Below are 57,671 nucleotides of genomic sequence, written 5' to 3'. Positions count from 1 at the left end.
TGATATGATTCGTTTTAATGAACAAGGCAAAATTATTGATTTTGAAGTAATGATTCGTCCAATGAGTGGTCTAGCTGCATTGGCTGAACAAATGGGTATAAGAATTGCTAAGTTTCAACCTCAATAATTTTAGTAAATAGCCTAAGTAAGATAGAGATCAATAAAATGTGGTTAAAGCTTTCAACTCTAGCATTGTTTCCTGTATTGTTTATACAGGGAACAAAGGTTCGTAAGAACACACCACGCTTGCTAGAAGCCAGTGGTGAGAGACAAGGCATCGTTGGTAATGGAAGACCTCTATCATTACTTATTTTAGGAGACTCTGCCGCAGCAGGTGTTGGCGTAGAAACCCAAAAAGATGCTTTATCTGGTGCAATTATTTCTGAGTTGCAAGATCAATATTCGATACGCTGGAAACTGCATGCAAAAACAGGTGATACAACTAAGCAGGTTTTTCAAGCAGTACAGCATTTAGAGCAACAAAATTACGATGTGGTGGTTACGTCGATTGGTGTTAATGATGTCACGAAACTAACCTCAGCAAGTTCATGGATAAAACAACAAAAACAATTATTTCAATATATACAGGCACGTTTTCAGCCTAAGCTCATTATTGTTTCTGGTGTTCCGCCAATGCAGCATTTCCCAGCGTTACCAAATCCATTGGCTTGGTTGTTTGGAAAATATGCGGAACAAATGAATCAGGTACTAGATAAATGGTTAGAATCACAAAACCAATTTAAGTTCATTCAATATGATATTGAGTATTTTCAAGCAATGAATCTGCCTATGGCAAGTGATGGCTTTCATCCGAGTAAAGAAATTTATGCAATTTGGGGACAACAGGTTGCAGCCTTAGTGCGGCAATCATTTAACTCATAATCAGAGGTAGTGATTGAAAATGGGCATATCTACTTTAAATAAAATTAAAGCTTTCGGTTCAGACTTGTTCGATTCGGTATTAGGTGCTGAACAGCCAAAAATCTATTATGATCCAAATGGGAAAATAAAAGATATTCTGGAGAAACTGCCCCAGCTCAAGCAAAAATATCGGCCCACACCGTGGTTAAGCAACAATCACGTTCATCTTTTATATTTTGATATTATTAGAAAAAAAACCATTAAGCTTAAATATGATCGTATTGATCAGCTCACCATGAAAGATGGGGGCGTAACTGCGATCGCGTGGTATGGCTATGATCTTCCTCCAGATACTCCAACAGTTGTCATTATGCATACCATTACAGGGACCCCTGAAAGTATGCGTGAACTTGTGAAAGATATACATCACTATACAGGATGGAGAATAGCGCTATGCTTACGCCGTGGGCATGCTGGCTTACCTATGCCTGTACCACAGATTTCTCTTTTTGGGTCAACAAGCGATCTTAAAGAGCAACTTGAGCATATTCAAAATTTGTTTCCTAAATCGGATTTATACGCCGTAGGTTCCTCTGCTGGGACAGGACTACTGGTTCGCTACTTAGGAGAGCAAGGTACTGACACGCCATTTAAAGCTGCCTTTGCAATGTGTCCAGGCTACAACACAGAGATTGGCTTTAAAAATGTTCATCCGTTTTATAGCAAAATGATGACCAAAAAGTTATTCAAGTATTTTATTCATCCTTATCAAAATACATGGAACCAACTTTCTTCTATTGAAAAAGTTCTAGCGACCACAAGTCTGGAAGAGTTTGAGAAAGAATATTTTGAAATGGCTGGCTTTGAAGATTATCAAAGCTATTGCCAAGCCATTAATCCAATTTATGTATTTGAGAATGTCAAAATACCATTAATGATTCTTAACGCTGAGGATGATCCTGTCTGTTCTATTAAAAATTTGGAACCTTACAAAGAAACGATTCAGCAAATGAGTAATATTGCGGTAATCACCACAAAAAAAGGAAGTCATTGTGGCTTCTATGAAGGTTGGAAAAGTACATCATGGGCTGCCAAATTAATATCAAATTATTTTTTGGTCGAACATAAGCAATAACGGTAATTTGCAATAAGTTAAATAAAGCCCATTCAATAGATGGGCTTTATAATTTTATTAGATCAAGATAAAAGCAATTTGGGATCTTTTAGTCCAATTTTGATTTTTGTGCTAGCCACGAGGTCTTTTTCATCTGTTTGGTTGGGGTGAAAGTCAAAGCGATAATAATCAAAAAATTGAGGGATCAATGTTCTATATTGTGTATTTGCAAAACTAAAGAACTTACGCCAAGATTTGAAATTTAAAAGTTGATGATCTCGTTTCATAAGAACAAATTGATAGATTGTTGAAAAGCCTGTAATTAAAAATAGACTTAAAGTAAAGACTGTAATGCGAGGAAGGTATGCACTTAAGCCACTTCCATATAAATGTTGGTAGAGATCAAAAGCCACAGCTTTATGTTCAGTTTCTTCAATACTATGCCATAGCCACAAATTGCGAATAGTTGAGTCCGTCATCAATTCATTAACGGATTGCATCATGCTAACCACAAGTACTGCTGTGTAGTGTTCTAGACCTACTGTTACAAGCAAATTCCATTTTTTACTAAAAACTTTTTCAATAGTTTTTAAAACGATGCCAGTTACTTTTTCTAAAGATTGAGGATCTAAACCATATTGCTGTGCACTTACATGAAAAGCATGATGTTCTTTCGAATGCATTGCTTCTTGGCCAATAAAAGCACTGATTTCCCGATCTAAAATTTCATTCGACTTTGCTTTGGCGCGTAAAGCTCGAACAGAGCGAACAAAATATGATTCACCTTCAGGGAACAATGTTGATAAACCAGTAAAATAATGTGTAAAAGTAGGCTCGTTATTACACCAGTAGCGAGGTACGTTTTCAAAATTATAGTCCATACGACGGACTGGAAATGAGGCGGGGACACGATTTGATACTGTATTCATTCTAGGCTCCAATCTTCTTTTAATTAAAGTTCCAAAAAGGAACTTGATAGAAAACTACATCGCCCTATATCTATCGTCAATGCTTTTTTAGGCAGAAAAACTAGATTGTCCCTAATTGATAACTAGGAAAACTTTAAAGATAAATAGAAAGAAAAGTAAAACTTATTATTGTGTTGATAACTTAAATAATATTTAAAAAGCCCAAACTGATGGTTCAATTTGGGCATATTCGCATACGAACTTAGTTCTTAAGCGCTGGAGTAGCAGCCGCAATTGCAGCAGCAACAGCATCATCTTCACTTTGAGCTGGTTCAGCTGGCTTAGATGGTTTTGGCTCTGTTTTTGGCTCAGGCTTAGGTTCTGGTTTTGGTTTCGGCTCTACTTTAGGTTGCTCAGAAACTGTTGTTTGTGAACCTTGATCAGGTTGGGCAGGGCGAGTTTCACGGCGAATTTCAGTTGTCGTATTTGCTGTTTCTTCGTGATGCACCTCAACTTGCGTTGGTTCCTGAGTTTGAGCTTCTTCAGTTTGAACACTTTCTAAAGACTCAAATTTTGCAGGTTCAGCAGGTGTAGGTTCTGAAACAGCAGTTTCAACCTTTTCTTGCTCTTCTTCTTTAGGTGTTTCTTTTTTGACACATGCGGTTAACAATAGTCCAGCAGCAATTGCAGCACAGATTAAAAGTTTTTTATTTGCCATTGTCCTAAACAACATTTAATTGAGGAGCTGGCATTATAACAGCAAAAGAGAATGAAAAAATCATGTGAGATTGACCTAAATTTTTATTAAAAATGCTGATAGAATAGCCAGTTGTTTAATGATCTTTGAATTGATGCGGTTTGACTTTGCTTTATAGGGGCAGAGTACAGTAAAATTGCCAAACATTGTAGGCCGATTTCGGCTTGATTGTACGAGAAACTTAATGACCCATTTTATTTTTGTCACTGGTGGTGTAGTTTCATCGCTAGGTAAAGGTATTTCTGCTGCTTCAGTTGCTGCACTTTTGGAAGCCCGTGGCTTAAAAGTCACAATGGTTAAAATGGATCCCTACATTAATGTCGATCCAGGGACAATGAGCCCTTTCCAACATGGTGAAGTTTTTGTCACAGAGGATGGTGCCGAAACTGATCTAGACTTGGGTTATTACGAACGTTTCTTACGTCGTGCGAAAATGACCAAACTTAATAACTTTACCAGTGGTCGTGTATATCAGGACGTTTTAAATAAAGAACGTCGTGGTGACTATCTTGGTGGTACAGTTCAAGTTATTCCTCATATTACTGACAACATTAAAGAACGCGTACTTCGCGCAGGTGAAGGCTACGATGTTGCTATCGTAGAAATTGGCGGTACGGTAGGTGATATCGAATCACTTCCATTTATGGAGTCAGTTCGTCAGTTAATGGTTGAGCTTGGTCATAAAAGAACCATGCTTATGCATTTAACTTTGTTGCCATATATCAAATCTGCAGCAGAGCTTAAAACAAAACCAACTCAACACTCTGTAAAAGAGTTGCTTTCGATTGGTATTCAGCCAGATATTCTTATCTGCCGTACTGAATATGATGTGGATGTTGACACTAAACGCAAAATTGCATTGTTCACTAACGTAGAAGCGCGTGCTGTAGTGGTATGTAAAGATGCGAAAACGATTTATCAAATTCCACGTACATTCTATGAACAAAACGTTGATGACTTGATCTGTGAGCGTTTTGGATTTAATGATCTTCCAGAAGCAAACCTAGAAGATTGGGATAATGTAGTCGAAGCATTACTAAATCCTGAATACACTTTACGTGTAGCTATGGTTGGTAAATATGTTGAATTACCAGATGCTTATAAGTCTGTGAATGAAGCGTTATTACACGCAGGTATTAAAAATCGCGTAAAAGTACAAATCGATTATGTCAACGCTGAAGAACTTGAAAGCCAAGACGTATCTATTTTAAGTACAGCTGACGCAATTTTAGTTCCAGGTGGTTTTGGTGAACGTGGTACTGAAGGCAAAATGAAAGCTATTCAATACGCACGTGAAAACAAAATCCCATTCTTGGGTATTTGTTTAGGCATGCAATTGGCTGTTATTGAATACGCTCGCCATGTTGCAGGTATGCCAGAAGCTTCTTCTACAGAATTTAACCGCTCTACAAAATATCCACTCATTGGTTTAATTACTGAATGGTTAGATGAGCGCGGTGAATTACAACAACGCAGCCTTGAGTCTGACTTAGGTGGAACTATGCGTTTAGGTGCTCAAAAATCTGAATTGGTTGAAGGCACAAAAACACGTGAAGTCTACGGTAAAGCTGAAATCACTGAGCGTCATCGTCACCGTTATGAAATGAATAACCGTTTCATTGAGTCGATTGAACAAGCTGGTATGAAGATTTCAGGTTACTCTTCAGCACAACATTTAGTTGAAACTGTAGAAATTCCTGAACATCCTTGGTTTATTGCTGTACAATTCCACCCGGAATTTACAAGTTCACCACGTGATGGACATCCATTATTTGCTAGTTTTATTGACGCTGCAAAAACACAGCATCAAAAAAGTAAATAATGCGATTTTAAATAAACTGGGAAAGTTTAAATGTCACAATTAAAACCACAAGAAGTTGTACGTTTAGGCGATATACAAATGGCAAATCATTTGCCATTTGTATTATTTGGCGGAATGAACGTACTTGAATCAAAAGATTTAGCTTTTGAAATTGCAGAAACGTATGTTGATATTTGCAAACGCTTAGATATTCCTTATGTATTTAAAGCGAGTTTCGATAAAGCAAATCGTTCTAGTCTGCATTCATTCCGTGGCCCTGGACTTGAAAAAGGTATCGAATGGTTAGGTGATATTAAAAAACATTTTAATGTTCCTATCATTACTGATGTGCACGAGCCATATCAGGCTGCACCAGTTGCAGAAGTAGCCGATATTATTCAATTACCCGCTTTCTTAAGTCGTCAGACTGATCTTGTCGAAGCGATGGCAAAAACACAGGCTATTATTAATATTAAGAAAGCCCAGTTTTTAGCACCTCATGAAATGCGTCATATCCTGCATAAATGTTTAGAAGCAGGAAATGACAAACTTATTCTTTGTGAACGTGGTTCAGCATTTGGTTATAACAATCTTGTTGTAGATATGCTTGGCTTTGACACAATGAAAGAAATGAATGTGCCAGTTTTCTTTGACGTGACACATGCGTTACAAACCCCTGGTGGTCGTTCTGACTCAGCAGGTGGTCGTCGTGCTCAAATTACAACTTTAGCACGCGCTGGAATGGCAACTGGTTTGGCTGGATTGTTCTTGGAAGGACACCCAGACCCAGAACATGCAAAATGCGATGGACCTTGTGCATTACGTATGTCGCAACTTGAACCGTTCTTGGCACAAATAAAAGAATTGGATACTTTAGTTAAAGGATTCAAAAAGTTAGACACCCATTGAGTTGTTTTATAACCCTTACGCTGCTTTAACCGCAGCTCATATTCATTCAAAGAGGAATTGTTCATGAGCCAAATCGTTGACATTCGTGCACGTGAAATTTTGGACTCTCGTGGTAACCCAACCATCGAAGCAGACGTAATTTTAGAATCTGGGGTTGTTGGTCGTGCATGTGCACCATCTGGTGCTTCAACTGGTTCTCGTGAAGCTTTAGAACTACGTGACGGTGATAAATCGCGTTACTTAGGTAAAGGCGTTCGTACAGCAGTTAATAACGTTAATACGTTGATTCGTGATGCTTTGTTGGGTAAATCAGTTTTTGAGCAAAAAGACATTGATAATACAATGATCGCGCTTGACGGTACTGAAAACAAAGAGAAATTAGGTGCTAACGCAACTTTAGCTGTGTCATTGGCTGCTGCGCGCGCTGCTGCTGAAGAAAAGAAACTTCCTCTTTTCCAATACATCGCAGATCTTCGTGGTCAAACAATTTTAACAATGCCTGTACCGATGATGAACATCTTAAATGGTGGTGAGCATGCGGACAACACTGTTGATATTCAAGAGTTCATGATTGAGCCTGTAGGTTTCACTTCATTTGCTGAAGCTTTACGTGCTGGTGCTGAAGTATTCCATTCTTTAAAATCAGTTTTAAAGAAACAAGGTTTGAATACTGCTGTAGGTGATGAAGGTGGTTTTGCTCCTAACTTACGTTCTAACGAAGAAGCAATTCAAATCATTTTACAAGCAATTGAATTGACTGGTTACAAAGCTGGTTCAGACATGATGCTTGCACTTGACTGCGCATCTTCAGAATTCTACAAAAACGGTCAATACGTTTTAGAAGGTGAAGGTAACCGTGCATTTACAAGCCATCAGTTTGCAGATTATTTAGCTGGTCTTGTAAATCAATATCCAATTATCTCGATCGAAGATGGTCTTGATGAGTCTGATTGGGAAGGCTGGAGCTACTTGACTTCAATCCTTGGTGATAAAATCCAATTGGTTGGTGATGACTTGTTCGTAACTAATCCTAAGATTTTACAACGTGGTATTGATGAAAAAGTTGGTAACTCAATCTTAATCAAATACAACCAGATCGGTACTTTGACTGAAACTTTAGATGCAATCTATCTTGCTAAAGCAAATGGTTATTCGACTGTTATTTCTCACCGTTCTGGTGAAACAGAAGATTCTACTATTGCTGACTTAGCAGTAGGTACAGCTGCTGGTCAAATCAAGACTGGTTCACTTTGCCGTTCTGACCGTGTGTCTAAGTACAACCAATTACTTCGTATTGAAGAATTGACTAAAGCTGCTTACCGCGGTAAAGCTGAATTTAAAGGTTTAAACTAATCTTTAAATAAAAAGTTAAAATTAATTTTTTAACATTTGAAGGTGCTATTTTCTGTTTTTAATAGGAAATAGCACCTTTTTTTATTATCCTAATCGGCGTGTTTTTAAAGACTCAGCCCAACTGTGATGTTTGCAGCGGGTACATTCTTGATCGATTTTATTTAAAATTTTAGTTTCACCACACTTCATACATGAATAAAAAGTATTCAGTTTCAGTACATCGGCTTTACGGTAGGCATCAGGGAATAGTGGCAAGCCCCATTTTACATCTTCATCTTCAAAATAAAGCAGACTAAGAATACCATCCGACTCCAACAAGGCTGTTCTTACTTGTCCAAGGTGCTCAACATTTTGTTGACGCATTTCAGAGAAAAACTCATCATGAGAATATGATTGTTTTTGGAAATCTTTGTAGACTACAAGGCCATCCTTAACAATACAAAGCGCTTTTCCTTCTAGTAAATCTTCAATTTTTTTATGCTTTACCATACTCCATGTAGCAAAGCGATAAAGAAAAAGAATAACAACAAACGCGACGAAGGCATGGGCAATAGGTAAGTCTTCGGTAAACATCGGGTCACCGGCGGCTGAACCTAAACATAAAATAATTGCGAGTTCAAAAAGGGAGAGCTGACGTATACCTCGTTTACCGGATAATCTTAAAAAACTAATAATGATGATGAACATTACGGTACATCGAACCAAAATTTCTAAAACAAATTTCCAAGTCGTGTCACCAATGAAAATATTAAAAAAATCCATTTTTTTCTCCTTATTAAAATAGTTAGAAGAGATCCTTATAAATTCTTAACAAAGTAAAAAATAAAAAAATATACTTTTTAGGTAGTTATTAGTTAAAAGCTCGAAATATATGTGACTTTTTATAAATTTATTTCAACTAATTCTCTACGAAGAAGTTTACTGTTGATAGCGTGACCAAGCTGATTTATTGCAAAGTAGATCTATTAAAAAGGTACTTTTACTTTATATGAGCTTGTATTTAAATGGGAGATAAAAGATATACTTTGTGGGTGGTTTCTTATTATTAAATAAATTCTCCTTAAGAAAGATATGATTGTGAATATAATTAATAATCAAAAATTTATTATATTTAATAAGATAGTTTAACGACAATTAGAGGTATAGGGGATGGCATCTAAACGTTTTTGAAAAGCATGAGGATCCATAATATTTTTATACATTTGTTGATAAGTTTTTTTGTGATCTTCAATATTATGATAGTCGATAATTTCTTGGAGTTTGTCTTTGTATTCTATATGACCAGCATTGAACATCGCTGCATAGTGTCCCCATAAAGCATATTGATATCTTAAAGCAGCTTTTGGAATCAAATTTATCTCGGTTAAATAACTATTAGCAGTTTTTTCATAGCATTCTTTTATTTGATAAGGGTCTCTTTTCATTTTGCTTAAAAAAATACATTGCATCTCTTGTAGCTTTGAACTATCTGTTTTAGCTAGTATTTTTTCGGTAACACTATATGCTTCATTAAGACAACCTAAATGTACAAGTATTTTGCGTTTAGTTTTTAAAATATTTAGATTGTTCTCGTTAGAAGGTATCTTTTTCAATAAGTTCTTAAATCTTAAGTGAGCAGTTGTTTGGTTTTGTTCCGTGTTTAATTTATAAATAATTTCATTATATTCATATATATAAGTATTAATTTTTTCATGTTGCTTATGGTTATCCTTCATATTAATTATTTTTGAAGGACTATCATCAGTATGGTTATTACAAGCGCTCAAACCTAAGCTTACTAAAGAAAATGCTAAAACTTTATGCACTACAACTTGTACCTTTTATTCTCTCTTAAGAGGTTTGAGAAGAATAATAAAATATAAAAGAAAATACTGTTTAGTTTATTATTTTTTGAGTTAATCATAAAACTATTGCATAACATTTTATTGGCTAATTGAAAGAGCAATAAATTTAAAAGATGTGATGACCAAACAAGGTTTGAAGAGAGTGAAAATATATAAGTGATTAGAACCATTGATAATTTAATTTAAACAAATAGGAATAATTATTAATATATTGTTGATAACAATTATCATTCATGTTAATTTTTGTGCCGACTTTTGCTGCTGTGTAACAAGGACCAAAGTAGCAAAAGGCTAAGGAATCTCGCACAGCACATTGGTTATTATGGAATTTTCTTATGTACACTCCGCCCTTTAGAAAAGCGTTTACATCTCATCCCTTAGCACTTGCTATGGCTTTAATTGCTCCTTCAATTGTTTATGCAGATGAGACAAATGGAACAGCCACTTTAGAAACGATAAAAGTGCAAGCAGAAGAAGATTCCGCTGTTACTGAAGGTTCGGGCAGCTATACAGCAAAAAGCACAAATACTTCTACAAAATTAAATTTATCTCTTCGTGAAACACCACAGTCGGTGAAGGTTTTAACCCGTGAATATTTAGATGATCGGAAAATCGATTCTTTTCAAGATTTAATGAACAATATTACGGGTGTTTCGACGTCACGTACTGATGAGCGTCAGAAAGTTTATGCGCGTGGTTTTGAGGTAGATTATTACTTAATAGATGGAATACCGAGCACGATTAATTTAGGTACAGGGGACCTTGATTTAGATATTTATGATCGCGTCGAGGTGGTGAAAGGTGCTAATGGCCTAACCACAGGTGCGGGAAATCCAGCGATGGCGCTGAACATGATTCGTAAACATGCAAACTCAAAAGAACTTAGTGGTAATGTCAGTACATCATTAGGCTCATGGAACTCTTGGAGTAGTTCGGCAGATATTTCTGCACCGCTTAATGTTGATGGTTCATTGCGTGGACGTATGTTTGTGAAGCATTCTGATGAAAATTCATTTATGGACTTTTATGAGAAAGAACGGAATGTATTTTATGGTGCCCTTGATTATGATCTGAGCGATAAAACAAGTATGTCGCTTGGAGCTACTTATCAAGAATTGCATCGTGACGGCATCCGCTGGGGTGGTACACCTGCTTTTTATACTGATGGGACTCGTACCAATTTTTCTAGAAGCTTAACAGTAAGTGCGCCTTGGACATACTGGGATGTGAATACAACAGCAGTATTTGCAAATTTAAAACAGAATTTATTTAATGACGTTAATTTAAATATTGCTTATACCTTCCGTAAAGAAGATACAGCTTCTATGTTGTTGTATACAGCTGGAAAAGTAGACAAGGCAACCAACACCAGTCCACTAAAGAATATAGATGATAATAAAAAGGATAATGTTTCTGTATATGGCGCCAAAGCTGCGAGTGAAGAAAACAATATTGATGTTTTTATCAATGCCCCATTTACGCTTTTTAATCGTCCACAAGAAATCATTTTTGGCGGATCTTGGAATAAAAATGAAAAGACCAAAGATCTTTCTGGTGGTTCTAATGCAAATAGTGAAATTGAGAAATATTTAGGTGAACCACTTAACTATAATGATATGGCTCAAGAATTACTTCAGCCACTGGTACTAAATACCAGAGGTGCACTCAATGAAACCACACAAACTGCTGCATATATTGCGGGTAAATTTCAAATTCTGGACCCTTTGAAAATTATTGCTGGTGCACGATTATCTAACTGGGAATACAAATCTGAAAATGATAAAGGTAACCGTGAATTTAACAATGAATTAGCACCATATATTGGCGCTATTTATGATTTTGCCCAAGATCATTCTGTCTATGCGAGTTATACAGAAATTTTCAAACCTCAAGATCGTAAAGATGTAAATGATCAATATATTGACCCGATTACAGGTAAGAGTTATGAGGCTGGCTTAAAAAGTGAGTGGTTTGGGGGACGTTTAAATACAGCATTGTCAGTATTTCGAATAGAACAGTCTAATTTTGCTGAATTGATACCTGGGGTATTTATTGTCCGTAATGGTACAAAAACTACAGAGCAAGCTTACCGTGGTGTAGATGGTGTTGAAAGTAAAGGCTTTGAGTTTGAAGCTGATGGGGAAATTAACGATAATTGGGCTGTTAATTTCGGTATTGCTAATTTTGAAGCAAAAGATGCAAAGGGTACGAAGGTTAATACGACAAACTCTCGAACAACTTCAAATTTATTTGTTAAGTACAAACTTAATCAGTGGAGTGCAGGACTTGGCTTAAATTATAAGAGTAAATACTATACTGGTAGTGGAAGCTCTCGCATTGAGCAAGATGCTTATGTTTTAGCAAGTGCGATGCTTGGCTATCAAGTAGATAAAAATATTAAACTTCAATTTAACATCGATAATATTTTTGATGAGAAATATTATGAAGGTATTGGTGAAAACTCAATGAACTGGGGAACACCACGAAATGCAACGCTGAGTGTTCGTTATAATTTTTGATATAGACATACTCATAAGTAACCGATTTATAAAAGCCCTCAAAAGAGGGCTTTTTGGTGTGTAGATTGATTTATAAGCAGTTGTACTTATAAATATTATTTCCCTTTCAAATTCCATTCATTTTTGACAAAATGAAACATGTCACAATGGTCAATTAAAGTAATATGCCCATTAATAATTTTGCTTAAATTTTTGCAGGAATTTCGCATGCTACTTCTTAATTACTATACAATACAATCTCTTAACGAAAGTTTTTAATTAAAAATCTTAATGATATGTTAGAAGTATTTCGATCCACTTCAAGCAAACTGATATTGCTACTGGTTATTGTTTTAGTAGCCATACTGCAATATCAATTTTGGTTAGGTGAGGGTGGCTATCTCCCTCATCAAGCTCTCATGCAACAAATTCAGCAACAAGCTGAGGTAAATGAAGAGCTTAAAGAACGAAACCGTATTTTGGCAGCAGAGGTTTTTGACCTGAAAAATGGTACAGAAGCAATAGAAGAACATGCTCGCCTTGATCTTGGTTTGGTTAAACCACATGAGACATTTGTTCAAATGAGTACCATCAGTACCCATTACAAGCCTATTTATATTGACCCGAACGCTAAAGTTGATTTGGAAACGAATGAGACACCTGCATCCCCAGATATCCCAGACTAAATTATGGGCAGTTATTCCAGCTGCAGGGTCAGGAAGTCGATTTTCTAAAACTGAATTGAAGCAGTATCAATATATTCAGAATACGACTGTTTTAGAACATACTGTTCGGCGCATAAGTCAACTTCCATTAAATGGTTATGTTTTGGCAATTGGTACCCAAGATACTTTTGCTCAGACTCTCGCATTTCAAAATATAGATAAGGCTCATTTTTGTATGGGTGGGGCGGAACGAGTCCATTCAGTATTAAACGCATTAAATCATCTTTTAACTTTTGCTGACGAAAATGATTGGGTGCTTGTGCATGATGCAGCACGGCCTTGCGTAACAATTGAATGTTTAAATGCCCTTGTCGAACAAGCAATTAAATCAAATCATAGTGCTATTTTAGCGATTCCTGTTCGTGATACTTTAAAGCAGGTTAAGTCAGGCAATCAAATTGATAAAACAGTCAGCCGAGATTTATTATGGCAAGCTCAAACGCCTCAAATTGCTAAAATTGGGAAGCTCAAAAAAGCAATTGAATACGCTTTAGAAAATAATATTGCTATTACCGATGAGGCAAGTGCACTTGAATATATGGGTGAAACTGTACAGGTTGTGATGGGGCGTTCTGATAATATCAAAATTACTTATCCTGATGATTTAGAACTTGCACGTTTAATTTTACAATCACAGTCTTAAGATAAAAATCGAATAATAAGTTGTAGTTTTAATTGTAAAATAGCCTAAGTAAATATTTCATTTCTACATAACTATTTATAAGAATTAATGTTTTTTTACATCCCAAGTCTATAAGATTAATTGAGTAATTTACTTAGATAATGTTCGATCATCGAACAAAATATATTTATAGCGAACAAAACTGTATGTAGCTTACTAGATCAAAATACGAAAATTATCAAAAATGTTTAAAAGGGAAATCTAAGGGAAACACTCGGGATTGAGTGAAATATTTATCTATTCTTCTCGCCTCAGTGTGCCTAACTCTCTTATCTCTCTTCTTCAATGAGCACAATGGAGTTGTCTAATGATTGACAAAAGTAAGTCCTCACTTAGCGAGGTTCTATCGCAGATTAAAGATGGCGCAACCATTCTGATTGGTGGTTTCGGTACCGCAGGACAACCCGCTGAACTCATTGACGGTCTGATTGAACTCGGTGTTAAAGGCTTAACCATTGTCAGCAACAATGCCGGTAATGGTGATTATGGTCTGGCGAAACTGCTTAAAGCTGGTTCAGTTAAAAAAGTAATTTGCTCTTTCCCTCGTCAGTCAGACTCTTATGTGTTTGATGAACTGTACCGTGCCGGAAAGGTCGAGCTCGAAGTCGTACCGCAAGGTAATCTGGCGTGTCGTATTCAGGCAGCAGGTATGGGACTTGGGGCGGTATTTACCCCAACAGGCTTTGGCACACTTTTAGCTGAAGGCAAAGAAACCCGTGAGATTGATGGGAAAGATTACGTACTTGAATATCCGATTAAAGCTGACTTTGCTTTGATTAAAGCTTACAAGGGCGATCGTTGGGGCAATCTGGTTTACCGTAAATCTGCACGTAACTTTGGCCCGATCATGGCGATGGCTGCTGATGTCACTATTGCTCAGGTTTCTAAAGTTGTGGAGCTAGGTGGTTTAGACCCTGAGCACATCATCACCCCCGGTATCTTTGTACAGCACGTTGTACAAGTAGCGCCCGCACAGTAAGCAATAAGGAGAAATAACATGAGCTACCAGAAACTCAGCCGTGACCAGATTGCAAAACGTGTGGCACAAGATATTCCAGATGGTGCCTATGTGAACTTGGGTATTGGCCTACCAACCAAGATTGCCAGCTACCTACCTAACGATAAAGATATTTTCCTTCATTCTGAAAATGGCCTGTTGGCCTTTGGTCCTCCTCCAGCGGCAGGTGAAGAAGACCCTGAACTGATTAATGCGGGGAAAGAGTTTGTGACCATGCTTGAAGGCGGCAGCTTTTTCCACCATGGCGACTCGTTTGCGATGATGCGTGGTGGTCACCTTGATATTGCTGTACTTGGGGCATTTCAGGTTGCTGCGAATGGTGACTTGGCCAACTGGCACACGGGTGCACCCGATGCGATTCCTGCGGTAGGTGGTGCGATGGATTTGGCTGTAGGTGCCAAGAAAGTATTTATCACCACAGATCATGTGACCAAACAAGGTGAACCAAAGATTGTGGCTGAGCTGAGCTATCCGGTTACAGGTAAAAAATGTGTGGATCGTATTTACACCGATCTTTGTGTGATTGACGTGACTAAAGATGGTTTAAAGGTGATTGAGAAAGTGCAAGGTCTTAGCTTTGATGAGTTACAGGCTTTAACGGGTGCAACTTTGATTGATGCGACTCAAGGGTAAGGAAGTAGGGAAATGACATTAAAAAACGCTTATATCATCGATGCCATCCGTACTCCATTCGGCCGTTATGCCGGTGGTCTTGCACCTGTCCGTGCCGATGACCTTGGTGCTGTGCCGATTAAAGCGCTCATGCAGCGTAACCCGAATGTAGATTGGGAACAGGTCGATGATGTGATCTATGGCTGTGCCAACCAAGCTGGTGAAGACAACCGTAACGTCGGTCGTATGTCAGCACTGCTTGCAGGTTTGCCGTATCAAGTACCGGCAACGACCATTAACCGTTTGTGCGGTTCTTCACTCGATGCGATTGCTATTGCTGCCCGCGCCATTAAAGCAGGTGAAGCGAACTTGGTGATTGCAGGTGGTGTAGAAAGCATGAGCCGTGCGCCTTATGTGATGGGTAAGTCTGACAGTGCTTTTGGCCGTAGCCAGAAGATTGAAGATACCACCATGGGCTGGCGTTTCATTAACCCTAAACTTAAAGAATTGTATGGTGTAGATACCATGCCCCAGACTGCCGAAAACGTCGCTGAACAGTTCAACGTTAATCGTGCAGATCAGGACCAGTTTGCCTTGGTGAGCCAACAACGCACCGCAAGCGCGCAAGCCAAAGGCTTTTTTTCTAAAGAAATCGTGGCAGTTGAAATCCCTCAGCGTAAGGGTGATGCTGTGGTGATTGATATCGATGAGCATCCACGTGCATCAACCACGCTTGAAGGTTTAAGCAAACTTAAACCTGTGGTTAAAGCAGATGGCACAGTAACAGCAGGAAATGCTTCAGGCATTAATGATGGTGCAGCAGCTCTACTGATTGCTTCTGATGAGGCAGTTCAAGCTTACAATCTAAAACCACGTGCCAAGATCATTGCTTCAACAGCAGTGGGTGTAGAACCCCGCATTATGGGTTTTGCTCCGGCCCCAGCCATTAAAAAATTACTTAAACAAGCCAACCTGACTTTAGAGCAGATGGATGTAATTGAGCTAAATGAAGCGTTTGCTGCACAGGCTTTAGCCGTGACCCGTGATTTAGGCTTGCCAGATGATAGCAACAAGGTAAATCCAAACGGTGGTGCAATTGCATTGGGTCATCCACTTGGTGCTTCAGGTGCACGCCTCGTAACTACAGCCTTAAACCAGCTTGAACAAACGGATGGTCGTTATGCCTTGTGTTCAATGTGTATTGGTGTGGGGCAAGGCATCGCATTGATTATTGAGAGAGTCTAATCATGAGCCAGTTATATGCCAGCTTGTTTTACCAAAAAGACGTCACTGACATCTTTAGTGACTCATCTTTAATCACATATATGATTGAGGTTGAAGTTGCCTTAGCTCAAGCACAGGCACAAGTTGGTGTGATTCCTCAAAATGCGGCTAATACAATTGCCCAAGTAGCTGAGCAGGCAATAGACAAGTTTGATTTTCCAGCTTTGGCTGTCGCAACTGGTTTGGCTGGAAATATCGCAATTCCATTTGTAAAACAGCTTACAGCAATTGTTAAAGATGTTGATGAAGATGCTTCACGTTATGTGCATTGGGGTGCAACGAGTCAGGATATTTTAGACACAGCTTGTATTTTGCAATGTCGTGATGCGTTGAACATTGTGGAAGCTCAACTTCAACAATGCTATGCGACTGCATTACAGCAAGCCAAGCAATATCGCCATCAAGTCATGATTGGGCGTACATGGTTACAGCAAGCTTTACCCATTACTTTGGGGTATAAACTTGCTCGTTGGGCTTCTGCATTTAAACGTGATTTAGACCGTATTCAAGCTATGAAGTCACGTGTACTGACTGCTCAGTTAGGTGGTGCTGTGGGTTCATTAGCTTCTTTGCAAGATCAAGGTTCACTTGTGGTTAATGCATTTGCGAAGCAACTGAATCTGACTGTACCGACAAGCACATGGCATGGTGAGCGTGATCGTATTGTAGAAATTGCAAGTGTGCTTGGCATGATTGTCGGGAATACGGGCAAGATGGCACGGGATTGGTCACTCATGATGCAAACAGAAATTGCTGAATTGTTTGAGCCAACAGCAAAGGGTCGTGGTGGTTCATCAACCATGCCTCATAAGCGTAATCCAGTTGCGGCGGCATCCGTATTAGCTGCGGCGAATCGTGTACCGGCACTTATGTCTAGCATTTATCAAAGCATGGTACAGGAACATGAGCGTAGCTTAGGTGCATGGCATGCAGAATGGTTAGCAGTTCCAGAAATCTTTCAGCTTTGTGCTGGAGCATTAACTCGTACTGGTGAAGTTTTACAAGGTTTTGAAGTGAATGCTGAACATATGCAACAGAACCTTGAGTGTACCAACGGGTTAATTATGGCAGAGGCTGTGATGATGGCACTTGCTCCAAAAATTGGACGTTTAAATGCTCATCATGTTGTTGAAGCAGCTTGTAAAACAGCCGTGGCTCAAAACCAGCATTTGTTTGATGTTGTTAGCCAACTAGACGAAGTGAAAGGACAGTTTAGCCAAGCAGAAATACAAGATATTTTCAAACCAGAAAACTATTTAGGCAATATTCAGCAACAGATTGATGCAGTTTTGCAAGAAGTGCAAGGAGAGCCAAAGTGAAACAGACTATTAGCAATCGCCAAGGAAAACAGCTAGCTGTTTATACCGATGGCTTAAAAGACGCTCCTGTGCTTGTATTCTCTAATTCATTAGGCACAGACCATGGTATGTGGCAATCACAGGTAAATGAATTGAAAAGTCATTTTAATGTAATTACATACGATACACGTGGTCATGGTGAAAGTGATGTAATTAGTGATACTACATTGCAAAACTTAGCTGAAGATGTGGTTGATATTTTAGATGCCTTGAGTGTTGAAAAAGCTCATTTTTGTGGCATTTCAATGGGCGGAATTACAGGGCTTTGGTTGGGTATTCATCATCCAGAGCGCTTTTTAAGTATTACTGTTGCGAACTCGGCAGCCAAAATTGGTCAGGCGGAGGCTTGGTTGAGTCGTGCTGAGTCTGTGGAACAGAATGGTTTAGCTGAGTTGGTTAAAACCACGCATACCCGCTGGTTTAGTGAAAACTTCGACTATCAACATAACGTGGTTGCACAAACGACGATTCAAAGTCTTGCAAACACACCGGCACAAGGTTATGCGAATGCATGTCGTGCTTTAGCGTATGCCGATTTAAGAGATGAAATTGCACAAATTCAAATTCCGGTACTGCTGGTTGCGGGGACAAAAGATCCAGTAACTACAGTAGCAGATGCTGAGTTTATGCAACGCGCTATCAACAATAGTCAGATTGCTAAATTGGAAGCATCTCATCTTTCTAATATTGAGCAACCACAAAGATTTACTCAGGAATTGACTAGGTTTATTCAGCAAATCTAATAGCTTAGTGATTTAAAAGGAATTGGCCTTAAGGAGGCAAATATGGCGTCTCAGGATTACGCTGCACCAAATAAAAGTATCGATGCTCAAGCATTAATTAATGATGCTCCACTCAGTAAGTATCAATGGATGATCGCAATCATCTGTTTCTTAATTATTTTTACTGATGGTATTGATACAGCTGCAATGGGTTTTATTGCTCCAGCATTGGCACAAGACTGGGGAGTTGATCGCTCTCAGTTAGGGCCAGTGATGAGTGCTGCACTTGGTGGAATGATTATTGGAGCTTTGGTTTCTGGTCCGACAGCTGACCGTTTTGGTCGCAAAATCGTACTGGCTTTTTCGATGCTTGTATTTGGTGGGTTTACCTTGGCATCTGCTTATGCAACCAACTTAGATAGCCTTGTCGTTTTACGCTTTTTGACAGGTATTGGCTTGGGTGCAGCTATGCCAAATGCCACTACATTATTTTCTGAATATTGTCCAACACGCATTCGTTCATTACTCGTGACCTGTATGTTTTGTGGTTACAACTTGGGTATGGCAACAGGTGGTTTTATTAGTAGCTGGCTTATCCCGACTTATGGTTGGCACAGTCTATTTTTACTTGGCGGCTGGTCACCTTTGATCTTAATGATTTTAGTGATTTTGGTTTTACCTGAGTCTTACCGCTTTTTAATTGTTAAAGGTAAGAACCCAGAGAAAGTACGCAAAATCTTAAATCATATCGCGCCAGCTCAAGTTCAAAATGCGACCGCATTCCACGTACCTGAAGAGAAAACTGAAACAGCTCAAAAGAAAAATGTCTTTGGAATTATGTTTTCTAAACCATATGCGAAAGGAACACTTTTACTTTGGTTGACCTATTTCATGGGACTCGTGGTTGTTTACTTACTTACAAGCTGGTTGCCAACGCTTATGCGTGAAACAGGTGCCTCAATGGAGCGTGCTGCATTTATTGGTGGTTTGTTCCAGTTTGGCGGTGTGGTAAGTGCATTGTTCATTGGTTGGGCGATGGACAAATTTAACCCGAACCGAGTCATTGCCATTTTCTACTTTGCAGCAGGTCTATTTGCGATTGCTGTTGGTCAAAGCTTAGGAAACTCAACATTACTTGCAGTATTGGTGCTTTGTGCGGGTATCGCAATTAACGGTGCGCAATCTTCAATGCCAGCGTTAAGCGCTCGTTTCTACCCAACGCAGTGCCGTGCAACTGGCGTGTCTTGGATGACGGGGATTGGTCGTTTCGGTGCGGTATTTGGTGCTTGGATTGGTGCTGTACTACTCGGCAATGATTGGTCGTTTACCGCCATTCTTAGTTTATTACTAATTCCAGCGACTGCTGCGGCTGTTGCTGTATTTGTTAAATCACTTGTTGCGCATACCGATGCAACTTAATAGAGGTCTATCACAATGAATGATGAACAACGCTATAAACAAGGCATTGAAGTGCGGACTGAAGTTTTGGGTGAAAAGCATGTTGGTCGGTCTTTGCAGAACTTAAATGACTTTAACCAAGATTTTCAAAACTTTATTAGCCGTTACGCATGGGGTGAGGTGTGGTCTCGTCCGGGCTTACCACGTCATACACGTAGTTTAGTCACTATCGCAATTTTATTGTCGCTTGGCCGTGAAGACGAACTACGCATGCATTTACGTGCTTGCTTTAACAATGGCGTAACTAAAGAAGATTTAAAAGAGCTGATCTTACATAGCTCACTGTATGCAGGTTTACCTGCTGCAAATGCTGCAATGCATATGGCCGAAGAAGTCTTTAAAGAGTTGGGAATAGAAGTAAACCCAATTGCAGCGAAAGAACAGGATTAAGGAGATAAAGATGTCACAACATAGCTGGGGTGCTTACGCCCAACGTAATACAGATGATCATCCACCAGCGTATACGCCAGGTTATAAGACAAGTGTTTTACGTTCGCCAAAAAATGCATTGATTTCTATTAATGAGACTTTAACTGAAGTTACTTCACCGCATTTTTCTTCAAATTTGTTTGGCCCAAAAGATAACGATTTGATTTTGAACTATGCCAAAGATGGTTTGCCAATTGGTGAGCGTGTGATTGTTCATGGTTATGTCCGTGACCAGTTTGGTCGTCCTGTAAAACATGCACTTCTAGAAGTATGGCAAGCCAATGCTTCTGGTCGTTATCGCCATCCAAACGACAAGTTTATTGGTGCAATGGACCCTAACTTCGGTGGTTGTGGTCGTACATTAACTGACGAAAATGGTTTTTATATTTTCCGTACCATTAAACCGGGCCCATATCCGTGGCGTAACCGTATTAATGAATGGCGCCCAGCTCATATTCACTTCTCTTTAATTGCTGATGGTTGGGCTCAGCGCCTAATTTCACAGTTTTATTTTGAAGGCGATACGCTCATTGACACTTGCCCGATTTTAAAAACGATTCCTTCTGAAGATCAACGTCGTGCATTGATTGCACTAGAAGATAAAAACAACTTTATCGAAGCTGATAGCCGTTGTTACCGTTTTGACATCACTTTACGTGGTCGTCGAGCGACTTACTTCGAAAACGAATTGACTTAATCGGGAGCACGAGCATGAATAACTGGAATTTTCAGGAATTAAAAGAAACTCCATCTCAAACAGGTGGTCCTTACGTCCACATTGGTTTATTGCCACAACAAGCAAATATTGAAGTGTTTGAAAACAACTTTAATAACCAGTTAGTACAAGACCAAACCAAAGGCGAGCGTATTCGTCTTGAAGGTCAGGTATTTGACGGATTAGGTTTACCGTTACGCGATGTGCTGATCGAAATTTGGCAAGCCGATGCAAATGGTATTTATCCAAGTCAGGCAGATACGCGTGAGCAAAAAGCTGATCCTGCATTTCAAGGTTGGGGCCGTACAGGTGCAGACTTTGAAACGGGTGTTTGGAGCTTTAATACAATTAAGCCGGGCGCGACAGCAGGCCGTAAAGGTTCAACTCAAGCACCTCATATTGCGTTAGTTATTTTCGCTCGCGGTATTAACTTGGGTCTTCATACACGTGTTTATTTTGAAGATGAAGCAGAGGCAAATGCTAACGATCCAATTCTAAATAGCATTGAATGGGCCCCACGTCGCCAAACTCTTATTGCAAAACGTTTTGAAGAAAATGGTGAAGTTGTTTACCGCTTTGATATTCGTATTCAAGGCGATGACGAAACTGTATTTTTTGATATTTAAGAAACACCTAAGGCTACACCTGATTATTCAAGGATGCGTGTAGCCTTTTTAAGGATGAACATATGAACATGAAAACATTATTATGCCTAAGTTTGCTTGCACTCCCATTTTTTACTGCACAGGTAAATGCTGAACCTGTTGCTTTAGCTGCTCAGACACACCCTGCCGCTACAGCCGTTAAAACGATTGTTCCGATTACCGCAAAAACTAAAGAACAAGCATTGGCACAAGCTCAAGTCATTGCAAATACAGCAGATGCTGATTTAGCAGAGTTCCGTATCGATTTATTAAGCTTTGCCAGCGATACAAAACAAGTCATTGCCTTAGGTCATGAGCTGAAAAAGATTTTAGGCAATAAACCAATGATTGCCACAATTCGTACCAAAAACGAAGGTGGTCAGCTTGAAATTAGCGATGCTGATTATGGAAAGACTTATCAGGCTTATTTAAAAAATCCGTTCATGGATTGGTTAGATGTTGAAATGTTCCGTGATCAAAAAGTAGTTTCAGAGATTGTTCAAAAAGCACATCAAAAGAAAGTGCTGATTGTGATGTCTAATCATGACTTCCAAAAAACGCCTAGCCAAGATGAAATTGAAAAACGCCTGTTAAAACAAGATCAAATGGGGGCAGATATTCTAAAAATTGCCGTAATGCCAAAATCCAAACAAGACGTTTTCACTTTAATGAACGCAACTTTAAAAGTAAGTCAGCAAACCACTAAACCATTGTTAACGATGTCGATGGGGCAACTTGGTACGATTTCGCGTGTTGCGACTGCCAACATGGGCGGAAGTTATAGCTTTGGCATGATTGGTCAGGCTTCTGCACCGGGTCAAATTGATGTGACCAAGCTCAAACAGATTTTACAAACAGTTCAACCAACAAACCCATAAATCATAAGGATATGATGAAATGAATACATTACGTTTAACTACTCTTGCATTAGGTTTGATGGTTTCAGGCATAGCTGCGGCTCAAACTTATGTGGTTGACCGTTATCAAGACGATAGCAATAAAGGCTCTTTACGTTGGGCAATTGAACAAGCCAATGCAAACCCAAGCGAAGCTAGCGACATTTTGATTCAAGCAGTAGGTAAAGCGCCTTATGCGATTAAATTAAATAGTGCACTTCCTGAAATTAAAGCACCTGTCAAAATTATTGGTACCCAGTGGGATAAAACTGGCGAATACATCGCAATTGATGGTTCAAATTATATTAAAGGCGAAGGTGCAAAAGCTTGTCCTGGTGCAAACCCTGAACAGTACGGCACCAATGTACGTACGATGACTTTACCGGGATTGGTACTGCGTGACGTCAACAATGTCACTTTAAAAGGTTTAGACATTCATCGCTTCTGTATTGGGGTATTGATTAACCGTTCAAGCAATAACCTTATTCAACACAACCGTATTAGTAATAACTACGGTGGTGCTGGTGTTATGTTGACGGGTGATGATGGTCAAGGTAACCCAACTGCAACCACCACTAATAACAACAAAGTTTTAGACAACATTTTCCAAGACAATGGTGATGGTCTAGAGCTGACACGTGGTGCTGCGTTTAACTTAATTGCGAATAATCATTTTGTTTCAACCAAAGCAAATCCTGAACCATCACAAGGTATTGAAATCTTGTGGGGTAATGATAATGCCGTAGTTGGTAATAAATTCGAAAACTACTCCGATGGCTTACAGATTAACTGGGGTAAGCGTAACTATATCGCTTACAACGAAATGACCAATAACTCGATTGGTTTCAACATGACGGGTGATGGCAATATTCTTGATAGCAATAAAGTACATGGTAACCGTATTGGTGTAGCCATCCGCTCTGAAAAAGATGCAAATGCAAAAATTACATTGACTAAAAACCTGATTTGGGACAATGGTAAAGATATTAAACGCTGTGAAGCGGGTGGTTCATGTGTACCAGATCAGCGTTTGGGTGCAATTGTATTTGCTGTGCCTGCACTTGAGCATGCAGGATTTGTAGGTTCTCGTGGTGGTGGTGTGGTTGTTGACCCATCTAAACAACAAAAAACATGTACTCAGCCAAATGAACAAGGCTGTAATGCTCAACCTAATCAGGGTATTAAAGCTCCTAAATTAACTGCAAATAAAGGCTCAGTTGCTGTAGAAGTCAATGGCTTGCCAAATCAACGCTATCAAGTTGAATTTTTTGGTAATCAAAATGCGTCATCAAAAGAAGCTGAGCAATATTTAGGAGCAGTAACTGTTGCTACAAATGCACAAGGGATCGCAAAAGCGAATTGGAAGCCGACCGTAAAAGTTGCCTCAATTACAGCGAATATTACTGATCGTTTTGGCGCAACTTCTGAGCTTGGTTTTACAAGTGTTAAATAACAATAAGGAAAGCGCCTCATATAAGGCGCAGTATAGAAATGATAAAAAGGACTTGAAATGCCAAATTTAATGAAATTGAGTGTTTTAACGCTCGCTGTATTAGGTAGCCAATTTGCGCTCGCTAATGAGCCTTGGTCACAAGACCGTCAATGGTTGCTAGGTGACTGGAATGGAAAACGCCAGCAATTAGAGCAGCAGGGCTATAAATTTACAGCTTCTATTATGAGCCAAAGTGCCACAAATTTAGATGGTGGTTACAATGACAGCAATACTTTTGAAAATGCTGCACAACTTTCTTTAGGTGCCAACTTCGATTTAGAAAAAATTGCTGGGTGGAAAGATACAACAGCGAGCCTAGTCGTGACCAAACGTGACGGAAATGCGCTTACTTTGGAGCGTATTAAAGACCCACGTTCTAGCCAATTGGGCAATGCTCAAGAAATTTATGGTCGCGGTAAAATCTGGCGTTTATCCCAAGCATGGGTGAAAAAGGGCTTTGTTGATAATACTGTACAGGTCAAATTTGGTCGTATGGGAATGTCAGAGGACTTTAATAGTTCTCAATGTGAGTTTCAGAACTTATTGCTTTGTGGTGGGCAGTTAGGAAAATCAATTGGTTCAATTTGGTATAACTCACCAGTAGGTGTTTGGGCGACAAACGTTAAATATCAGTTTGCGCCTGAATGGACTTTGGGATTGGGGGTGTATGAAGTAAATCCAGACAACATTAAAACCGAATCAAATAGTGATGGTTTTAATCTGGATATGAACAATGTGAAGGGCGCAACCATACCAGTTGAGTTGGCGTGGAAACCAAAACTTGCTGCCTTTAATGGCTTGCCGGGAGAATATAAAGTAGGTGCACTGTATTCGACCGCAGAAGCCAATGATATTAAAACTGCCGGTAAAGTGCATGACGGAAAACAAAGCTTCTGGATTAATGCACAGCAACAACTTACCCATAAAGGCGAAGATCCGAAACGCGGTTTATATGTAAGTTTTAATGGCGTTGTAAATGATAAGGCAACGACTTTTGTTCAAAGTACGCAACAGCTTGCTCTTTGGTATAAGGGGCCGTTTGATAGCCGTCCAAATGATTCGATTGGTTTTGGTATAGCCAATTATGTAGTTAATGACCGTGCTAAAGATAAACAGATCGCAACAAATGAAAGTCGTGGATATTACAGCTATGATCCGATTGCATCTGACTATATTCCAATTCAAGACGACGAGCTAAATGTCGAGTTGAACTATACCTATCAATGGTCTCCGGCCGTCATGTTACGTCCAAACATTCAATATATTCATCAACCTGCTGGTGTAAAAGCGGTTGATGATGCTTGGGTGGCTGGTCTTAGTATGAAAGTCAATTTTTAACAATATTGATGGCTGGTTAGACATAGTTTAACTGGCCCAAATGCTTGAACTATTCGGGTTCAGTATATGTGGAGTAGGGTCTATGTCTGAGTCAGATTCTAAGTTTCATATCTTATTCAAAATATGGTGTTTTATATTAGGTCTAGTTTTATTGGCTACTGGTGTTTTTTACATCGTAGGTGGTGGAAAGCTAGTATCTCTCGGTGGTTCTTGGTATTTCCTTATAGCAGGATTATTTATTACCATTTCTGCAATTAGTATTTTCCGAAAAAAAGCGCTGGGTGTCTGGATTTTTGCGGCTGTTTTTGTTGGTACCGTAATTTGGTCATTTGTTGATGCTGGATGGGAATTTTGGCCGTTATTTTCGCGCTTAATGTTTCCTGCTGGTCTTTTTGCTGCCTTGCTATTTACTTTGCCTTCAATCCGACGTTACCAATTTCAAACGAGTTTGGCATCTTCATCCTATGCGGTAGGTGGATTAGTTGTTGTGGGAATGTTGATTGCGCTCTATCAAATGTTCCAACCACATCCAACAGTAGCAAGTTCAGGTGAAAAACTACCTCTAGTACCAGTTGATCCTGCAAAAAAACAGGTAAATTGGGAAAATTATGGTAATGATGCAGGTGGTAGCCGCTTTGTTGCTCTCGATCAAATTAACCGAGATAACGTTCATAAATTAAAAGAAGCTTGGCGCTTTAGAACGGGCGACTTTACAACGGGTAGCGGTAATGGTGCCGAAGACCAAATGACTCCGCTACAAGTTGGAAATAAAGTGTTTTTATGTACACCACATAACAACATTTTTGCGATAGATGCTGATTCGGGCAAACAACTCTGGAAAGCTGAGGTGAACTCTACAGCCGATGCTTGGGAACGTTGCCGCGGTGTTGCATACTTTGATTCAACAAAACCGCTTGTACAACCAACTTTAGCTGGTGCAAATGCAGTAACTGCGGTTGCAACCAATACACAATGTCCACGCCGTGTATATACCAATACACCTGATGGTCGTTTAATTGCAGTGAATGCAGATAACGGTCAGCGCTGTGCTGATTTTGGTGTAAATGGAACGGTTGATTTGCTAGAAGGTCTTGGCGCTGGAACAAAAGCTCCGCGTTTTGAAGTGACTTCTGCACCGACTATTGCTGGAACAACTATTGTGGTGGGTAGCCGTATTGCCGACAACGTGGCCGCAGATATGCCGGGTGGTGTTATTCGTGGTTATGACGTAATTACGGGTAAACTTCGCTGGGCATTTGACCCGCGTAATCCAAACCCTAACTATGTTCTTAAACCGGGTGAAACCTATAAACGTAGTTCAGCAAACTCATGGGCTGCAATGTCATATGATCCACAAATGAATACGGTATTCTTACCTATGGGCAGTTCATCTGTCGACATTTGGGGGGGCAACCGTAATCCATTAGATCACAAATACAATACTTCTGTGTTAGCACTTGATGCGACAACAGGTAAAGAGAAGTGGGTATATCAAACTGTTCATAACGATTTATGGGACTTTGACTTACCAATGCAACCGAGTCTAGTTGATTTCCCATTGAAAGATGGTACGACTAAACCTGCTGTTGTGATTGGAACCAAATCAGGTCAATTCTTTGTGCTTGACCGTGTAACGGGTAAACCACTGACTAAAGTAATTGAACAGCCAGTTAAGCCTGCCAATATTCCGGGTGAGCAATACAGTGCAACTCAACCACGTTCAGTTGAAATGCCTCAAATTGGTAATCAGACTTTAACTGAATCAGATATGTGGGGTGCAACGCCGTTTGATCAGCTCATGTGCCGTATTAACTTCAAGTCAATGCGTTACGAAGGTCTATTTACTGCACCGGGTACTGACGTTTCATTAAGCTTCCCAGGTTCTTTGGGTGGCATGAACTGGGGTAGCATTGCTTTTGATCCGACTCATCGTTATATGTTCGTGAACGATATGCGCCTTGGCTTATGGATTCAATTGATGGAGCAAACTCCTGAAGATATTAAGATTCAGGCGAATGGTGGAGAGAAAGTAAACACAGGTATGGGAGCTGTACCAATGAAAGGTACACCATATAAAGTGAATAAAAACCGCTTTATGTCGGCTCTAAGTATTCCTTGTCAAAAACCACCATTTGGCACCATGACTGCGATTGATTTGAAAACTCGTCAAGTTGCATGGCAAGTACCATTAGGTACAGTAGAAGATACTGGGCCTATGGGTATTAAGATGGGCTTAAAGGCACCGATCGGTATGCCAACAATTGGCGGGCCGATGGCAACTCAAGGTGGCTTAGTTTTCTTTGCTGCAACACAAGATTACTACTTACGTGCATTTGATTCATCTACAGGTAAGGAACTGTGGAAATCACGCATGCCAGTAGGTAGCCAAGGAACACCAATAAGCTATGTTTCACCTAAAACAGGTAAACAGTATGTGGTTGTTACCGCAGGTGGAGCACGTCAATCACCTGATCATGGTGATTATGTGATCGCTTATAGCTTAGAACAATAATTAAGAAAGGCAAAAGAGAGTATTTCTCTTTTGCCTTATCCTTTAATATATTTTTTATATAAAAGAGTAAAAGTAAATTCTATATTTTTAACTAGATAGCTTTACCAAATAGTAAAAAAGTGCTTGATGTTGTTGCTAAACTTGAAATAGTTTTATGGTCAATTCAGCCTGAACGCTAGATATAGCTTAACTATTGACCAGTTCCTTAGGATGTTTTACCTATAAATAAAACCTTAACTTTTATTAAGTTTTGTTTAACTTAACATTGTGAATTTTAATTAAAAATAAACATTATTAAGTTTTAAACCTTAAAAATAAGGTGTTTTTTGTTGGAAAAACGAGCTTAAATATATACTTATATTATATTTATATAATTTATTGGGTTGCGCTAGAATGGTCGACGCAGATTATTACTATCCAGTAATAATTTGTATTTCAGGAATTTAAGCTTTTATGGCTTAAGGCTCATCGAAAGATGGGCCTTTTTTTATGGATGAAAGAAAATGTTTTTATCTTGCTCAATAGCCTAAGCAAAATTAAAAGTTAAATAATGAATAAAATCACAAAAAATAGTCTTTAATGACAAGAAGTGTATGATTTGATAAATTAAAGCCACTTGATAATAATAGGTGATGTAATGAGATTTTTGGTTCTTGCAACTTTATCTGGTTTAGCTTTGATGGGTTGTGCTTCTGTTCAGCAAGCACCGAATACACAAGAGACAATTCGCTATGCTTCTAGCCCATGTTTTGGCGCATGTCCGATTTATTCTGTAGAAGTAACACCTACAGGTTTAATTCGCTTTGAAGGTAAACAATACACTAAAGCTATAGGTGTTAAAGAAATTCAAGGTAGCGTAAAAGATTATAAAAAACTTGCAGATGATCTAAAAACTTATCGCCCTGAAACAGGTACACAATCAAAAACTGCCGGTTGCCAGCAAACAGCGACCGACATGTCTAGCTATTACATTACTTGGATTCAACCTAATGGCACAGAAACTAAATTAAGCCATTACACAGGTTGTATCTCTCCAGCAAATAATAGATTGAATAAGGTTATGGAAAAGTTACCTGAACAATTAGGCATTAAAGATCTAATTTAATGATAAAAGCCCCAAAATCTTGGGGCTTTTTCTTGTTAAGAGGAATTATACATTTAAGAGTTTTATTTTAAGTATTTCTAAAAGAATCAGCGTATAATACAAATTATAAAAACATATATTGTTAAGAGTGGTTATATGTCAAATATTGTCTATGCCTTTTTTGGTGGTTTATTACTAGGCATCGCAACAGTTGGATATTTATATATAAATGGCCGTATAGCCGGAATCAGTGGTTTGCTTGCTCAAGTCATCAATCCTACTAAAGACACTTTTAAGAGTTCGGCATTCTGGTTTATTGCGGGCCTTGTGATTACACCTTTCATATATGGTTACTTTTATCAGCCTGAAATTGAAATTAAAGCTAATACATTTGCACTTATTCTAGCAGGTGTACTTGTAGGCTTTGGAACACGGTTAGGGTCGGGTTGTACAAGTGGCCATGGTATTTGTGGTATGAGCAGGTTATCAAAACGCTCGATGATAGCGACAGCAGTTTTTATGTTTGCTGGCATGTTAACGGTTTATATCATTCGTCATGTGATGGGGTAACCCTATGAAAAACATTTTTGCTTTTTTATTTGGTAGCTTATTTTCATTAGGTTTGATGATTTCTGGTATGTCTAATCCAGAAAAGGTATTAGGTTTTTTAGATATTTTTGGGCAGTGGGATATTAGCTTAATGTTTGTAATGTTAGGTGCTATTGCTGTGGCATTTATTCCATTTCAAAAGGCTATAAAAAGTCCTAAAACACTCTTTAATGAACAAATTCAATTACCAACGAATACACAGATTGACCAAAGGTTAATTGTGGGTGCTTTTATTTTCGGTATAGGCTGGGGAATAGCAGGTATATGTCCAGCGCCCGCTTTAACTCTGATTGGATTAGGGCATTTTGAAGCGCTTTATTTTATTGTCGCAATGTTATTAGGAATGTTTATTTACCGAATTTTAAATAAAGGAAATTAAGCCTATGCAACAACCTCTAGTAAAAGATTTTTTTGATGAAAACACCAATACTTTTAGCTATGTTGTTGCGGATTTAGTGACTCTTCAATGCGCTATTATTGATAGCGTGCTTGATTACGATGCCGCATCGGCCACTACAAAAACATCCAATGCTGATCTGATCGTCGATTATGTCTTGGCGCAAAACTTCAAAGTACAATGGATTTTAGAAACCCATGTACATGCCGACCATATGACTGCGGCTCAATATTTAAAATCTAAATTGGGCGGTACAATTGCGATTAGTCAAAAAATCTCGGTAGTACAAGAAACTTTTGCAGCTATCTATAATTTTGATTTTAAGAAATTCAATGAAAATCAGCCATTTGATTATTTGTTTGAAGATTATGAACATTTCAAAATAGGGGAGATAGAAGCCTATAACATTCCTACACCAGGGCATACGCCAGCTTGCTTAAGCTTTGTGATTGCCGATGCTGTTTTTGTAGGTGATACCTTATTTATGCCCGATTATGGCTCAGCAAGATGCGACTTTCCTAAAGGAAGTGCTGCTGAGCTTTATGATTCGGTCCAAAAAATTTATACACTTCCTGACAATATGCGCATGTTTTTATGCCATGACTATAAGCCCGAAGGTCGTGATGAATATATCTGTCAAACAGATATTAGAACCCAAAAACAAAGCAATATTCATTTAAATCGACGAGTTTCCAAGGACTCATTCATCAAAATGCGTCAAGAAAGAGATGCTACTTTGGCAATGCCAAAATTAATTTTGCCTTCAATTCAAATTAATATGAATGGTGGAAATTTTCCGGAACCTGAAGCGAATGGGATTCGCTATTTGAAAATCCCTTTCAATTACTTTTAGAAATAGCCTAAGCATTTATTTGGGATCGTTCAATCTATCCAAATAGCCTAAGTAAACAATAAAATTAACCCTATAAAATAGCCTAAGCAAGATTTAAAGAACTTGTCTCAAATCCCGCGAAGTCTCTTGCAATAACGGCAGAATATGTTGAATTAAATATTCTTCAGTTGTTTTCATCGTTGGAGAAACAATATTTAAAGCTGCAACCACTTTAAAGTCTTGCCCATAAATCGGTACGGCGAGCGCATGAACTCCTAATTCGTGTTCTTCACGCGAATAACACCAATCTTGTTCTCGAATCTCTTGTAGTAACTCTAGAAATTTATCATTTTCGACATGCGTATATTTAGTTAAACGCTGAAGTGGATATTTTTGGAGCCAGTCCAATTGTTCTTCTTGGCTTAAATGTGCCAATAAAATTTTACCTGCCGAGGTAGCATGAGCAGGTAACCGGTTACCCAAGTGCAAACCATATGGATTTACCCGGTCAGTTTGTTGGTGGGCAGCACTACGGGCAATGGTAATGGCTTCATAACCATCAAGTACCATCACTGAATAAATAAGGGAAGTCTGGTTAGTTAGAAGGTTTAATAAAGGCTGGGACACTTTTGGAAGCTGAGCTGCACCTAAATAAGCTCCTGAAAATTTAAGAACTTTCGGAGTTAAATAGTAATAGTGGCCATCTGACTCAAGATAACCTAAATATTCTAAAGTTAATAAATGACGTCTTGCTGCCGCTCGGGTAAGCCCAGTTTTTTCGGCAGCCATAGAAATATTTAAACGATGTTGATTACTACTAAAGCTATCTAAAATCGCCATGCCTTTACCAATACCAGCAATGTAATCTTCATGACGAATCGTTTTTTTGTTGTCCTGATTCTGGATTATCCGTTCATCTTTACTCATTACTGATCCTTGTACGATAGAAGCTTAGTAGATCAATTTGCTTTACTGAAAAAGTTTAATAATTTCATGTCGCAGAAATTGATGTCTTAAATTATCCCTTAAATCTTCGTGCCAAAACATACCCATTTTAATATTGGTTATCTCAAAAGGCAGAGAATGTAAGCAAATTTCATGACTATAAGACAAATGCTGTAAAATCATTCGAGGCATGGTGAGTATTGCGTCGGCTTGAGCTCCCAAAACTTGTAACGCCGTTGAATAGTTTTGACAGCGCATAAATACATTTCTTGAAATTTTTTGGTGTTGGTTTAAATAAATATCTTCAAGTAAAGCGCCCGTACGGCGTGACGAAACACCAATGTGCCGACCACTGATATAATTAGCTAAATCGACTTCTTTAAGTTGGCTGCAAATGACAAACTCATCTGTTACCAAATGATCAAAGGTAATTTTTGGAGATAAGTATTGTTCTAGGTCAATCACGAAATCGAGCTGTTGTGTCGCTAAGTCAGTCATAATATGTTTTCGATCGAGTTTCATACTCACAAACTGCAAATCTAAATTAAGATTTTGAAAATGTTGAGCTAGTCTTGGAAGAATAATCGGCTCAATTTCATCATGCACGGCGATTTTTAAGTTTTTTAAGCTTGTTGGATCGAACACATGTTTCTGCTGGCTAATATTTTGGATGGTTAAAAGTGCTTGTTTCACCGTTGGGTAAATCTGCTCAGCAAAAGGAGTGGCAGACATTTTATTGCCTACTCGTATAAATACATCATCTTCAAGTTGCTGACGTAAACGCTGCAAAGCATGACTTGCCGCTGACTGCGTAATATTAAGGCTACTTGCGGCATTCGAAATACTTTTTTGTTCATAAATCGCGATAAAAAGCGGATATAAATTGATATCAATCCGGTGGAAAAAACTTAGATCTAGGCCATGTAAGTTATGAATATTATTCATGAGGTGTTATTTAATAAAATCATTTCATTCATATTAAGTTTCAAGTTATGTTGATGTAAAGACCAGATAATGATGTGAAGGAAAAAAGAATGTTTGAACTTTCAAAGAAAGCTCAAGATTTTGCTGAGCGAACAAGAAAATTTATTTTAGAAGAAATAGAACCTGTCGAAGCAAAATTTTGGGAAGAGGTTCATGAGTTAAATCCAGATGGGAACTGGAAAAAATGGCAGTGGCCTGAACTGTTAGAAACTCTGAAAACTAAAGCAAAAAAAGCCGGTCTTTGGAATATGTTTTTACCCGATGAAAAGTTGGGTGCTGGGTTAACTGTTCAAGAATATGCGCATATTGCTGAATTGACTGGCCGCAGTTTATTGGCACCAACCGTTTTTAACTGTAATGCACCAGATACAGGAAATATGGAATTGTTATGGCGCTATGGTAATGAACAGCAAAAACAGCAATGGTTAGAGCCATTATTGGACGGAAAAATCCGTTCGGTTTTTTGCATGACGGAACCCGAGGTTGCTTCAAGTGATGCAACAAATATGCAAGCGACTGCCTTAATCGAAGGTAATGAAATTGTTTTAAATGGCAAAAAGTGGTGGTCTTCTGGTTTAGGTGATCCAAATGCCAAAGTCATTATTTTTATGGCGCATACCCCAGATGAAACCAAAGACCGTCATCATCAACACTCTATGGTTTTAGTACCGATTGATACCGCAGGTGTTGAAATTCAACGGATGTTACCTGTGTTTGGCGACTATGATGCACCGCATGGACACGGTGAGGTTCATTTTAATAATGTTCGAGTGCCTCTCGAAAACTTTATTGGTGGAGCGGGGCAAGGTTTTGAAATTGCACAAGGGCGTTTAGGGCCAGGACGTATTCACCATTGCATGCGTTGTATTGGCGCTGCTGAAAAAACTTTAGAGCTTATGATTGATAGAGGCATGTCTAGAACGGCGTTTGGTAAAGAAATTTTAAAACTCGGTGGAAACCTCGAACGCGTAGCCGATGCTCGAGTAGCCATAGATCAAGCCAGACTTTTAACCTTGTATGCTGCTTATAAAATGGATACTTTAGGAAATATGGCTGCTTTAACAGAAATATCTGCAATTAAAGTAGTGGCTCCGAGTGTTTTAGAAAAAGTAGTCGATATGGCGATTCAGCTACATGGCGGTGCGGGCGTTTCAAGAGATACACCATTAACGGGTTTCTTTGCCCAAGCACGCAGTTTACGTTTAGCTGATGGTCCGGATGAAGTACATAAAGGCATGATTGCCAAATTAGAGTTGGCCAAACGTGGTTATGGTCGTCATAAGAAAGTATAAGTTTAAAGGAAGTGAATATGTCGGTAATTGATGTAGGCGGTGAAGTACGTGAAGGTGAAGAGCTTGATATTGGGGCAGTTGAAAACTGGTTAAAAAACCAAGGAGTTGAGTTGGTTGGCCCAGCAGTTGTTACTCAATATACGGGCGGGGCGTCGAATTGGACTTATCGTTTAAAATATGAAAATACCGATTTAATTTTGCGACGTCCCCCAAAAGGAACAAAAGCGAAGTCAGCCCACGATATGGCCCGTGAATATATAGTGCAGAAAAATCTTGCGCCTTATTATCCAGTGCTTCCTAAAATGGTTGCACTTTGTCAGGATGAATCGGTCATTGGCTGTGATTTTTATGTCATGGAACGCATTGAAGGTATTATTCCTCGTGCAAAATTACCGCCTGAGCTTGGCTTTAATGAAGAAGGTGTCCATGAGCTTTGTGTAAACGTTATTGATAAATTGATCGAGCTACATCAAGTTCCTTATGAAAACACGCCTTTAGCTGAACTAGGTAAAGGTACAGGATATTGCCGTAGACAAGTTGAAGGTTGGGATAAGCGTTATGAAAAAGTCCGTACAATCAACGTTCCTTCTTTTAAATATGTTCGAAAATGGCTAAACGATAATATCCCTCAAGATTCTACGACTTGTATTATTCACAATGATTGGCGTTTTGATAATGTGATTTTAGATCCAAAACATCCAACTGAAGTGATTGGAGTGCTGGATTGGGAAATGGCGACTTTGGGTGATCCTCTAATGGATTTAGGTAGTGCTTTGGCCTATTGGGTTGAGCCCACGGATAATATGATTTTTAGATCGACACGTCGTCAGCCGACTCACTTAAAGGGAATGTTCTCTCGCAAAGAAGTCGTTGACTATTATTTGCAAAAAACTGGTCTGGAGCCCCAAAACTGGACTTTTTATGAAGTCTTCGGTGTATTCCGTTTAGCAGTGATCGCCCAGCAAATCTATTATCGTTATTACCATAAACAAACCAGAAACCCTGCTTTTAAAGATTTCTGGATAGTGATCCATGCACTACATATCAGAGCTTTAAAACTTATCGCCCAGCAAAAACTGCAAGAATCGGAATTTGCTCAGCAATCTCTACAGAAAATACAGGGTATTTTAAGAAGATGACCACAATTTATCTGGTAAGGCATGGACAGGCATCGTTTGGTAAAAGTAACTATGATGAGCTGTCTGAAAATGGTGAAGCTCAAGCGACTTTATTAGGCCAATATTTTAAGCAAATATTGAAAGAACAACCTTATGTGGTTGCTGGAACCATGCAGCGCCACGAGCAAACAGCAAAGCTCGCACTCAATGAATGCTTCCCAGATGCGGTAATTCATCATAATAATTTATGGAATGAGTTTAATCATCAGCAGGTTTTTGCCCGCTATGAACCGCGTTTTGAACAGCCTGAACTTTTAAAAGCTGATGTTGCACAAGAACAAAACCCGCGTGCTTATCTTGCCAAAATATTTGAAGGTGCCATTGGACGATGGACAGATGGCGATTTTCATCATGAGTATGATGAGTCTTGGCCACACTTTAAAGAAAGAGTCGAAACAGCATTGCAGCAACTTTGTGATGAGTTAGCAAAAACCAAACCTCGTTATGCAGTTGTTTTTACCTCTGGTGGTGTTATTTCCGTAGCAATTGGCAAGCTGCTTGAACTGAGCCCCAATCGAACTTTTGCCTTGAATTGGGCAATTACCAATACAAGTCTCACGACTTTACGTTTGGTTGGAAATGAAGCTCAGGTCTTAAGTTTAAATGAACATCATTTTATAAAAGCTGAGCGTCCAGATTTACTGACATGGATTTAAAAATAAGGATAAAAGCATGGCAAAGACAATTTTGATTACAGGTGCAAGTTCTGGATTGGGCGCAGGTATGGCGCATGAATTTGCAGCCAAAGGTTATAACTTGGCGATTTGTGCACGCCGTTTAGACCGATTAGAGACTTTAAAAACTGAACTTGAAAATGAGTACGGTATTAAGGTAATTGCAAAAAATCTAGACGTTACCAATTATGATCAGGTTTTTGAAGTATTTCGTGCCTTTAAACAAGAGTTCGGCTATTTAGACCGAATTATTGTAAATGCCGGAGTAGGTAATGGCCGTCGTATTGGTAAAGGTAATTTTGAAATTAACAGAGCCACAGCTGAAACAAACTTTATCTCTGCCTTAGCACAGTGTGAGGCAGCGATTGAAATTTTTAGAGCGCAAAATGTAGGTCATTTAGTGGTGATGTCATCCATGAGTGCGATGCGTGGATTACCAAAACATTTATCGACTTATGCAGCAAGTAAAGCTGCAGTTGCTCACTTGGCCGAGGGTATTCGTGCTGAATTACTGGATACCCCAATTAAAGTCTCAACCATTTTCCCGGGTTACATCCGAACTGAAATGAATGAAGGTGCTAAACATTTACCTTTTGAGGTTGACGCCAAAACAGGATGTAAAGCTTTAGTAAAAGCTATCGAAAAACAACCTGTAAAAGCTTATGTGCCACAGTGGCCATGGTTACCAATGAGTATTGCCATGAAGGTTTTACCATTAAAGTTGGTCAATAAATTAGGATAAAAAAATACCCCCTAAAATTAGGGGGGAATTTTTATTTAGAATTTTTTGGTGTAATTGACGAATAAACGGTCTTCACCAAAGTCATTGCCGTGTTTAACGTTGTAATCAATACGAATATATTGTAGAGCGACGCCTTTTAAGAATGGTTGCTGAAATGCGTAGTTTAAAATCACATTCGACTCAGTTTCATGGTTCTTTTCACCATTTGCTGCTTTAAAGTCATGGCCATATACATATTTTACCATTGCATTTAAACCCGGTACATAATCTTTAAAGTCATAGCCATACATTACATGGTAAGACTTTTCATCTTCTTTAAAGAATCCGGTAGCGTTCCAGTTAATGAAATAAGTTTCTGGTAAGAAGCCATCTGGTAGCGGGTAAGCCGACTCACCAATAATCTGTTGGTAACCCAAACCAAAGGTATGGTTTTTTACTTTAACTGTTTCAAGTAATCCAATGTTCTGCGCATCAATATCAAAAGTATTGCCATCATCTTTTGCATTGAAGTATTTAAACTTAGAGGTGAGGGCAAAAGTTGGTTGTTTCCAAGTATGTTCAAGCCCAACATAATGCTTGTTATACAGATCTTCTAAATTACCAAAATAATATTCACCCTTTAAAGACGGCGTGAATTGATAGCGTAAGTCAATGTAGTTTAGGCCATCAGATTCTTTAGTAACCCCATTTGCCGTAAAGGAAAACTTTTTAAAGTCTTCTTCATTTCTTGGCGACACTTTTTCCACTCGGCCAATTTCAGTATAGAGTTGATCTGAAAGTTGCGACTTAAGGTTAGTTCCCCAATATGAAGTGAGTAACTGACGACTAGCATCTACGGCAGTTACAGGTAAATCTAGCCAGAGTTCACCGATACTTAAAAGAGTTTTGTCATAACCCAGCTTTAAAGTCGCGCCGTATTTTAGATAGTCTGAAGCCTGAGATTGCGTTTCTTTATTAAAAGGCAAAACTGTATCCGCAACATGTTTGTCTGAACTCAAGCGCACTGCGTATTGGACAGAAGCATCAGCCCCAATCGTGATTGGCTTGTCTGCAATGACTAACGGGGGGTCATGCATTTTCGATTTATAGAATAATGATGCTGCCTGAGACCAACTGCCAGTATCTTTTAAGACATCGTTATCAAAATCACGGTTGATATAAGCATTCTTTAGCGTGAATTTCCATTCATCTTCAGTTTGCTGATTTGGATTTGCGGCCCATGAGTTGCTGCACATCAGTAATAAAGTGGCAACGGCTAAAGTGTGTGGTTTAAAACGGTGAAATAATTCCATAATCCATTTCCCAAATGTATGCCTGTCCTCGGCACTAAATAATTTCTAATATTTCGGTACTCTCTAAGCGTTTAGTTAGAGAGTACATTTTTGCAATTGGTGAGACCTATTAATTTAATTTTTCAAGCTTCATGCTTTCACTAAAGAATTTGCAGCCTTTAAAAAGTAGAATTAAAGCCAGTACACAAGACAAACCACCCACAATAGATAAAGAAGAACCCACCATTAATGGGCTACCAAAAACTTTATCTGTAATAATGGCTACCAGTGTTGTGCCAATACCGAGTCCAATTAAGTTACTCACCAAAAGGAAGAGGGCAGAAAGGCGTGCTCTAAACTGGTTTGGGGCTAACATTTGCAAAGCAGTTGCTGAAATCACTAGAGGGAAAGATGCAAAGAACATTGCAGGAATTAGTAAGCTAACTGAAAGCCAAAGCTGATCTGTTTGGGTAAAAAATGCGATTGGAATAATCAGGCCAACAATACCAATTACACCCGTGAACATCGGCGCATCTTGGCGACCTTTTTTAATAAACCAGTCATTTAGCCAGCCTGCACAAAATACGCCTAATGTATTTGCGACTAACAGAATGGTACCAAGCATATAGCCTGTTTCAGTCGGCGCCAGTTGAAACTTACGAATATAAAATGCAGGTGTCCAGCTAGTTAGGCTATAGAGTGCCATTGCATAAAAGGTAAAACCTAAATAATGACAAGCAAATGTTTTCGAATGTTTTTTAATAAACTGAAGACATTGTGTGAATTTAACTTGGTCAACTTGTCCATTTTGGTTGAGCTGTTGGCCTTTACGTGCAGGGTCTTTAACGGTCAAAATAAACAGCAAACCAATAATGATGCCGGGTAAACCCACCACTAAAAAGGCAATTTGCCATGCTTTAAGGGCCCCTAATAATGGAACTTCAATGAGTGTCACGCCTTTAAGCAGGTTAATCACATAACCGCCAACTAAGAAGGCAATACCTCCACCTAAAAAAGCACCAATTGAATAGATCCCGACAGCACGCCCCAGTTTGTCCTTACTAAACATGTCGCTAAACATTGAATAAGCCGCTGGAGATAAAGCCGCTTCACCGACACCTACTGCCATACGGCTTAAGAACAGTTGAATAAAGTTTTTACTTAAACCGCAAGTTGCTGTTGCCAGACTCCAAACAATAATCCCGATTGAAATTAGTTTTGGTCGTGAAAAACGATCGGCAATATAGGCTAAGGGTAAACCCATAACGGCGTAAAACAGTGAGAAGGCGAGGCCATGTAATAAGCTAAATTGAGTATCTGAAAGTTGGAGATCTGCTTTGATGGGTTCAATCATCAGCGCCAGAATTTGGCGGTCAATAAATGAAAATATATATGCCAACATACAAAGTATGACCACATACCATGCATATGCATTGCTTTTCTTCTGTGTCCTTTCAACAGCGATATTACTTTGGTTCATACACTTAATCCTTATGTATAAAACGCTTAAAGAAATTGATATCTAACTTTTATTATTCCTCTAAAATTTTCGATATTTCCCCCTTTTAGATAAGAATAATAAATAGGCTAGAAATGAGTAATTTGGTCTCGTACAGACCGGAAGAGTGCGTCTAAACCCAATTAGGAGTTAATGGGATTTTTAAGATCATGGAATTATTATTTTCTTTTTATATGTAAAATTCCATTACTTATTGAGTATGTTAGAATACCTAAAAAGTATGTTAAGTAATTATATATAGATAAATTTATGATATAAGAATTTGATTTTATTAGTTTTTATTGTTTTAACGAAAGAGCAGCTAAAGAAAAAGAAATTTTTAACTGCTCTAAGAGAGCTAATTTATCATAATGAGAAATATTTAGCTGGATGGCATCAGGTCAAATAATTTCTTTAACTGGGTATTTAAATTATGTAGCTCGTCTTCTGAAAAAGCATTCAGGATGCCTGCCAAGGTGACCACACTAATTTGATTAATCTGTTCAACCAGCTCAATACCTTTGGCCGTTAATTTCACCATCGAGATCCGTTCATCAGAAGTAGAAGAGTAGACCTCGACAATTCCATCTTCTACCAAGCGATATACAGCTTTTGTTGCCGTCGTTAACTTTAAAGTAGAAAGATTGGCAATGTCGGTAATACTGGCTTCCCCAAGGGCATTAGTGCTTAAAATAATTTTACGGCGTGTATTATCAATACCTAGCTTTTTTATTGATTTTTCAATCAGTTGTGAATACTTTCCATTCACTTGGGAAACCCAAAAAAAAGGGAAATTTTGAATACTCGACGGTTCTTTATTAGGAAGAAATTGTTCTAAATGATCAAGCATAGCTAAGCAATAACTTAGTGAAAAAAGGGTAATCCTATTATAAATAAAATTTTGCATATTTCCTTAAGAACAAATTATAAAAAATACTTGACAATTCCAGTAAATTTTCCCATATTTTGATTAATGGATAAAAATACATGGAAAAGTGAATGAATATTGTTAGCCAAAGCGTGCACAAAGGAAGTGGCAAGCTCAAGGTCATGGTCAAGGACACAATTGATATTCAAGGTCTAAAAACCATTGCTGGCAGTCGAGCTTTATTAAATGTTGAACCTGCTCAAGATGATGCCGAGGTTGTTAAAAACATCTTGAAAGCTGATTGCGAAATTATTGGCAAGACAAATTTGCACGAATTGGCTTTCGGTATTACAGGCATTAACCATGCTTTTGGTACACCTATTAACCCTAAATATCCTGAACTTATTCCAGGCGGATCTTCAAGTGGTTCGGCTGCGGCAGTTGCTGCTAAACAAGCTGACTTTACTCTAGGCACAGACACTGGTGGCTCTATTCGTATGCCTGCTGCGTGCTGCGGAGTTTTTGGTTTAAAACCGACTTTTGGTCGCGTGAGCAGAAAAGGTGTATATCCGCCGTCAAGTTCTTTAGATTGCGTTGGCCCTTTTGCAAATTCAGTCGAGATGATTGAAAAGGCCATGCAAATTATTGATCCAACTTTTAAACCTACTGAATTTACTAGTGCACCAAAAATTGCTGTTTTAGATGTAAAAGCAGATGAGATTATTTGGAACTGTATTTATCAGGCACTTCAAAAAGCGAATTTAGAGACCGTTTTAGAAAAAGTTGAACATTTTGAAGCGGCTTATGATGCAGGCATGCAAATTATTAATTATGAAAATTGGCAAGCTTTTGGTGAATTAACTCAAACGGGTTTAATTGGTTCTGATGTAAATAGTCGTTTATTAAAAGCGGCACACACCACTTTAGAGCAAGTAAAACAAGCAGAAGTTGTGAGAGCGCAGCTGACCCAAGAACTCGATGCTTTATTAGAAAAATATGATGCATTGGTTCTACCGACACTTCCGCAAATTCCACCGAAAGTTTCTGAAGCTGAAAACACGGTCGCTTTTTTGAATCTTACAGCTTTAGTTCGACCATTTAATTTATCAGGTCATCCAGCCATTTCAGTGCCACTTGAAACCAGTGAAGGTTTACCAGTGGGCTTACAGATCGTATCAAAGCATCAAAAAGATGAGCAATTATGCGCTATAGCTAAATTTTGTGTTGATGCAATGCAATAAATTACAAGGAGTTAGATGATGAATAAGTTGTCTAAAATGGAGTTTGTTTCTCAAGACAAAGCAGTTGACTTAGATGCTTTGTGCCAAGAAATTCGTGAGCGTGCCTGTGCAGGTGAGTTTGATAATCAAGCGTATGTGAGCCAAGACATTATCGAAAAACTTAAACAAATTGGTGTTTATCGTGCATTAGTTCCTAAGCGTTTTGGTGGTGAAGAATGGTCTCCACGGCAGTTTTGTGAATTGATCGAAACTTTATCTAAAGCTGATGGTTCAGTCGGTTGGGTGGCAAGTTTCGGTATGAGCCCTGCGTATTTAGGAAGTTTGCCTGAAGAAACGCTTAAAGAGTTATACCAAAACGGGCCAGATGTGGTGTTTGCCGGAGGTATTTTTCCACCCCAACCTGCTGAAATTACCGATGAAGGTGTAGTGGTTCGTGGACGTTGGAAATTCTCAAGTGGCTGTATGGGCGCTGACATTGTTGGCGTGGGGATTTCACCGCTTAAAAACAATGAAATGCAAGGCTTACCACGCATGGCAGTGATGCCTGCGAAAAAAGCCAAAATTGAAATGACTTGGGACACCGTTGGCCTAAAAGGCACGGGAAGCCATGATTTAGTGGTCGAAGATGTATTGGTTGAAAAGAAATGGACCTTTGTCCGTGGTGAACCTTCAAAACTAAGCGAACCATTTTTTAAATATCCGTCACTGTCTTTAGCGACTCAAGTATTAACCGTGGTGGGTATTGGTGTTGCAGCTGCCGCATTAGAAGAATTTGAAAAACTGGCGCCGGGTAAAGCATCCATTACAGGTGGGTCAGAAATTGCCAACCGCCCAGTGACTCAATATGAGTTCGCTCAAGCTGATGCTGAGTTTCAGGCTGCAAAGTCTTGGTTTTATCAAACCATGGATATTGTTTGGAATGAAATTGTTGCTGGTCGTGAAGCAACTGCTGAACAAATTAGCGATATGCGTCTGGCATGTACCCATGCAGCGCGAGTTTGCGCCAAAGTCACCCGAAAAATGCAAATGCTCGCGGGCATGACAGCGATCTATACCAACAATCCATTTAGCCGTTTTGTGAATGACACCAACGTGGTGACTCAGCATGCCTTTATGGGTGATGCAACTTTACAAAATGCAGGCTCAATCAGTTTCGGGTTAAAACCAACCCCAGGTTATTTATAAGTTTAATTTTTAATAGGATATTGAAATGGAAGCTAAAAAATCATTACGCGTTTTGTTCTGCATGGGTATTAACCAAAACTTTTTTGACGCAGAGCCAGCTGAAGCAAAAGCGGTTTGGGCAGCGTTTGGTGAGATGTGGAATGGTATTCATGACTTACCAGGCGTACATGTTTTTGGAAATCTTGATGATGACCAAAGCATGGTTGGCCCAAGTGCTGGCTGGCCATGGACAACATACTTGCTTGCAGATGTTCCGGATATTGAAACCGTACATGCCGCTTGTAACTTGTTTAGAACGACCGTGGTAGGTGAAGGGCCATACAAACTTTGGAAATATTGCAAAGTTGAAGCTCGTGTTGGGCGTGAATTGATTATCCAACGTTAAGGCGAACGCAATGACTGACAAAGTGAATATTGCAGAAATCTTAGAGCGACTAGAACAGTTAGAAGCGCACAACGCTATTCGTAATTGTTTGAACCGTTATATGGAAATCTGCGACGAGCTTAATGCAAATACAGACCTTGATGAGCTAATGAATCTTTTTGATCAGGACTGTATTTGGGAAGGTATTGGCGAGAAATATGCCAAATCTTTTGGCCGTTATGATTCTTGGCAGTCGATTTACGACATGTTTAAAAGCTATACCCAAAAAGAATCTCACTTTGTTATGAATGCACACTTTGTAAATTCAGAACAAATTTATGTAAATCAAAATGATGCAAATGCTTCTTGGCTCATGTTGCAAACTTCAACCTTTCAAGATGGCCGTAGCCATCTGAATGCAGCAAAGCTCAATGTGAAGTTTCAAAAGCAAGTAGATGGAACATGGAAAATTAAACATTTCCAAACACAGAATATTTTCAGTCGTCCCGTATCGCATTGGCACACTGAAGCTGAATTGCCGGTACCTTCCCAGGAATGACCCAGGACATATTTAAAAGGACTATTGATATGAACAGTATTATCCCAACGCATAACATTGGCATTGATTACGATGCTTTGGTTCAAAGTGACCGTGCTCATACTTCTCTTTATAAAGATGAACGTATTTTTGATGAAGAAATGGAAAAAATCTTTTATAGCACTTGGGTCTGGGTTGCGCATACCAGCGAAATTCCAGAAGGCGGAAGCTATAAAACGATTAACATCGGTAAACAGCCTGTTGTGGCGGTACGTGACCGTAAAAAGAAAGTCCATGTACTTTTAAACCGTTGTCGTCACCGTGCAGCAACCGTATGTGAACATAAAAAAGGAAAAACTAATAGTTTTGTATGTCCGTACCACGGTTGGAGTTATGCACTTGATGGCAGTTTACGTGGTGTGCCATCTCCAGAAAGTTACGGCGATTGTTTAGATAAGTCAGAATTACCGTTGGTGAGTCTACGTGTAGAAGAATATAACGGCATGATCTTCGCTTCATTTAAAGAAGATATTCAGCCTCTTGAAGAGTTCCTTGGACCTGCAAAAAAATGGATTGACCTGTTTATGAAACAAGGCGCGGGTTATCCAATTAAAGTGTTGGGTGAACACCGTTTCCGTTTTCCGGGTAACTGGAAAATCCAGCTTGAAAATACCACCGATGCTTATCATTTCCCGTTGGTACACAAGTCATTCTTAAGTTCTGTCGATGAAAAAACCGAAGAACTCTTTAACTTCGAAAACCAACCGGGCTTTGTTGAAGACTTAGGTAATGGTCACAGTGTTATGGTGATGATTCCTGAACTGGTTGATCTAGACGAAGAGCTTATGGAGCGACCAATTCAAGAGCGCTTTGAAGACTTGGCTCAAGCTTTGCGTGACGAAGGCCATGAAGAGTTAGAAGTACGCCGTATTGTTCGTGCAGTCGGTGGTTCTGGCTTTAACTTAAACTTATTCCCGAATATTGCATGTTCGATGGCGTTCTTCCGTGTGTTACAGCCAATTTCAGTTGCTGAAACAGAAATTCATCACTCGGTAATTACGATGGATGGTGGCCCACAAATTGCCAATCAATATCGCTTACGTTTGCATGAACATTTCCAAGGTCCATTTGGTTTTGGTACGCCAGATGACTCAGAAGCTTGGGAGCGCGTACAACACGGTGCCAATGCTGGTAATGATTTATGGATCATGTTGAACCGCGGTTTGCCGGGCGAAGTCAAAACTGAAGACGGCTTAAAAAGTGATGTCAGTGCTGAAACAGGTATGCGCGCAGCATACCAGCAGTGGAAAAAGATGATGACGGCTTAAGGAGAGAGCAATGAATATGAATCTGCAATTATTAAATGAAGTCACTGCTTTCATCTGGGCTGAAGCAGATATGTTAGACCACAGCGAGTACCGTGAATGGCTTAATTTATGGAATGAAAAGGGCGTTTATATCATTCCGATTGACCCGAACCTTACTGACTACGAGAACAACTTAAATTATGCCTATGACGATAATCATATGCGTACTTTACGTGTACAGCGTCTTGAAAATGGTGAGGCAATTTCTACGGCACCGAAGGCGAATACGGTACGCAGTATTTCGCGAGTACGAGTGATTCAAGATCAGGATGATGAAATCGTTTTACGCTGTGCTCAAAACTTACGTGAATTCCGTAAAGAAAACCTCAAGCATTACACCGCAGATATTACTTACCATTTGACTCGTGATGCCGATACTGGTTTTAAGATTAACCGTAAAATCATTAACTTGGTTAACTCAACCGATACCTTAGCTGGTATTAGCTACATTCTTTAGGAGCGGTAACATGAAACAGGTTGTTTTAGTGACAGGTGCTGCTTCTGGACTCGGTAATGTGATTGCTGAATATTTTGCGAGCCAAGGCCATCAAGTGATTTTGTCGGCAAGTACGCTTGAAAAAGCCGAGAATGCCAAGGCACAAAGTCAATATGCACAAAATATGTTTCCCTTGAAATTAGATATTTCAGTTGAGGCAGATTTTCATGCAGCGGTGCAATGGATTGAAGAGAAATTTTCTAAAGTTGATGTGTTAATTAACAATGCCACCGTCACCAAAGCAACGCCGGTATTAGAAATTACCGCAGCCGATTTTGATTGGGTGACCCAAGTCAACCAGCGCGGCACCTTTCAAGCTTGCCAAATTATTGGCCAATTTATGGCTAAAAAAGGTTATGGACGCATCATTAATATGGCGTCGTTAGCAGGACAAAACGGTGGTACTGCAACAGGTGCACACTACGCGGCAACCAAAGGTGCGATTGTGACGTTAACCAAAATTTTTGCCAAAGAGTTTGCGGCAAAAGGGGTAACGGTCAATGCAGTTGCACCGGGACCAATGGAATCACCAATCGTTCATAGCGTGGTGCCAGACGAAAAAATGGAACAGTTTATCCAGAATATTCCGGTTAAAGCCTTAGGAAGTATGCACTTTATTGCTGAAACTTGTGGGTTGCTTGCGAGTCCAAATGCGGGGTTTGTGACTGGTGCAACATGGGATATTAACGGTGGTTTATTCATGCGTTAAGCCAATAAGCTACGCATGAAAAGGGAGTTGAATCATGACTACACTTTATGATGTTGTCGTTAAAAATCGCCATGTGGAAGGTGGAAATATTGCAGTTATGGAGTTTGAATCAGCAACTTCTGCTGCATTACCAAAGGTTGAACCCGGTGCACATATTGATGTGCATTTACCAAATGGCATGGTGCGCCAATATTCGCTTTGCCAAAATCCAAATGACGAAGGAAAGTTTCGCCTTGGAATTTTACGTGACCCTGAATCACGTGGGGGATCAATTTCTGCATTTGATGAAATTAAAGATGGCATGCAAATTCAGGTCAGTGAGCCAAAAAATTTATTTCCACTTTTAAAAGCCAAACACAGTGTTTTGATTGGCGGTGGAATCGGGATTACACCGTTAATAACGATGGCGTACCAACTTGCATACGAAGGCGAATCATTTGAGCTTCATTACTGTGGTGCTAGCCCAGAAAACTGTGCTTTTGTTGATGAAATTAAAAATGGTGAGTTAGCACAATACACAACTTTCCATTTTAAATCCGAAGGCGCAAGCCATAGAGCATTTTTTGAATCTGCCATCAAAGATATTGACCTTGAGAGCCATATTTACACCTGTGGTCCAGTCGGTTTCATGGATTGGGTGATTAACCTCGCCACGACTCACGATTTTCCTGAACAGCAAATCCACAAAGAATATTTCCAAGTTGAAACTGATACTTCTGGAGATTCATTTGAGGTGGTGGCTGAGCGTAGTGGAAAAATCATTATGGTTGAAGCTGGCGAAACCATTTTGCAGGCTTTGGCGAAAGAAGGCATCGAGATTGAGATGTCTTGCGAACAAGGCGTATGCGGAACCTGTATGTGCGATGTAATTGAAGGTGAACCTGATCATCGAGATGTTTACTTTACTGACGAAGAAAAGGCCAGCAATGAGCAAATATTGGTGTGCTGTTCACGCTCTAAAACATCGAGATTAGTTTTAGATATCTAATGCTCTCGCGATTTATATGGATGTAAGAGAAGGTTTAGGAGAAAGATGATGAATGTATTACAACAAATAGATGAGTTTACGGTCGATCCACTACAGTTCCGACGGGCATTAGGAAATTTTGCAACAGGCGTTACCATTGTTACTGCACAAAATGCACAAGGCGAGAAAGTCGGTGTAACCGCAAATAGTTTTAACTCGGTGTCACTCGATCCACCACTTATTTTGTGGAGCATTGATAAAAAATCTTCGAGTTTTTCAGTATTTGAAGAAGCGACACATTTTGCTGTCAATATCTTATCGGGTACGCAAATTGAGCTGTCTAATAAGTTTTCGAGACGCAATATTGATAAATTTGCAGACACCAATTTTCAACTTGGCGCAGGACGCGCACCCATTTTAGAAAATTGTTCTGCTGTGTTTGAGTGTGAACGCTATCAAGTGATTGAAGGTGGTGACCACTGGATTATTATTGGTAAAGTGGTTCGTTTTCATGACCAAGGCCGAAGCCCGCTGGTTTACCATCAAGGTGCATATTCTTGTGTCATGCCGCATCCAAGCCTTCAAGTTAAGCAAACTGAAGAGAACGGCGTAGACCAAACACATTATGGGCACTTATATAACAATGTCTGCTATTTGATGAGCCGTGCTTTTAAAGCTTATCAAACCGACTATATTCCTAAGCAAATGGCTTCTGGTTTCCGTACCAGTGAATCACGTCTTTTACTGGTTTTAGCCAGTGGTACTGCCTCAAGTAAGGAAGATTTACCGCGTGATATTGCTATGCCAATGCAGGAAGTTGAAAGGTCGGCTGAAATCTTAAAATTTGAAGGATTATTGGTCGATCACGATAATTTGTATGCACTGACCGAGAAAGGTAAACAAACGGCGCAGTATTTATTTGATATTGCCGACAGCCACCAAAATGAGGTGTTTAAAAAGTATTCTGAGGAGCAAAAGGATATTTTTATTACCATGCTGCGAGACTTTGCAGGAGTAGCATAAGTCCCATTAAGCTGATAAATTAAATTGATTTATCAGCTTCTTTACATCTAGCTGACTATCAGCAAAACAATTCCAAGGATAAGGAATTTTTGGCACACAATTTGTTTATCAATAAAACAAGATTGCAAATAAGCCAAGACAGTGCACCACCACAAACGCAAAATTTTGAGCGGTGGTACATGTATAGAGAGGTAAGGGATGAACCAATATGTAAGCGATGCATTACTCACATGGACGCACCATATTAAAAGTGTGTGCGGCAATTTTGAAACCGATTTTGACGGGACCCGTAATTTATTCATTGGTGAAGTTCAGTGCTTTTTATTGGGCGATACCGAAATTGCTTTTATCAAAAACAATGCCAATAAAATTGTCCGAAAAGCCGATGAAATCGATCGAGTGAATAATCGTTTTTGTTTTTTGATTTTGCAGTATTCGGGAAAAATGTTGCTCGAATATAAAAATGAAACCTTAAGCCTGAATGAAGGCGATATTGTGTTGGTAGACCCAGTCGAAACAATTTCGATGTACCCGCAAGGTTTGGTAAGCCAGATTTCAGTGCACCTGTCGCGTGAAAAATTACTGAAAGAAAATATTAGTACCGAATATTTTGGAAAGCTCATTACGCAAAATATGAGTGGTTTTTTACTCAAGAATATTTTGAAAAATATGTCTGCTGAAAACATCAAACTTTGGTACGCAACCGAGGATGGCAATGCTTTTGAAGATGCGCTGATCGCCTTAATCAAACCCACAATCAATTATAAAAATATAAATAGCTCAAATAATCTAATGGAAAAAGCTGAGCGTTATATTATAGAAAACTTAGCAAAACCAGATTTAACCCCTAAATTAATTGCAGAGCATATTGGGGTGTCGCTACGTCATCTCTACCGTTTATTTCTTCAAGAAAATTTATCTATTAACAAATATATACAGCTCAAACGCCTAGAAAAAGTCAAAGCGGATTTGCTTGATAAAAAGAACAAACAGAGTTCGATTACCCAGATTGCCTTGAAATGGGGTTTTTGGGACGGCGCTCATTTTTCAAAGATCTTTAAAAAAACATATGGTATCTCTCCTAAAGAATTTAGAGAGGGTATGCCGGTTTAAATCTTTCATCTCTCAATGTCATTTTTAGACAAATTCGACGTCATTCTTGAACAAGCTAGCCCTATGTAACTGTGTTGAAATTAAATTCATTAGAGCAGGTTAGATAAGCTTAATAACCATAAAACTATTAAGTTGGTCTAATGAATTTCACTCACAGGAAGTGCATTTTAACTATCTGATTCAGATAGTTCAGGGATAAATGAAAAGGATGAAACCAATGGGTAAACAACGATTATTGAATGACATACAAAAAATACTGGCACTTAACTTATCAATCGCTGCAAGCTTTTGGGGAGTCAATACTCAAGCGTTTGCACATGGTGGAAAGGCCGACATGGTCTCACTTTATCAAAACATGAGTGAGCAAGGCGCTAAAGTTGTCAAAGACGATTTTACTAATACTTATATGATTACCAAAGGCTCTATGGTGGTTCGAGCTAAACCTAATTCAGATCAGGTTTTGGTGAACGGCAAACCTTTCAAACTCAGTGTGCCTTTATTAATTAAAGATGGTAAACCTGTTATTGGAAAAGATTTTTTTAATGAAGTATTCCAGTCTGGTTTAGACCAAACTTTTAAAATTGAAAATACGTTTCACCCGCTCAATAGCTTAAATTCTGATGAAATTAAAAAGACCTTTGATGTGATTAACCGCTCGAAATACGCCTATAAAAATATGCGTTTTGCCGAGTTAAAGCTTAAAGAGCCTGAAAAAGCCAAAGTCTGGGATTACTTTATTAATCACAAAGAATTTAAAGAAGATCGTATTGCCTCATTTATTTTATTAAAGGGGAGTCAAGCGATTGAAGGTGAAGTTAACCTTAACACTCAACAAGTCACAAAATGGAATGTACTGAAAGACACTCATGGAATGGTGTTGCTCGATAATTTTGAAGCCGTACAGCGTGTAATTGAGACGAGTAAAGAATATCAAGATGCATTGCGGAAACGTGGCATTACCGATGTGAAGAAAGTGATTGCTACACCACTAACTGTTGGATATTTTGGCGGTAAAGATGGTCTGGACAAACAACTCAATATATTAAAAGTTGTTGCTTACCTTGATGTCGGTGATGGTAACTACTGGGCGCATCCTATTGAAAATTTAGTTGCTGTAGTCGATTTAGATAAAGAAAAAATTATCAAGATTGAAGAAGGTGCGATCATTCCTGTGCCAATGGCAAATCGACCTTATATGTCGAATAAGCCCGTAGCAAGTAAGCTAAAACCCCTCAATATTACTGAACCTGAGGGCAAAAACTTTAGCATTACAGGTCAAACCATACATTGGGGCAACTGGTGTTTGCATGTGGCGTTAGATTCTCGTGTTGGCTTACAGCTTTCAACCGTGACTTACAAAGATAAGGGCGTAAAGCGTAAAGTCATGTATGAAGGTAACTTGGGTGGAATGGTGGTTCCATATGGTGATCCTGATATCGGTTGGTACTTCAAATCTTATTTAGACTCTGGCGAATATGGTATGGGAACACTTACCTCATCTATTATTCCGGGAACAGATGCACCCGACAACGCTGTTTTACTTGATGCCGTGATTGCTGACTATAAAGGCCAGCCACAAGTGATTCCAAATGCCATTGCCGTGTTTGAACGTTATGCTGGGCCTGAATATAAACATCACGAAATTTTTGGTAATCAAGATGCCAGTGAAGCCCGCCGTGAACTTGTTGTGCGCTGGATTAGTACGGTTGGAAACTACGATTACATGTTTGACTGGGTATTTGCCCAAAATGGTGTAATTGGGATTAATGCGGGTGCAACGGGTATTGAAGCTGTTAAAGGCGTTAAATCACGCACCATGCATGACAGTACCGCAAAAGAAGACACCAAATATGGAACTTTAATTGACCATAATATTGTGGGTACAACGCATCAGCACATCTATAACTTCCGCTTAGATATGGATGTAGATGGGGAAAACAACAGCTTTATGCATATGGACCCTGTGGTGAAAGCCAATGACAAAGGTGGTGTTCGTACAAGCTCAATGCAAATTGATAGTAAAGTCATTACGAATGAGCAAAATGCAGCTGAAAAATTTGATCCATCCACTATTCGCTTACTCACGAATTTCAATAAGGAAAATAAATTAGGTAATCCGGTTTCTTACCAATTAATTCCGTTTGCAGGTGGAACACACCCTGTGGCAAAAGGAGCCAATTTCTCTAAAGATGAATGGTTATTTAAACGTTTGAACTTTATGGATAAGCAAATTTGGGTGACTCAGTACAATCCAGACGAACGCTACCCTGAAGGGAAATATTCAAATCGTTCGACTCATGACACAGGATTAGGGCAGTTCATTGGTAACAACGAAAATATTGAAAATAAAGACCTCGTGGTGTGGATGACAACAGGTACAACCCATGTGGCACGTGCTGAAGAGTGGCCAATCATGCCAACAGAATGGGTAAATACACTCATCAAACCTTGGAACTTCTTTGACAACACGCCGACTTTAAATTTGGGTGAACAAGAGCAAAACACACAGCACGACCATCAATAAAAATGTGAATAAGCCAGAATGGGTAACGAATAGGTTACCCATACCTGAGCACGGTTAGACCATTCGCAAAAAAGGAATTTCTCAATGAAAAATTTATTTTCTCAGGTTGTGAGAGGGACTCTCTTTGTCTCATTTTTTTCAACTGTGCATGCTGGTGAGCTTGAAATTAAACCGACTTTTGAAGCAACTTTGGGGGCTTTTAGTAGCGGTAAAAGCTATAACGGTGAAAACCTAGATGATGAAAGAATCAATTGGCAAGAAGGCCATCTTAAATATGGTGCAAAAGGACAATACACCTTCAAAAACAATCAGCTCTATGCAAGCTTGAGCGGTATTAGCTCGGCAACATTTGGTGATGGTGATGCTGGCCAAAATAGTAATGGTAAAGAACGCAAAACGGATGTGAATGAATGGATCATTGGTTTTAAAGACGGCACCAATAAAGATGAGTTAACGACCTATGATTTAAGTATCGGTCGACAAAATATCATGATTGGTGATGGGTTCTTCATTGCGGGTGATGCATTAAATCTCGGTAAAGCGCCCGCGGACGGCACACTAGATCGGGGCGGAGCATATTATCTGGCAGCTCGTCGAAGCTTTGATTTTACAAGTTTGCTTCAATATAAACCGCAAGAGAATACAACCCTAAAGTTGGCTTATTTAAAATCGGACAATAAAGCACAATTTTCCCCAGAACTCTTTGTGACTGATCTGATGTATCAGCTTAAAGATAAGGGCGTTGGGTTCACTTACTTAAATGTATTCGACCTAGAAGATACTGAACAGATTTCAGGGCGAGAAGATCTTAAAAATTATGCTTTACGTTTGAATTATCAACCTTTACCAGAGCTGCAAGTTAAAACTGAGTTTGTAGTTCAAGATAAAAAAGATGGCCACGAAAATGCTGGCTACTTAGCGCTGAACTATAACTTTTTATCTTCAAAATATACGCCTTCATTAGGCTACCGTTTTAGCCATTTTTCAGACCAATACGACACGATGTTTTATGGAAATACAGTCGGCTTTGGTACATGGTTTCAGGGCGAAGTTGCAGGAAACTATGCAGGCCCATTCAACAAAAATGCCGATATTCATCAAGTTTCTTATAGTCTGAATCTAAAAGAAAATTTTATGTTGGGTGCTTTGGCCTATAAGTTCAAAACAGTAAATAAGTCTTTAACCAATGTGGATGGACATGAGTTAGATGTCTTTTCAGTCTGGTCGGTTAATAAAAAATTCAATGTTATTCCTTTAGCAGGACTCTATAAACCAAAACACGATATCCATAATGGTGGTACTCAAAACTACGATGACAAGACCAATGTATATGCGCAGTTGATTCTGCAATACATCTATTAAATTAGAGCGAAGGAGATCGTGTTTATTGGCGGTACATTCATAGAAATAAAATTAGGATGAAATCAGATGAATCAACAATATGACTATATCGTGATTGGTGCTGGCTCAGCAGGTTGTGTGGTCGCAGCACGACTATTAGAAGCCAAGGCAGGGCGCGTTCTTGTTTTAGAGGCTGGAAGCCGAGATAGCAGTATATTTCATACTATACCTGCAACAGTAGTTAAAGTATTCCAGCAAAAATCATGGCAATACATGACCGTTCCACAGAAATATTGTAATCATCGTGAAATGATCCTTGCACAAGGAAAAGTGTTGGGAGGTGGAAGCTCGGTTAATGGCATGATCTATTGCCGAGGCCAACGACAGGATTATGATTTATGGTCCTCGGAATGGGGATGCAATCAGTGGTCTTATCAACATGTGCTGCCTTTTTTTAAGAAAGCAGAAAAAAATGAAAGTCTTGCTGATGAATATCACGGACAAGATGGCATTTTACCTGTCAGTGAAAACCGTTATCGCCATCCTTTAACACTTGCTTGTATTAAAGCAGGTCAACAAATGGGGATGAATTATGTCAATGATATTAATGGTTGGGATCAGGCTGGGGTAGGGTTTTATCAAACTACTACTCAAAACGGTTCTCGGGCGAGTACCTCAAAAACTTATTTAAAGTCAGTCGAAAACCACCCAGATCTTACGGTCATTACGGATGCCTTAGTACATAAAATTGAAACTCAAGGTGATCAGGTTACTGGGGTTACTTACAGTGTTGACGGAAAATCACCGATTACGGTACAGGCTCAAAAAGAAGTTATTCTGAGCGCTGGTGCAATTGGCAGTCCTAAGGTTTTATTACTTTCGGGAATTGGCCCAAAACAGCATTTAGATGAACTCGGAATAGAATGCATTCGTGACTTACCTGTAGGTAACAATTTTCACGACCATTTGCATATGTCGGTTAATGCGACAGTAACAACCAATAACAGCCTGCTCGGTGAAGACCACGGTTTAGCCGCAGTACGACACTTTTTACAATGGTGTTTTACACGTTCAGGATTGCTAACCACCAATATTCTAGAAGGTGGTGGTTTTATTGACACAAACAACAATGGTCGACCTGATGTCCAATTTCATTTTTTACCTGTGCTGGATAATTTCGATAATACCCCCGGTGAAAAAGCAGTTGCTCAGGCACATGGCCTTACCATTAAAGTCGGACATGTACAGCCAAAAGCACGTGGGACTTTGCGTTTAAGCAGTAAAGATCCAAAAGATTTGCCTGTCATTGACCCTAATTATCTAGGTCATCAAGAAGATATTGACGCAAATATCCGTGCCGTACAGGCCGGACTTCGCTTATTACAACAACCAGCATTGAAAGCGATTGTCAAAGAAGTGATTGAGCCTGCAAATGTCGATCCTGATGATATTGATGCGATTGATAAATGGATGCGCCAGAACATTAAAACGGTTTATCACCCCGCAGGTAGCTGCAAAATGGGCAATGCTTCGCAAGATTCGGTCACCGATTAGACCCTTAAAGTACATGGTTTTAAAAACTTACGTGTGGTGGATTGTTCTATTTGCCCACAAGTTCCAAGCGGTAATACCAACGCAATTGCCATCATGATTGGTGAACGCGGTGCAGACTTTATTTTGAATCAGGTCGCGTAGTTGCTGTCATAACAATATTTTAGAAATGAAAAGAGGAAAAGAAAATGAGTGAAGTTCAGATTTTAGAAAGCGTACAACAATTTATGGCACGTCAACATGGACATTTTATTGATGGAAAATTAGTTGCTACCGAGCTTTTAGATAAAGTGGATATTGTGAATCCATCGACTGAACAAGTGGTTGCTCAAATTAGTATTGGTAGTGAACACGATGTCGAAAATGCGGTGAAAAGTGCTGAACATGCTTTTCAAAATGCTTGGGCTGAAACGACGCCGTATGAACGTGGCGTTAAACTGAACAAGCTAGCCGATTTAATTGAGCAACATGGTGAAGAACTTGCACAGCTCGAAACGTTGTCTACAGGAAAACTTATCAATATTTCACGGCATCTTGAAGTCGCACAATCTGTTATTTTCTTGAGATATTTTGCTGGTTGGGCAACTAAAATTAATGGTCAAACCATGCAACCCTCTATTCCTTCTATGCAAGGTGAAAAATATACGGCCTTTACTTTAAGACAACCGATTGGTGTGGTTGCAGGGATTGTGCCTTGGAATTTTTCACTGATGATTGGTGTTTGGAAAATCGGTTCGGCTTTAACAACTGGCTGTACCATTGTACTTAAACCAAGTGAGTTTGCTAGCTTATCTTTATTGCGTTTAGCCGAACTTGCCATTGAGGCAGGCATTCCAGCCGGTGTAATTAATGTGGTGACAGGTAAGGGCGATACAGGGCAATATTTAATTGAGTCTCCACTCGTTAAGAAAGTCTCATTTACGGGTTCGGTACCAACTGGCATTGCCATTGGTAAGCTCGCGATGAGCAGTGATTTAACCCGTGTAAGTCTGGAGCTGGGTGGTAAAAATGCGATAGCCGTTTTAGCCGATGCAAATATTGATGAGATTTTACCGACTTTGCTCCAAGCAACTTTTGTCCATCAAGGTCAAGTTTGTGCATCCCCAGAGCGTTTTTTTGTACACCATACAAAACATGATGAACTTGTCGAGAAACTCTCGAAAGCACTCTCTGTTTTCAAAATTGGATCGGCTATGGATGAGGGAAGTATGTTTGGTCCACTCTCTAATCAGCCACATTTTCATAAAGTGAAACATTATTTAGATATGGCAAAAGCCAATAACCAGATTATTGCTGGTGGTGAGGCTCTAGATCAGACAGGGTATTTTGTACAGCCGACTTTAATTTCCTTTAAAAATACGGATGATCCTTTATTTTCAGAGGAAACTTTTGGTCCAGTAGTTGGGGTAATGTCATTCGAAACTGATGAAGAACTCGTTCAACTGATGAATCAGTCGCGCTTTGGTTTAACCGCTAGTATCTGGACAAATGACTTATCTAAAGCTTTGCGTTTAATTCCTAAAATTGAAGCAGGGACCTTGTGGGTCAATATGCATACGTTCTTAGATCCATCTGTTCCATTTGGCGGGGTAAAAGCTTCAGGAATTGGCAGAGAGTTTTCAGATGCATTTATTGAAGATTACACCGAATTAAAATCGGTTATGATTCGGTATTAAGTTTAAAAGCTACAAGATATAAAAAATGGCCTTTATAGGCCATTTTTAACATTAAAACTAACCTAATAAAAAGTTCTTTAGGATTTTATTAAAAGCTTCTGGCTGCTCGACATTGGAAATATGAGAGGCATCTATTTCTGCAAGCTTTGATTGTGGAATGCGTTGCTGCATAAATTCACCATCTGCAACTGTAGTGACTGGGTCTTGAGTTCCAGCAATCACCAATACAGAAATTTTAATGTCTTTTAACTGCTCACGGACATCCACTTTAGCCAAAGCCTCACAACAATTGGCATAACCCATTGCGCTGCCAGCACTTAAGTCGTTACACAGGTTGTTGACGATTGAAGCATGACTTTGGATAAAGGGATCTGTAAACCATCGCGAAGCTGCTGTAGCTGCGATTGGTTGTAAACCTTGCTCACGTACTAATTTTGCACGGTCAAGCCATGCTTGTTCTTGTCCAATTTTAGCGGCAGTATTTGCCACAACCACATGACTAAAATGGTCAGGGTAATGAATCGCCAGCCATTGACCGGTTAAACCACCCATAGAAATTCCACAAAAAGCAGCTTTGTTAATATTCAGATGATCCAGTAAACGAACAACATCTTCACCTAATTGCTCTACAGTGTATGGACCGTCAGGCGTAGATGATGAACCGTGACCACGTGTGTCATAGCAGATCACAAAAAATTGATCTTTTAACTCATTAAACTGTTTTTGCCACATGCCATAATTGGTGCCCAAAGAATTGGAAAACACCAGAGCAGGGGAAGATGGTTCACCAAAAGTTTGATAGTTAATTTGTGCATCGGCAGATTGAAAAGATGGCATTTGTTTCTCCTTAAAGTGCTTCAACACGTTCAATAATCAAAGCGATGCCTTGACCTACACCAATACACATTGAGCACAAAGCGTAACGACCACCTGTCTGTTCAAGCTGGTTTAGGGCTGTAGTCACTAGGCGTGCACCTGATGCACCAAGCGGATGACCCAAAGCAATTGCACCACCGTTTGGATTTACCTTGTTGCTATCATCTGGCAAGCCTAAATCACGGGTCACTGCTAAAGCTTGTGCAGCAAAAGCTTCATTGAGTTCAATCACATCCATCTGATCTAAAGTCAGGTTAGCTTGTTTAAGTAATTTTTTAATCGCTGGTGCAGGAGCAAAGCCCATAATGCGCGGTTCTACACCCACTGCTGTTGAAGCAATGATCTTGGCACGTGGTTTGAGGTTATAAGCTTGAACTGCCTCATCAGAAGCAATCA

General features: G+C 39.2%; 54 protein-coding genes and 1 pseudogene (2 of these 55 running past the window's edge). 44 read left to right on the top strand and 11 right to left on the bottom strand.

Features of this window, described 5'->3' with window-relative positions; all coding sequences use genetic code 11:
* The 3 genes in view from J580_RS08330 to J580_RS08320 are tightly spaced (at most 38 nt apart) and all read left to right on the top strand, a layout consistent with a single transcriptional unit that may run on beyond the window.
* Positions 1–127: the 3' end of a nuclear transport factor 2 family protein gene (locus tag J580_RS08330; protein WP_005069036.1), read on the top strand. 281 nt of this gene lie to the left of the window's left edge; only the last 127 of its 408 coding nucleotides appear in the window; the start codon falls outside the window, past its left edge; it ends in the stop codon at positions 125–127.
* 38 nt (positions 128–165) lie between these two features.
* Positions 166–882 (top strand): SGNH/GDSL hydrolase family protein, encoded by a 717-nt coding sequence (locus J580_RS08325; protein WP_032003777.1) that lies wholly within the window; start codon positions 166–168, stop codon positions 880–882.
* 19 nt (positions 883–901) lie between these two features.
* A complete protein-coding gene (locus J580_RS08320; protein WP_032003776.1) occupies positions 902–1,996 on the top strand; it encodes a YheT family hydrolase in 1,095 nt (364 codons plus the stop codon).
* Positions 1,997–2,058: 62 nt separating this feature from the next.
* Here the strand turns inward: J580_RS08320 and J580_RS08315 are convergent, their stop codons facing one another.
* Entirely contained in the window at positions 2,059–2,904 is an 846-nt protein-coding gene (locus J580_RS08315; RefSeq protein WP_032003775.1) for a metal-dependent hydrolase, read from the bottom strand.
* 241 nt (positions 2,905–3,145) lie between these two features.
* A complete protein-coding gene (locus J580_RS08310) occupies positions 3,146–3,601 on the bottom strand; it encodes a hypothetical protein (protein WP_032003774.1) in 456 nt (151 codons plus the stop codon).
* A gap of 223 nt (positions 3,602–3,824) precedes the next feature.
* Between J580_RS08310 and J580_RS08305 the strand changes: the two genes are divergently transcribed.
* From J580_RS08305 to eno, 3 genes are all read left to right on the top strand, one after another.
* Complete coding sequence (locus J580_RS08305; protein ID WP_002121060.1) at positions 3,825–5,462, top strand: CTP synthase; 1,638 nt, start codon at positions 3,825–3,827, stop codon at positions 5,460–5,462.
* A 30-nt stretch (positions 5,463–5,492) separates the two neighbouring features.
* Entirely contained in the window at positions 5,493–6,350 is an 858-nt protein-coding gene (kdsA, locus tag J580_RS08300; RefSeq protein WP_002121042.1) for a 3-deoxy-8-phosphooctulonate synthase, read from the top strand.
* Between the two features lie 63 nt (positions 6,351–6,413).
* Positions 6,414–7,703: a phosphopyruvate hydratase gene (eno, locus tag J580_RS08295; protein ID WP_002121066.1), complete on the top strand. Its 1,290-nt coding sequence runs from the start codon at positions 6,414–6,416 to the stop codon at positions 7,701–7,703.
* A gap of 84 nt (positions 7,704–7,787) precedes the next feature.
* On the opposite strand, the gene J580_RS08290 is transcribed toward eno, so the two are convergent.
* Together J580_RS08290 and J580_RS08285 are read right to left on the bottom strand one after the other, a co-directional pair.
* The gene (locus J580_RS08290) at positions 7,788–8,465 is read right to left on the bottom strand and encodes a DUF421 domain-containing protein (RefSeq protein ID WP_014206937.1); all 678 of its coding nucleotides are present in this window, start codon (positions 8,463–8,465) and stop codon (positions 7,788–7,790) included.
* A gap of 362 nt (positions 8,466–8,827) precedes the next feature.
* The gene (locus J580_RS08285) at positions 8,828–9,508 is read right to left on the bottom strand and encodes a hypothetical protein (RefSeq protein ID WP_032003773.1); all 681 of its coding nucleotides are present in this window, start codon (positions 9,506–9,508) and stop codon (positions 8,828–8,830) included.
* A gap of 374 nt (positions 9,509–9,882) precedes the next feature.
* Here J580_RS08285 and J580_RS08280 point away from each other — a divergent pair, with 374 nt between their 5' ends.
* The 20 genes from J580_RS08280 (at position 9,883) to J580_RS08190 (ending at position 30,873) form a co-directional block, all read left to right on the top strand.
* Entirely contained in the window at positions 9,883–12,066 is a 2,184-nt protein-coding gene (locus tag J580_RS08280; protein WP_032003772.1) for a TonB-dependent siderophore receptor, read from the top strand.
* A 275-nt stretch (positions 12,067–12,341) separates the two neighbouring features.
* The gene (gene ftsB / locus J580_RS08275; protein WP_005069056.1) at positions 12,342–12,731 is read left to right on the top strand and encodes a cell division protein FtsB; all 390 of its coding nucleotides are present in this window, start codon (positions 12,342–12,344) and stop codon (positions 12,729–12,731) included.
* The gene (gene ispD, locus J580_RS0104045) at positions 12,697–13,413 is read left to right on the top strand and encodes a 2-C-methyl-D-erythritol 4-phosphate cytidylyltransferase (RefSeq protein WP_032003771.1); all 717 of its coding nucleotides are present in this window, start codon (positions 12,697–12,699) and stop codon (positions 13,411–13,413) included. Before ftsB ends, ispD begins: the two co-directional genes overlap by 35 nt.
* Positions 13,414–13,759: 346 nt before the next feature.
* Positions 13,760–14,431, top strand: coding sequence for a 3-oxoacid CoA-transferase subunit A (locus J580_RS08270; RefSeq protein WP_032003770.1), 672 nt, complete (start codon positions 13,760–13,762; stop codon positions 14,429–14,431).
* An 18-nt stretch (positions 14,432–14,449) separates the two neighbouring features.
* Positions 14,450–15,103, top strand: coding sequence for a 3-oxoacid CoA-transferase subunit B (locus J580_RS08265; protein ID WP_032003769.1), 654 nt, complete (start codon positions 14,450–14,452; stop codon positions 15,101–15,103).
* Between the two features lie 12 nt (positions 15,104–15,115).
* Positions 15,116–16,327: a 3-oxoadipyl-CoA thiolase gene (pcaF, locus tag J580_RS08260; protein WP_032003768.1), complete on the top strand. Its 1,212-nt coding sequence runs from the start codon at positions 15,116–15,118 to the stop codon at positions 16,325–16,327.
* A 2-nt stretch (positions 16,328–16,329) separates the two neighbouring features.
* The gene (locus J580_RS08255; RefSeq protein ID WP_032003767.1) at positions 16,330–17,685 is read left to right on the top strand and encodes a 3-carboxy-cis,cis-muconate cycloisomerase; all 1,356 of its coding nucleotides are present in this window, start codon (positions 16,330–16,332) and stop codon (positions 17,683–17,685) included.
* Positions 17,682–18,467: a 3-oxoadipate enol-lactonase gene (pcaD, locus tag J580_RS08250; protein ID WP_032003766.1), complete on the top strand. Its 786-nt coding sequence runs from the start codon at positions 17,682–17,684 to the stop codon at positions 18,465–18,467. The genes J580_RS08255 and pcaD (J580_RS08250) overlap by 4 nt, the downstream gene beginning before the upstream one ends.
* A 42-nt stretch (positions 18,468–18,509) precedes the next feature.
* Entirely contained in the window at positions 18,510–19,865 is a 1,356-nt protein-coding gene (locus J580_RS08245) for an MFS transporter (protein WP_002120905.1), read from the top strand.
* Positions 19,866–19,880: 15 nt separating this feature from the next.
* The gene (gene pcaC / locus J580_RS08240) at positions 19,881–20,294 is read left to right on the top strand and encodes a 4-carboxymuconolactone decarboxylase (protein ID WP_004701356.1); all 414 of its coding nucleotides are present in this window, start codon (positions 19,881–19,883) and stop codon (positions 20,292–20,294) included.
* Positions 20,295–20,304: 10 nt separating this feature from the next.
* Positions 20,305–21,030, top strand: a complete 726-nt coding sequence (gene pcaH, locus J580_RS08235) for a protocatechuate 3,4-dioxygenase subunit beta (RefSeq protein WP_032003765.1) — start codon at positions 20,305–20,307, stop codon at positions 21,028–21,030.
* Positions 21,031–21,044: 14 nt separating this feature from the next.
* Entirely contained in the window at positions 21,045–21,674 is a 630-nt protein-coding gene (gene pcaG, locus J580_RS08230; protein WP_001067208.1) for a protocatechuate 3,4-dioxygenase subunit alpha, read from the top strand.
* 68 nt (positions 21,675–21,742) lie between these two features.
* Positions 21,743–22,570 (top strand): type I 3-dehydroquinate dehydratase, encoded by an 828-nt coding sequence (gene aroD, locus J580_RS08225; RefSeq protein WP_081403597.1) that lies wholly within the window; start codon positions 21,743–21,745, stop codon positions 22,568–22,570.
* Positions 22,571–22,589: 19 nt separating this feature from the next.
* Positions 22,590–24,041: a right-handed parallel beta-helix repeat-containing protein gene (locus J580_RS08220; RefSeq protein ID WP_032003763.1), complete on the top strand. Its 1,452-nt coding sequence runs from the start codon at positions 22,590–22,592 to the stop codon at positions 24,039–24,041.
* A gap of 57 nt (positions 24,042–24,098) precedes the next feature.
* Complete coding sequence (locus J580_RS08215) at positions 24,099–25,418, top strand: carbohydrate porin (RefSeq protein ID WP_032003761.1); 1,320 nt, start codon at positions 24,099–24,101, stop codon at positions 25,416–25,418.
* A gap of 82 nt (positions 25,419–25,500) precedes the next feature.
* Positions 25,501–27,930: a glucose/quinate/shikimate family membrane-bound PQQ-dependent dehydrogenase gene (locus J580_RS08210; RefSeq protein ID WP_032003760.1), complete on the top strand. Its 2,430-nt coding sequence runs from the start codon at positions 25,501–25,503 to the stop codon at positions 27,928–27,930.
* A 646-nt stretch (positions 27,931–28,576) separates the two neighbouring features.
* On the top strand, positions 28,577–29,035 hold the full coding sequence (locus tag J580_RS08205) for a DUF6438 domain-containing protein (protein WP_014206923.1): 459 nt from the start codon (positions 28,577–28,579) through the stop codon (positions 29,033–29,035).
* Positions 29,036–29,170: 135 nt separating this feature from the next.
* A complete protein-coding gene (locus J580_RS08200) occupies positions 29,171–29,584 on the top strand; it encodes a YeeE/YedE family protein (RefSeq protein WP_005069081.1) in 414 nt (137 codons plus the stop codon).
* Positions 29,585–29,588: 4 nt separating this feature from the next.
* Positions 29,589–30,002 (top strand): YeeE/YedE family protein, encoded by a 414-nt coding sequence (locus J580_RS08195; protein WP_032003759.1) that lies wholly within the window; start codon positions 29,589–29,591, stop codon positions 30,000–30,002.
* Positions 30,003–30,006: 4 nt separating this feature from the next.
* Positions 30,007–30,873 carry an MBL fold metallo-hydrolase gene (locus tag J580_RS08190; RefSeq protein WP_032003758.1) on the top strand — a complete coding sequence of 289 codons (867 nt, stop codon included), beginning with the start codon at positions 30,007–30,009 and terminating at the stop codon, positions 30,871–30,873.
* Positions 30,874–30,966: 93 nt separating this feature from the next.
* On the opposite strand, the gene pcaU is transcribed toward J580_RS08190, so the two are convergent.
* Positions 30,967–31,779 (bottom strand): IclR family transcriptional regulator PcaU, encoded by an 813-nt coding sequence (gene pcaU, locus J580_RS08185; RefSeq protein WP_002120879.1) that lies wholly within the window; start codon positions 31,777–31,779, stop codon positions 30,967–30,969.
* Between the two features lie 42 nt (positions 31,780–31,821).
* Positions 31,822–32,742, bottom strand: a complete 921-nt coding sequence (locus J580_RS08180; RefSeq protein ID WP_032003757.1) for a LysR family transcriptional regulator — start codon at positions 32,740–32,742, stop codon at positions 31,822–31,824.
* An 89-nt stretch (positions 32,743–32,831) separates the two neighbouring features.
* On the opposite strand from J580_RS08180, the gene J580_RS08175 reads away from it, so the two are divergent.
* Genes J580_RS08175 through J580_RS08160 form a run of 4 tightly spaced genes read left to right on the top strand, consistent with a single transcriptional unit; the run spans position 32,832 to position 36,667 of the window.
* Positions 32,832–34,073 carry an acyl-CoA dehydrogenase family protein gene (locus tag J580_RS08175; RefSeq protein ID WP_032003756.1) on the top strand — a complete coding sequence of 414 codons (1,242 nt, stop codon included), beginning with the start codon at positions 32,832–32,834 and terminating at the stop codon, positions 34,071–34,073.
* A 17-nt stretch (positions 34,074–34,090) separates the two neighbouring features.
* On the top strand, positions 34,091–35,212 hold the full coding sequence (locus J580_RS08170; RefSeq protein WP_032003755.1) for a phosphotransferase family protein: 1,122 nt from the start codon (positions 34,091–34,093) through the stop codon (positions 35,210–35,212).
* Positions 35,209–35,907, top strand: coding sequence for a histidine phosphatase family protein (locus J580_RS08165; RefSeq protein ID WP_032003754.1), 699 nt, complete (start codon positions 35,209–35,211; stop codon positions 35,905–35,907). The genes J580_RS08170 and J580_RS08165 overlap by 4 nt, the downstream gene beginning before the upstream one ends.
* Before the next feature lie 16 nt (positions 35,908–35,923).
* The gene (locus J580_RS08160) at positions 35,924–36,667 is read left to right on the top strand and encodes an SDR family oxidoreductase (RefSeq protein WP_032003753.1); all 744 of its coding nucleotides are present in this window, start codon (positions 35,924–35,926) and stop codon (positions 36,665–36,667) included.
* Between the two features lie 35 nt (positions 36,668–36,702).
* Here the strand turns inward: J580_RS08160 and J580_RS08155 are convergent, their stop codons facing one another.
* From J580_RS08155 to J580_RS08145, 3 genes are all read right to left on the bottom strand, one after another.
* Entirely contained in the window at positions 36,703–37,959 is a 1,257-nt protein-coding gene (locus J580_RS08155) for an OprD family outer membrane porin (protein WP_032003752.1), read from the bottom strand.
* 109 nt (positions 37,960–38,068) lie between these two features.
* The gene (locus J580_RS08150) at positions 38,069–39,418 is read right to left on the bottom strand and encodes a spinster family MFS transporter (protein ID WP_017399597.1); all 1,350 of its coding nucleotides are present in this window, start codon (positions 39,416–39,418) and stop codon (positions 38,069–38,071) included.
* Positions 39,419–39,818: 400 nt separating this feature from the next.
* The gene (locus tag J580_RS08145; protein ID WP_002121038.1) at positions 39,819–40,286 is read right to left on the bottom strand and encodes a MarR family winged helix-turn-helix transcriptional regulator; all 468 of its coding nucleotides are present in this window, start codon (positions 40,284–40,286) and stop codon (positions 39,819–39,821) included.
* 149 nt (positions 40,287–40,435) lie between these two features.
* Here J580_RS08145 and J580_RS08140 point away from each other — a divergent pair, with 149 nt between their 5' ends.
* The 14 genes and pseudogenes from J580_RS08140 to J580_RS08075 all read left to right on the top strand — a co-directional run bounded on the left by J580_RS08140 (position 40,436) and on the right by J580_RS08075 (position 56,399).
* Positions 40,436–41,545, top strand: a complete 1,110-nt coding sequence (locus J580_RS08140; protein WP_032003751.1) for an amidase — start codon at positions 40,436–40,438, stop codon at positions 41,543–41,545.
* A gap of 36 nt (positions 41,546–41,581) precedes the next feature.
* On the top strand, positions 41,582–42,730 hold the full coding sequence (locus tag J580_RS08135; RefSeq protein WP_081403596.1) for an acyl-CoA dehydrogenase family protein: 1,149 nt from the start codon (positions 41,582–41,584) through the stop codon (positions 42,728–42,730).
* Between the two features lie 25 nt (positions 42,731–42,755).
* Complete coding sequence (locus tag J580_RS08130; protein ID WP_000387554.1) at positions 42,756–43,115, top strand: hypothetical protein; 360 nt, start codon at positions 42,756–42,758, stop codon at positions 43,113–43,115.
* Positions 43,116–43,125: 10 nt separating this feature from the next.
* A complete protein-coding gene (locus J580_RS08125; RefSeq protein WP_032003749.1) occupies positions 43,126–43,653 on the top strand; it encodes a nuclear transport factor 2 family protein in 528 nt (175 codons plus the stop codon).
* 29 nt (positions 43,654–43,682) lie between these two features.
* Complete coding sequence (locus J580_RS08120) at positions 43,683–44,960, top strand: aromatic ring-hydroxylating oxygenase subunit alpha (protein ID WP_032003748.1); 1,278 nt, start codon at positions 43,683–43,685, stop codon at positions 44,958–44,960.
* A gap of 10 nt (positions 44,961–44,970) precedes the next feature.
* Positions 44,971–45,456: an aromatic-ring-hydroxylating dioxygenase subunit beta gene (locus J580_RS08115; protein WP_001056940.1), complete on the top strand. Its 486-nt coding sequence runs from the start codon at positions 44,971–44,973 to the stop codon at positions 45,454–45,456.
* 10 nt (positions 45,457–45,466) lie between these two features.
* Positions 45,467–46,204 carry an SDR family NAD(P)-dependent oxidoreductase gene (locus J580_RS08110; protein ID WP_032003747.1) on the top strand — a complete coding sequence of 246 codons (738 nt, stop codon included), beginning with the start codon at positions 45,467–45,469 and terminating at the stop codon, positions 46,202–46,204.
* A 34-nt stretch (positions 46,205–46,238) separates the two neighbouring features.
* Positions 46,239–47,192, top strand: coding sequence for a PDR/VanB family oxidoreductase (locus tag J580_RS08105; RefSeq protein WP_032003746.1), 954 nt, complete (start codon positions 46,239–46,241; stop codon positions 47,190–47,192).
* Between the two features lie 45 nt (positions 47,193–47,237).
* A complete protein-coding gene (locus J580_RS08100; protein WP_080746809.1) occupies positions 47,238–48,194 on the top strand; it encodes a p-hydroxyphenylacetate 3-hydroxylase reductase component in 957 nt (318 codons plus the stop codon).
* Between the two features lie 198 nt (positions 48,195–48,392).
* Positions 48,393–49,307 carry a transcriptional regulator FeaR gene (gene feaR / locus J580_RS08095; RefSeq protein ID WP_001077875.1) on the top strand — a complete coding sequence of 305 codons (915 nt, stop codon included), beginning with the start codon at positions 48,393–48,395 and terminating at the stop codon, positions 49,305–49,307.
* Between the two features lie 208 nt (positions 49,308–49,515).
* Entirely contained in the window at positions 49,516–51,831 is a 2,316-nt protein-coding gene (tynA, locus tag J580_RS08090) for a primary-amine oxidase (RefSeq protein WP_081403564.1), read from the top strand.
* A gap of 144 nt (positions 51,832–51,975) precedes the next feature.
* Complete coding sequence (locus J580_RS08085; RefSeq protein WP_081403595.1) at positions 51,976–53,193, top strand: hypothetical protein; 1,218 nt, start codon at positions 51,976–51,978, stop codon at positions 53,191–53,193.
* Between the two features lie 66 nt (positions 53,194–53,259).
* Positions 53,260–54,867, top strand: a pseudogene (locus tag J580_RS08080) (GMC family oxidoreductase).
* Between the two features lie 44 nt (positions 54,868–54,911).
* Complete coding sequence (locus tag J580_RS08075) at positions 54,912–56,399, top strand: NAD-dependent phenylacetaldehyde dehydrogenase (protein ID WP_032003742.1); 1,488 nt, start codon at positions 54,912–54,914, stop codon at positions 56,397–56,399.
* Positions 56,400–56,456: 57 nt separating this feature from the next.
* On the opposite strand, the gene pcaD (J580_RS08070) is transcribed toward J580_RS08075, so the two are convergent.
* Positions 56,457–57,236 carry a 3-oxoadipate enol-lactonase gene (gene pcaD / locus J580_RS08070; protein ID WP_032003741.1) on the bottom strand — a complete coding sequence of 260 codons (780 nt, stop codon included), beginning with the start codon at positions 57,234–57,236 and terminating at the stop codon, positions 56,457–56,459.
* 10 nt (positions 57,237–57,246) lie between these two features.
* On the bottom strand, positions 57,247–57,671 hold the final stretch of the coding sequence (pcaF, locus tag J580_RS08065; protein WP_032003740.1) for a 3-oxoadipyl-CoA thiolase. It continues 790 nt past the right edge of the window; 425 of the gene's 1,215 nt are visible here — the last part of the coding sequence; the start codon falls outside the window, past its right edge; the stop codon is at positions 57,247–57,249.

It is taken from the genome of Acinetobacter sp. 1542444 (genome assembly GCF_000581835.1).
Taxonomy (GTDB): domain Bacteria; phylum Pseudomonadota; class Gammaproteobacteria; order Pseudomonadales; family Moraxellaceae; genus Acinetobacter; species Acinetobacter pittii.
The sequence above is the reverse complement of the archived record's forward strand: the minus strand, read 5'-3'. Positions and strand labels throughout refer to the sequence as shown.

What these genes read in the sequence shown, in the direction of transcription:
- J580_RS08325 (WP_032003777.1), top strand. Translation starts at nt 166, where the DNA reads ATGTGGTTAAAGCTTTCAACTCTAGCATTGTTTCCTGTATTGTTTATA.
- J580_RS08320 (WP_032003776.1), top strand. Translation starts at nt 902, where the DNA reads ATGGGCATATCTACTTTAAATAAAATTAAAGCTTTCGGTTCAGACTTG.
- J580_RS08315 (WP_032003775.1), bottom strand. Translation starts at nt 2,904, where the DNA reads ATGAATACAGTATCAAATCGTGTCCCCGCCTCATTTCCAGTCCGTCGT.
- J580_RS08310 (WP_032003774.1), bottom strand. Translation starts at nt 3,601, where the DNA reads ATGGCAAATAAAAAACTTTTAATCTGTGCTGCAATTGCTGCTGGACTA.
- J580_RS08305 (WP_002121060.1), top strand. Translation starts at nt 3,825, where the DNA reads ATGACCCATTTTATTTTTGTCACTGGTGGTGTAGTTTCATCGCTAGGT.
- kdsA (WP_002121042.1), top strand. Translation starts at nt 5,493, where the DNA reads ATGTCACAATTAAAACCACAAGAAGTTGTACGTTTAGGCGATATACAA.
- eno (WP_002121066.1), top strand. Translation starts at nt 6,414, where the DNA reads ATGAGCCAAATCGTTGACATTCGTGCACGTGAAATTTTGGACTCTCGT.
- J580_RS08290 (WP_014206937.1), bottom strand. Translation starts at nt 8,465, where the DNA reads ATGGATTTTTTTAATATTTTCATTGGTGACACGACTTGGAAATTTGTT.
- J580_RS08280 (WP_032003772.1), top strand. Translation starts at nt 9,883, where the DNA reads ATGTACACTCCGCCCTTTAGAAAAGCGTTTACATCTCATCCCTTAGCA.
- ftsB (WP_005069056.1), top strand. Translation starts at nt 12,342, where the DNA reads ATGTTAGAAGTATTTCGATCCACTTCAAGCAAACTGATATTGCTACTG.
- ispD (WP_032003771.1), top strand. Translation starts at nt 12,697, where the DNA reads ATGAGACACCTGCATCCCCAGATATCCCAGACTAAATTATGGGCAGTT.
- J580_RS08270 (WP_032003770.1), top strand. Translation starts at nt 13,760, where the DNA reads ATGATTGACAAAAGTAAGTCCTCACTTAGCGAGGTTCTATCGCAGATT.
- J580_RS08265 (WP_032003769.1), top strand. Translation starts at nt 14,450, where the DNA reads ATGAGCTACCAGAAACTCAGCCGTGACCAGATTGCAAAACGTGTGGCA.
- pcaF (WP_032003768.1), top strand. Translation starts at nt 15,116, where the DNA reads ATGACATTAAAAAACGCTTATATCATCGATGCCATCCGTACTCCATTC.
- J580_RS08255 (WP_032003767.1), top strand. Translation starts at nt 16,330, where the DNA reads ATGAGCCAGTTATATGCCAGCTTGTTTTACCAAAAAGACGTCACTGAC.
- J580_RS08245 (WP_002120905.1), top strand. Translation starts at nt 18,510, where the DNA reads ATGGCGTCTCAGGATTACGCTGCACCAAATAAAAGTATCGATGCTCAA.
- pcaC (WP_004701356.1), top strand. Translation starts at nt 19,881, where the DNA reads ATGAATGATGAACAACGCTATAAACAAGGCATTGAAGTGCGGACTGAA.
- pcaH (WP_032003765.1), top strand. Translation starts at nt 20,305, where the DNA reads ATGTCACAACATAGCTGGGGTGCTTACGCCCAACGTAATACAGATGAT.
- pcaG (WP_001067208.1), top strand. Translation starts at nt 21,045, where the DNA reads ATGAATAACTGGAATTTTCAGGAATTAAAAGAAACTCCATCTCAAACA.
- aroD (WP_081403597.1), top strand. Translation starts at nt 21,743, where the DNA reads ATGAAAACATTATTATGCCTAAGTTTGCTTGCACTCCCATTTTTTACT.
- J580_RS08220 (WP_032003763.1), top strand. Translation starts at nt 22,590, where the DNA reads ATGAATACATTACGTTTAACTACTCTTGCATTAGGTTTGATGGTTTCA.
- J580_RS08215 (WP_032003761.1), top strand. Translation starts at nt 24,099, where the DNA reads ATGCCAAATTTAATGAAATTGAGTGTTTTAACGCTCGCTGTATTAGGT.
- J580_RS08210 (WP_032003760.1), top strand. Translation starts at nt 25,501, where the DNA reads ATGTCTGAGTCAGATTCTAAGTTTCATATCTTATTCAAAATATGGTGT.
- J580_RS08200 (WP_005069081.1), top strand. Translation starts at nt 29,171, where the DNA reads ATGTCAAATATTGTCTATGCCTTTTTTGGTGGTTTATTACTAGGCATC.
- J580_RS08195 (WP_032003759.1), top strand. Translation starts at nt 29,589, where the DNA reads ATGAAAAACATTTTTGCTTTTTTATTTGGTAGCTTATTTTCATTAGGT.
- J580_RS08190 (WP_032003758.1), top strand. Translation starts at nt 30,007, where the DNA reads ATGCAACAACCTCTAGTAAAAGATTTTTTTGATGAAAACACCAATACT.
- pcaU (WP_002120879.1), bottom strand. Translation starts at nt 31,779, where the DNA reads ATGAGTAAAGATGAACGGATAATCCAGAATCAGGACAACAAAAAAACG.
- J580_RS08180 (WP_032003757.1), bottom strand. Translation starts at nt 32,742, where the DNA reads ATGAATAATATTCATAACTTACATGGCCTAGATCTAAGTTTTTTCCAC.
- J580_RS08175 (WP_032003756.1), top strand. Translation starts at nt 32,832, where the DNA reads ATGTTTGAACTTTCAAAGAAAGCTCAAGATTTTGCTGAGCGAACAAGA.
- J580_RS08170 (WP_032003755.1), top strand. Translation starts at nt 34,091, where the DNA reads ATGTCGGTAATTGATGTAGGCGGTGAAGTACGTGAAGGTGAAGAGCTT.
- J580_RS08165 (WP_032003754.1), top strand. Translation starts at nt 35,209, where the DNA reads ATGACCACAATTTATCTGGTAAGGCATGGACAGGCATCGTTTGGTAAA.
- J580_RS08160 (WP_032003753.1), top strand. Translation starts at nt 35,924, where the DNA reads ATGGCAAAGACAATTTTGATTACAGGTGCAAGTTCTGGATTGGGCGCA.
- J580_RS08155 (WP_032003752.1), bottom strand. Translation starts at nt 37,959, where the DNA reads ATGGAATTATTTCACCGTTTTAAACCACACACTTTAGCCGTTGCCACT.
- J580_RS08150 (WP_017399597.1), bottom strand. Translation starts at nt 39,418, where the DNA reads ATGAACCAAAGTAATATCGCTGTTGAAAGGACACAGAAGAAAAGCAAT.
- J580_RS08145 (WP_002121038.1), bottom strand. Translation starts at nt 40,286, where the DNA reads ATGCTTGATCATTTAGAACAATTTCTTCCTAATAAAGAACCGTCGAGT.
- J580_RS08140 (WP_032003751.1), top strand. Translation starts at nt 40,436, where the DNA reads ATGAATATTGTTAGCCAAAGCGTGCACAAAGGAAGTGGCAAGCTCAAG.
- J580_RS08135 (WP_081403596.1), top strand. Translation starts at nt 41,582, where the DNA reads ATGGAGTTTGTTTCTCAAGACAAAGCAGTTGACTTAGATGCTTTGTGC.
- J580_RS08130 (WP_000387554.1), top strand. Translation starts at nt 42,756, where the DNA reads ATGGAAGCTAAAAAATCATTACGCGTTTTGTTCTGCATGGGTATTAAC.
- J580_RS08125 (WP_032003749.1), top strand. Translation starts at nt 43,126, where the DNA reads ATGACTGACAAAGTGAATATTGCAGAAATCTTAGAGCGACTAGAACAG.
- J580_RS08120 (WP_032003748.1), top strand. Translation starts at nt 43,683, where the DNA reads ATGAACAGTATTATCCCAACGCATAACATTGGCATTGATTACGATGCT.
- J580_RS08115 (WP_001056940.1), top strand. Translation starts at nt 44,971, where the DNA reads ATGAATATGAATCTGCAATTATTAAATGAAGTCACTGCTTTCATCTGG.
- J580_RS08110 (WP_032003747.1), top strand. Translation starts at nt 45,467, where the DNA reads ATGAAACAGGTTGTTTTAGTGACAGGTGCTGCTTCTGGACTCGGTAAT.
- J580_RS08105 (WP_032003746.1), top strand. Translation starts at nt 46,239, where the DNA reads ATGACTACACTTTATGATGTTGTCGTTAAAAATCGCCATGTGGAAGGT.
- J580_RS08100 (WP_080746809.1), top strand. Translation starts at nt 47,238, where the DNA reads ATGATGAATGTATTACAACAAATAGATGAGTTTACGGTCGATCCACTA.
- feaR (WP_001077875.1), top strand. Translation starts at nt 48,393, where the DNA reads ATGAACCAATATGTAAGCGATGCATTACTCACATGGACGCACCATATT.
- tynA (WP_081403564.1), top strand. Translation starts at nt 49,516, where the DNA reads ATGAAACCAATGGGTAAACAACGATTATTGAATGACATACAAAAAATA.
- J580_RS08075 (WP_032003742.1), top strand. Translation starts at nt 54,912, where the DNA reads ATGAGTGAAGTTCAGATTTTAGAAAGCGTACAACAATTTATGGCACGT.
- pcaD (WP_032003741.1), bottom strand. Translation starts at nt 57,236, where the DNA reads ATGCCATCTTTTCAATCTGCCGATGCACAAATTAACTATCAAACTTTT.